54 protein-coding genes, 2 tRNA genes and 2 pseudogenes (2 of these 58 only partly in view) are annotated in these 55903 nt (G+C 60.2%); 31 read left to right on the top strand and 27 right to left on the bottom strand.

What is annotated here, in order from left to right:
- The 4 genes from FHW77_RS16685 to FHW77_RS16670 form a co-directional block, all read right to left on the bottom strand.
- A protein-coding gene (locus FHW77_RS16685) for an HAD family hydrolase (RefSeq protein WP_004440358.1) crosses the window boundary here: on the bottom strand, positions 1–578 show its 5' portion. The gene continues 88 nt to the left of window position 1, outside the view; 578 of the gene's 666 nt are visible here — the first part of the coding sequence; it begins with the start codon at positions 576–578; the stop codon falls past the left edge of the window.
- Positions 579–581: 3 nt separating this feature from the next.
- The gene (locus FHW77_RS16680; protein WP_006699875.1) at positions 582–1019 is read right to left on the bottom strand and encodes a bleomycin resistance protein; all 438 of its coding nucleotides are present in this window, start codon (positions 1017–1019) and stop codon (positions 582–584) included.
- A gap of 351 nt (positions 1020–1370) precedes the next feature.
- A complete protein-coding gene (gene tldD, locus FHW77_RS16675; protein ID WP_004440360.1) occupies positions 1371–2786 on the bottom strand; it encodes a metalloprotease TldD in 1416 nt (471 codons plus the stop codon).
- A gap of 80 nt (positions 2787–2866) precedes the next feature.
- Positions 2867–3391: an invasion associated locus B family protein gene (locus FHW77_RS16670; protein WP_004440361.1), complete on the bottom strand. Its 525-nt coding sequence runs from the start codon at positions 3389–3391 to the stop codon at positions 2867–2869.
- Between the two features lie 431 nt (positions 3392–3822).
- Here FHW77_RS16670 and coxB point away from each other — a divergent pair, with 431 nt between their 5' ends.
- From coxB to FHW77_RS16615, 12 genes are all read left to right on the top strand, one after another.
- Positions 3823–4686: a cytochrome c oxidase subunit II gene (gene coxB, locus FHW77_RS16665; protein ID WP_034496285.1), complete on the top strand. Its 864-nt coding sequence runs from the start codon at positions 3823–3825 to the stop codon at positions 4684–4686.
- A gap of 16 nt (positions 4687–4702) precedes the next feature.
- Positions 4703–6418 carry a cytochrome c oxidase subunit I gene (gene ctaD / locus FHW77_RS16660; protein WP_004440364.1) on the top strand — a complete coding sequence of 572 codons (1716 nt, stop codon included), beginning with the start codon at positions 4703–4705 and terminating at the stop codon, positions 6416–6418.
- A gap of 388 nt (positions 6419–6806) precedes the next feature.
- Positions 6807–7760, top strand: coding sequence for a heme o synthase (locus tag FHW77_RS16655; protein WP_004440366.1), 954 nt, complete (start codon positions 6807–6809; stop codon positions 7758–7760).
- Positions 7760–7891 (top strand): cytochrome c oxidase system small membrane protein, encoded by a 132-nt coding sequence (locus FHW77_RS26770; RefSeq protein WP_003521105.1) that lies wholly within the window; start codon positions 7760–7762, stop codon positions 7889–7891. The genes FHW77_RS16655 and FHW77_RS26770 overlap by 1 nt, the downstream gene beginning before the upstream one ends.
- 29 nt (positions 7892–7920) lie before the next feature.
- A complete protein-coding gene (locus FHW77_RS16650) occupies positions 7921–8538 on the top strand; it encodes a cytochrome c oxidase assembly protein (protein ID WP_004440369.1) in 618 nt (205 codons plus the stop codon).
- Between the two features lie 59 nt (positions 8539–8597).
- On the top strand, positions 8598–9473 hold the full coding sequence (locus FHW77_RS16645; RefSeq protein WP_004440371.1) for a cytochrome c oxidase subunit 3: 876 nt from the start codon (positions 8598–8600) through the stop codon (positions 9471–9473).
- 272 nt (positions 9474–9745) lie between these two features.
- Positions 9746–10132 carry a DUF983 domain-containing protein gene (locus FHW77_RS16640; protein ID WP_004440372.1) on the top strand — a complete coding sequence of 129 codons (387 nt, stop codon included), beginning with the start codon at positions 9746–9748 and terminating at the stop codon, positions 10130–10132.
- Positions 10101–10877, top strand: coding sequence for an SURF1 family protein (locus FHW77_RS16635; RefSeq protein ID WP_373887381.1), 777 nt, complete (start codon positions 10101–10103; stop codon positions 10875–10877). The genes FHW77_RS16640 and FHW77_RS16635 overlap by 32 nt, the downstream gene beginning before the upstream one ends.
- Positions 10878–10939: 62 nt before the next feature.
- On the top strand, positions 10940–11986 hold the full coding sequence (gene ispH / locus FHW77_RS16630) for a 4-hydroxy-3-methylbut-2-enyl diphosphate reductase (RefSeq protein WP_004440375.1): 1047 nt from the start codon (positions 10940–10942) through the stop codon (positions 11984–11986).
- Positions 11987–12067: 81 nt separating this feature from the next.
- A complete protein-coding gene (locus tag FHW77_RS16625) occupies positions 12068–13036 on the top strand; it encodes a homoserine kinase (RefSeq protein ID WP_004440378.1) in 969 nt (322 codons plus the stop codon).
- Positions 13033–13473, top strand: coding sequence for a ribonuclease HI (gene rnhA, locus FHW77_RS16620; RefSeq protein WP_004440380.1), 441 nt, complete (start codon positions 13033–13035; stop codon positions 13471–13473). The genes FHW77_RS16625 and rnhA overlap by 4 nt, the downstream gene beginning before the upstream one ends.
- Positions 13474–13608: 135 nt before the next feature.
- Entirely contained in the window at positions 13609–13917 is a 309-nt protein-coding gene (locus tag FHW77_RS16615; RefSeq protein WP_004440381.1) for a Dabb family protein, read from the top strand.
- Between the two features lie 140 nt (positions 13918–14057).
- On the opposite strand, the gene FHW77_RS16610 is transcribed toward FHW77_RS16615, so the two are convergent.
- Together FHW77_RS16610 and FHW77_RS16605 are read right to left on the bottom strand one after the other, a co-directional pair.
- Positions 14058–14543 carry a peroxiredoxin gene (locus tag FHW77_RS16610; RefSeq protein WP_006699978.1) on the bottom strand — a complete coding sequence of 162 codons (486 nt, stop codon included), beginning with the start codon at positions 14541–14543 and terminating at the stop codon, positions 14058–14060.
- A gap of 199 nt (positions 14544–14742) precedes the next feature.
- On the bottom strand, positions 14743–15591 hold the full coding sequence (locus FHW77_RS16605) for a protein-disulfide reductase DsbD domain-containing protein (RefSeq protein ID WP_044458742.1): 849 nt from the start codon (positions 15589–15591) through the stop codon (positions 14743–14745).
- Positions 15592–15752: 161 nt separating this feature from the next.
- On the opposite strand from FHW77_RS16605, the gene FHW77_RS16600 reads away from it, so the two are divergent.
- The 3 genes from FHW77_RS16600 to FHW77_RS16590 all read left to right on the top strand — a co-directional run bounded on the left by FHW77_RS16600 (position 15753) and on the right by FHW77_RS16590 (position 17927).
- Positions 15753–16358, top strand: coding sequence for a YqgE/AlgH family protein (locus tag FHW77_RS16600; protein WP_004440387.1), 606 nt, complete (start codon positions 15753–15755; stop codon positions 16356–16358).
- Positions 16359–16461: 103 nt separating this feature from the next.
- The gene (locus tag FHW77_RS16595) at positions 16462–16653 is read left to right on the top strand and encodes a CsbD family protein (RefSeq protein ID WP_004440389.1); all 192 of its coding nucleotides are present in this window, start codon (positions 16462–16464) and stop codon (positions 16651–16653) included.
- Between the two features lie 170 nt (positions 16654–16823).
- Positions 16824–17927: a zinc-binding metallopeptidase family protein gene (locus tag FHW77_RS16590; protein WP_044458743.1), complete on the top strand. Its 1104-nt coding sequence runs from the start codon at positions 16824–16826 to the stop codon at positions 17925–17927.
- 172 nt (positions 17928–18099) lie between these two features.
- On the opposite strand, the gene FHW77_RS16585 is transcribed toward FHW77_RS16590, so the two are convergent.
- From FHW77_RS16585 to thrC, 4 genes are all read right to left on the bottom strand, one after another.
- Positions 18100–21015, bottom strand: coding sequence for a sensor domain-containing phosphodiesterase (locus FHW77_RS16585; RefSeq protein WP_004440393.1), 2916 nt, complete (start codon positions 21013–21015; stop codon positions 18100–18102).
- The gene (locus FHW77_RS16580; protein ID WP_004440394.1) at positions 21012–21611 is read right to left on the bottom strand and encodes a GNAT family N-acetyltransferase; all 600 of its coding nucleotides are present in this window, start codon (positions 21609–21611) and stop codon (positions 21012–21014) included. The genes FHW77_RS16585 and FHW77_RS16580 overlap by 4 nt, the downstream gene beginning before the upstream one ends.
- Before the next feature lie 93 nt (positions 21612–21704).
- Positions 21705–23003, bottom strand: coding sequence for a M16 family metallopeptidase (locus tag FHW77_RS16575; protein WP_004440396.1), 1299 nt, complete (start codon positions 23001–23003; stop codon positions 21705–21707).
- A 21-nt stretch (positions 23004–23024) separates the two neighbouring features.
- Positions 23025–24422, bottom strand: a complete 1398-nt coding sequence (gene thrC / locus FHW77_RS16570) for a threonine synthase (protein WP_004440397.1) — start codon at positions 24420–24422, stop codon at positions 23025–23027.
- A gap of 264 nt (positions 24423–24686) precedes the next feature.
- Here thrC and FHW77_RS16565 point away from each other — a divergent pair, with 264 nt between their 5' ends.
- Positions 24687–25226, top strand: coding sequence for a hypothetical protein (locus FHW77_RS16565; protein WP_044458783.1), 540 nt, complete (start codon positions 24687–24689; stop codon positions 25224–25226).
- Positions 25227–25476: 250 nt separating this feature from the next.
- Here FHW77_RS16565 and FHW77_RS16560 read toward each other — a convergent pair.
- Positions 25477–25671, bottom strand: a pseudogene (locus FHW77_RS16560) (BrnA antitoxin family protein); the annotation flags it as partial.
- 10 nt (positions 25672–25681) lie between these two features.
- Complete coding sequence (locus FHW77_RS16555; protein WP_004440401.1) at positions 25682–26371, bottom strand: HAD family hydrolase; 690 nt, start codon at positions 26369–26371, stop codon at positions 25682–25684.
- Positions 26372–26585: 214 nt separating this feature from the next.
- Between FHW77_RS16555 and FHW77_RS16550 the strand changes: the two genes are divergently transcribed.
- On the top strand, positions 26586–27266 hold the full coding sequence (locus FHW77_RS16550) for a GntR family transcriptional regulator (protein ID WP_004440402.1): 681 nt from the start codon (positions 26586–26588) through the stop codon (positions 27264–27266).
- A 40-nt stretch (positions 27267–27306) separates the two neighbouring features.
- Entirely contained in the window at positions 27307–27768 is a 462-nt protein-coding gene (locus FHW77_RS16545; RefSeq protein WP_034496277.1) for a DUF1284 domain-containing protein, read from the top strand.
- Here the strand turns inward: FHW77_RS16545 and FHW77_RS16540 are convergent.
- A complete protein-coding gene (locus FHW77_RS16540) occupies positions 27728–28828 on the bottom strand; it encodes a hypothetical protein (protein ID WP_034495932.1) in 1101 nt (366 codons plus the stop codon). The genes FHW77_RS16545 and FHW77_RS16540 overlap by 41 nt on opposite strands.
- A 236-nt stretch (positions 28829–29064) precedes the next feature.
- Between FHW77_RS16540 and FHW77_RS16535 the strand changes: the two genes are divergently transcribed.
- The 3 genes from FHW77_RS16535 (at position 29065) to FHW77_RS16525 (ending at position 31128) form a co-directional block, all read left to right on the top strand.
- Positions 29065–30210: a site-specific DNA-methyltransferase gene (locus FHW77_RS16535; protein WP_004440405.1), complete on the top strand. Its 1146-nt coding sequence runs from the start codon at positions 29065–29067 to the stop codon at positions 30208–30210.
- Positions 30211–30583: 373 nt separating this feature from the next.
- Positions 30584–30835 (top strand): type II toxin-antitoxin system ParD family antitoxin, encoded by a 252-nt coding sequence (locus tag FHW77_RS16530; protein WP_004440406.1) that lies wholly within the window; start codon positions 30584–30586, stop codon positions 30833–30835.
- Positions 30836–30837: 2 nt separating this feature from the next.
- Positions 30838–31128, top strand: coding sequence for a type II toxin-antitoxin system RelE/ParE family toxin (locus FHW77_RS16525; protein WP_004440407.1), 291 nt, complete (start codon positions 30838–30840; stop codon positions 31126–31128).
- A 31-nt stretch (positions 31129–31159) separates the two neighbouring features.
- Here the strand turns inward: FHW77_RS16525 and FHW77_RS16520 are convergent, their stop codons facing one another.
- Together FHW77_RS16520 and mutY are read right to left on the bottom strand one after the other, a co-directional pair.
- Positions 31160–31771 carry an HAD family hydrolase gene (locus FHW77_RS16520; RefSeq protein ID WP_004440408.1) on the bottom strand — a complete coding sequence of 204 codons (612 nt, stop codon included), beginning with the start codon at positions 31769–31771 and terminating at the stop codon, positions 31160–31162.
- 82 nt (positions 31772–31853) lie between these two features.
- Positions 31854–32963 carry an A/G-specific adenine glycosylase gene (gene mutY, locus FHW77_RS16515; protein WP_004440409.1) on the bottom strand — a complete coding sequence of 370 codons (1110 nt, stop codon included), beginning with the start codon at positions 32961–32963 and terminating at the stop codon, positions 31854–31856.
- On the opposite strand from mutY, the gene FHW77_RS16510 reads away from it, so the two are divergent.
- The 5 genes from FHW77_RS16510 to FHW77_RS16490 all read left to right on the top strand — a co-directional run bounded on the left by FHW77_RS16510 (position 32876) and on the right by FHW77_RS16490 (position 38464).
- A complete protein-coding gene (locus FHW77_RS16510) occupies positions 32876–33112 on the top strand; it encodes a hypothetical protein (RefSeq protein ID WP_162484560.1) in 237 nt (78 codons plus the stop codon). The genes mutY and FHW77_RS16510 overlap by 88 nt on opposite strands.
- Positions 33090–33554 (top strand): hypothetical protein, encoded by a 465-nt coding sequence (locus tag FHW77_RS16505; protein ID WP_034495929.1) that lies wholly within the window; start codon positions 33090–33092, stop codon positions 33552–33554. The genes FHW77_RS16510 and FHW77_RS16505 overlap by 23 nt, the downstream gene beginning before the upstream one ends.
- 27 nt (positions 33555–33581) lie before the next feature.
- Entirely contained in the window at positions 33582–34103 is a 522-nt protein-coding gene (locus FHW77_RS16500; protein ID WP_004440412.1) for a DUF721 domain-containing protein, read from the top strand.
- Between the two features lie 128 nt (positions 34104–34231).
- Positions 34232–34912: a DsbA family protein gene (locus tag FHW77_RS16495; RefSeq protein ID WP_004440414.1), complete on the top strand. Its 681-nt coding sequence runs from the start codon at positions 34232–34234 to the stop codon at positions 34910–34912.
- A gap of 84 nt (positions 34913–34996) precedes the next feature.
- Positions 34997–38464 (top strand): chromosome segregation SMC family protein, encoded by a 3468-nt coding sequence (locus FHW77_RS16490; RefSeq protein ID WP_004440417.1) that lies wholly within the window; start codon positions 34997–34999, stop codon positions 38462–38464.
- Positions 38465–38953: 489 nt separating this feature from the next.
- Here the strand turns inward: FHW77_RS16490 and FHW77_RS16485 are convergent, their stop codons facing one another.
- A complete protein-coding gene (locus FHW77_RS16485; RefSeq protein WP_004440418.1) occupies positions 38954–39928 on the bottom strand; it encodes a VOC family protein in 975 nt (324 codons plus the stop codon).
- A 228-nt stretch (positions 39929–40156) separates the two neighbouring features.
- Here FHW77_RS16485 and ppdK point away from each other — a divergent pair, with 228 nt between their 5' ends.
- Positions 40157–42883 carry a pyruvate, phosphate dikinase gene (ppdK, locus tag FHW77_RS16480; protein WP_004440419.1) on the top strand — a complete coding sequence of 909 codons (2727 nt, stop codon included), beginning with the start codon at positions 40157–40159 and terminating at the stop codon, positions 42881–42883.
- Here ppdK and FHW77_RS16475 read toward each other — a convergent pair.
- The 3 genes from FHW77_RS16475 to FHW77_RS16465 all read right to left on the bottom strand — a co-directional run bounded on the left by FHW77_RS16475 (position 42861) and on the right by FHW77_RS16465 (position 45176).
- The gene (locus tag FHW77_RS16475; RefSeq protein WP_004440421.1) at positions 42861–43133 is read right to left on the bottom strand and encodes a hypothetical protein; all 273 of its coding nucleotides are present in this window, start codon (positions 43131–43133) and stop codon (positions 42861–42863) included. The two genes, ppdK and FHW77_RS16475, sit on opposite strands and share 23 nt — an antisense overlap.
- Positions 43134–43264: 131 nt before the next feature.
- On the bottom strand, positions 43265–43663 hold the full coding sequence (locus tag FHW77_RS16470; protein ID WP_034495926.1) for a hypothetical protein: 399 nt from the start codon (positions 43661–43663) through the stop codon (positions 43265–43267).
- 148 nt (positions 43664–43811) lie between these two features.
- Positions 43812–45176, bottom strand: coding sequence for a dicarboxylate/amino acid:cation symporter (locus tag FHW77_RS16465; protein WP_004440424.1), 1365 nt, complete (start codon positions 45174–45176; stop codon positions 43812–43814).
- 579 nt (positions 45177–45755) lie between these two features.
- Between FHW77_RS16465 and FHW77_RS16460 the strand changes: the two genes are divergently transcribed.
- Positions 45756–46676 carry a DUF1499 domain-containing protein gene (locus FHW77_RS16460; RefSeq protein ID WP_004440428.1) on the top strand — a complete coding sequence of 307 codons (921 nt, stop codon included), beginning with the start codon at positions 45756–45758 and terminating at the stop codon, positions 46674–46676.
- A gap of 255 nt (positions 46677–46931) precedes the next feature.
- Here FHW77_RS16460 and FHW77_RS16455 read toward each other — a convergent pair whose 3' ends face one another.
- Positions 46932–47840 carry an MBL fold metallo-hydrolase gene (locus tag FHW77_RS16455; RefSeq protein ID WP_004440431.1) on the bottom strand — a complete coding sequence of 303 codons (909 nt, stop codon included), beginning with the start codon at positions 47838–47840 and terminating at the stop codon, positions 46932–46934.
- Between the two features lie 203 nt (positions 47841–48043).
- On the opposite strand from FHW77_RS16455, the gene FHW77_RS16450 reads away from it, so the two are divergent.
- A tRNA-Gln gene (locus tag FHW77_RS16450) sits at positions 48044–48118 on the top strand.
- Between the two features lie 12 nt (positions 48119–48130).
- On the opposite strand, the pseudogene FHW77_RS27055 reads toward FHW77_RS16450, so the two are convergent.
- The 4 genes and pseudogenes from FHW77_RS27055 to FHW77_RS16430 all read right to left on the bottom strand — a co-directional run bounded on the left by FHW77_RS27055 (position 48131) and on the right by FHW77_RS16430 (position 51373).
- Positions 48131–48423: pseudogene (locus tag FHW77_RS27055) on the bottom strand (type II toxin-antitoxin system RelE/ParE family toxin).
- The gene (locus tag FHW77_RS16440; protein WP_004440433.1) at positions 48413–48694 is read right to left on the bottom strand and encodes a type II toxin-antitoxin system ParD family antitoxin; all 282 of its coding nucleotides are present in this window, start codon (positions 48692–48694) and stop codon (positions 48413–48415) included. The pseudogene FHW77_RS27055 and the gene FHW77_RS16440 overlap by 11 nt, the downstream one beginning before the upstream one ends.
- 142 nt (positions 48695–48836) lie before the next feature.
- Positions 48837–50570: a malate dehydrogenase (quinone) gene (mqo, locus tag FHW77_RS16435; protein ID WP_034495922.1), complete on the bottom strand. Its 1734-nt coding sequence runs from the start codon at positions 50568–50570 to the stop codon at positions 48837–48839.
- 380 nt (positions 50571–50950) lie between these two features.
- A complete protein-coding gene (locus FHW77_RS16430; protein ID WP_004440437.1) occupies positions 50951–51373 on the bottom strand; it encodes a hypothetical protein in 423 nt (140 codons plus the stop codon).
- 264 nt (positions 51374–51637) lie between these two features.
- Here FHW77_RS16430 and FHW77_RS16425 point away from each other — a divergent pair.
- Positions 51638–51714 (top strand) — tRNA-Pro (locus tag FHW77_RS16425).
- 731 nt (positions 51715–52445) lie between these two features.
- Here the strand turns inward: FHW77_RS16425 and cysN are convergent.
- Genes cysN through FHW77_RS16410 form a run of 3 tightly spaced genes read right to left on the bottom strand, consistent with a single transcriptional unit; the run spans position 52446 to position 55690 of the window.
- Entirely contained in the window at positions 52446–53927 is a 1482-nt protein-coding gene (cysN, locus tag FHW77_RS16420; protein WP_004440439.1) for a sulfate adenylyltransferase subunit CysN, read from the bottom strand.
- A complete protein-coding gene (gene cysD, locus FHW77_RS16415; RefSeq protein WP_004440441.1) occupies positions 53927–54880 on the bottom strand; it encodes a sulfate adenylyltransferase subunit CysD in 954 nt (317 codons plus the stop codon). Before cysD ends, cysN begins: the two co-directional genes overlap by 1 nt.
- Before the next feature lie 27 nt (positions 54881–54907).
- Positions 54908–55690, bottom strand: coding sequence for a phosphoadenylyl-sulfate reductase (locus tag FHW77_RS16410; protein ID WP_161794428.1), 783 nt, complete (start codon positions 55688–55690; stop codon positions 54908–54910).
- A 204-nt stretch (positions 55691–55894) separates the two neighbouring features.
- On the opposite strand from FHW77_RS16410, the gene FHW77_RS16405 reads away from it, so the two are divergent.
- On the top strand, positions 55895–55903 hold the 5' end (the start) of the coding sequence (locus tag FHW77_RS16405; protein ID WP_004440445.1) for an RrF2 family transcriptional regulator. It continues 432 nt past the right edge of the window; only the first 9 of its 441 coding nucleotides appear in the window; it begins with the start codon at positions 55895–55897; the stop codon falls past the right edge of the window.

The raw sequence follows: 55903 nt of genomic DNA, 5'->3' as shown, positions 1-55903 counted from the left end.
GGCGCAACGTCAGGCACCATGATCGTCATCATGCCCGCCGATGTCGCCGAGCGTACACCCGAGTAGGAATCCTCCAGGGCAAGACAGCGCCCGGGATCGAGGGACAGTCGTCGCGCGGCTGTCAGATAGGGCATGGGCGCCGGTTTCGGCTCCGTATAGTCGCCGCGCGCGACAATTGTGTCGAAGCGATTGAGCAGGTCGTGGGGCCCAAGGTGGCGCGTCACCGAATCGTGCCGCGACGAGGTGGCGATGGCGCGGCGGATATCGAGGCTGTCGAGAAGGTCGAGGATCTCGGTGACGCCCGGCTTCAACGCCACGCCATCGGCCATCATCACGCCAAGATGCCGGAGCCAGGCGTCTCGAAAACTGTCGATGGGAAAATCCGCGCCATAATCAGCAAAAATGGTGCCGGTGATGACGTCCCACGGGCTGCCGCAGACCTTCTGATAGGTCTCCACCCTCATGCCGTGGCCGCCTTCTTCCGAAGCCGCCAGAAATGAATCGCGATAGAGCCGCTCGCTCTCGATCAGCAATCCGTCCATGTCGAAAACCACGGCCCGCGGGAGAAAAGGCAGCATGGCTCAACCGAACCGGAAAGGGCGTTCGCCAAGGCTCTCGAACGGACGGATCAGGTAACCATCCGGATCGGCGACGATGAACTGCCGGTTGCCCACTTCGACCGTGCCGCGCCTGTACCATTTTTCTTCCAGCGGCATGACGAGGTCGATGGAGGATCGCTCCAGCCGGGAAAGAATGGGTTGCAGCGAGGGGACGGCAAGCTGCAGGTTCATGCCGCGGCCAAACGGAAATTCGAGCACGGCATTATCAGTCACGAATGTCCGCGTCGCGCCAATCTGGTCGATCATCAGCTGGGCATCCCCCAGCGCCAGATAGGTAAAGCCCTCTTCGGGGCGCTCATAGACCACATGAAAACCGATCAGGTCGCAATAAAATGCGCGGCTTTTCTGCCAGTCGCTGACGGCAAGTTCAGGAACGAGGGCATTTCGTATGATGGTCATGGTCTCCTTTGCTACGCAGCCCAGTGTGGGCGTAAGGCCTGCGGTAAGGGTGATCTTACCGTCTTCGCGGCTGCACACCAGAGAAAACCGCATCATGGCAGCCATGTGTGGGGTCATGGGCTGACGAGGCGCCGACAGGCTCAGTGTGGCTGCAACTCTTTCTTCCGTCATTCCGGCCTTGAGCCGGAATCCAGCCAGCCCAAGTCCTTGGGCTGAAAAGAGTCTTCCCGCCGCGCCGACGCGCGTCGGCTGGATTCCGGCTCAAGGCCGGAATGACGGGTGATGCACCGTTACATCACTTTATGCGCTACAGATACGCATTAACAGTCGTTACAGGCAGGGTCGGGAGATTTACGCCTTCGTGCCGCCCACGGTGATCTGGTCCATGCGCAGATGCGGCTGGCCGACGCCAACAGGCACCCATTGCCCGGCCTTGCCGCAATTGCCGATGCCGGTATCGAGTTTCGAATCATTGCCGATCATCGAGACGCGCTTCATCGCATCCGGCCCGTTGCCGATCAGCATGGCGCCCTTCACCGGCGCGCCGATCTTGCCGTTTTCGATGAGATAGGCCTCGGTGCAGCCGAACACGAATTTACCCGAGGTGATATCGACCTGGCCGCCGCCGAAGGAGACGGCATAGATGCCCTTCTTGACGGAGGCGATGATCTCTTCCGGCGTCTTGTCGCCCGACAGCATGTATGTATTGGTCATGCGCGGCATCGGAACATAGGCATAACCCTGACGGCGACCGTTGCCGGTGGGCGTCGCACCCATCAGCCGGGCGTTCTGGCGGTCCTGCATGTAGCCCACCAGCCTGCCGTTCTCGATCAGCACGTTGTAACCGGAAGGGGTGCCTTCATCGTCCACGGTCAGCGAGCCGCGGCGGCTGTCGATAGTGCCGTCGTCCACCACGGTCACGCCGGGCGCGGCGACCATTTCGCCCATCAGGCCGGCGAATGCGGACGTCTTCTTGCGGTTGAAATCGCCTTCCAGACCGTGACCCACGGCCTCATGCAGCATCACACCCGGCCAGCCGGAGCCCAGCACCACATCCATGGTGCCGGCCGGCGCATCGATGGCGGTGAGGTTGACGAGCGCCTGACGCAAAGCCTCATCGGCGCCGCGCTGCCAGTTTTCTTCTGTGATGAAATCGCCGAAACCGACCCGGCCGCCAATGCCATAGGAGCCGCTTTCCTGCCGATCGCCTTCACCCGCCACGACGGAGATGTTGATGCGGGTCATCGGCCTGACGTCACTGACGCGGTGCCCATCGGCGCGCAGAATGTCAACCACCTGCCAGCTTGCGGAAATCGTCGCCGTCACCTGCCGGACATTGGTGTTCTTGTCACGCAGATAGGCATCGATATCGGTGAGAAGCTTCACCTTCTCTTCGAAGCTCGGGCTGCCGATGGGGTTCTCGTCGCCATAGAGCTTCTTGTTGGTGCGCTGCGGTGCGGCGGCATAGGAGCCGGAATAACCTCTCGTCACTGCGCTGACCGCATCCGATGCACGTTTCAGCGCGCTTTGCGAAAGCTCGCCCGCATGGGCGTAACCCACCGTCTCGCCGGCGACCGCCCGCAGGCCGAAACCCTGGTCTGTATTGAAGGAACCGCCCTTGAGCCGGCCATTATCGAAAGTCAGCGACTCGGCCTGCGCATGTTCGATGAAAAGCTCGCCATCATCAGCGCCGGCGAGGGCCTCGCCGACGAGCTTGCGCAATTGCGTTTCGTCGCAATCGAAGAGTTTTACAAGATCGTCGGTCATAGGAGGCTCCAGTCATTATCGTTCATGACCGATTTAGGCACTGGAGCGGGCGGACGCAAGGCTGTCCGGTACGGCAGGCTTCAAGGAAGCGCGTCGTAACCTTCGGCAAACCCCGTCAGTTCGATCGGAATGCCGACGCGGTCCTGATCGACGGATTCACGCAGTGCAAAAACAGCGTTCTTGCCGGCGCGCAGAACCTTCAGCAACTCGTCGTCAATATCAACTTCCACATAGCAGCCTTCGGAGAAGCAGCGGGTGAAATAGGCGCGGCCGATATTGTTACTGTCGATATAGAGTTCCATGCCGTCCTTCAGAAGCACGCCCAGCGGTGCGAGGATGCGGAGGATGCGCGACTTGCGGTCGGCCGTCTTCAGCACCACCACTGAAAGACCGACTTCCGGGCGGTCGTCGGCAATCACGTTCTGCATCAGGGCGCATTGTTCTTCCGAAGCGCCCGCCGGCTTGTCACAGATGACAGACCATGCACCATGCGTCGACTTCGGCGTTCCGGGCTGCGGCTGTTGCGCCAGCGCCGCGGCGGCGGGGGCGATGATGGCAAGACCGGCGGCGGCAAGAAAAGTGCGCGCGAGCGGGGAAAGACGCATGGATACCTCTGGGATTCGAATCAGTGCGGCTATTTTGACGCCATAATCCGGAAAAAAAAGCCTCGGGCTTTCAATTCCAGCCGAGTTGGGCGGAAATAGGACCTGTCGGTCCTGATGGCAGCCGGATTTGATCGCGGCATCGGTCGTCATCCCGCGATCAAACCGGCTGGAAGACGGGGCTTGCCGCATTTTTTCGTCGCGAAATCGTCTTCGGCAGACGAGCCGACGCACAGGCTGCAGGAAAGTCGCGCGCGGATTGATCAATGGCAAAATTGGGGCGCATCCGTGGCGTGACGCATATTGCGGCAGAGGGCAAACTGTGGTTTGAAGTTATTACCATTAGCATGGATTCTGCGCCTGTGATTGATCTGGATCAGGCGCGTGAGGGAGAGGGTACCGTGAGGAATAGGATTTACGCAGCACTGGCGGGGATGACCTGTCTGCTCACGGCTGTCGGCGCCCACGCCGATCAGCCGGTGCATTGGCAAATGGGCATGCAGGAGGCCGCCACGCCGATCATGCACGAAATACGCTGGTTCGAACAATATACGCTCTGGTTCATTGTTCCGGTTACGCTTTTCGTTCTTGCGCTGCTCATCGTCGTCGTTCTGAAATTCCGCGCCTCGGCCAATCCCGTGCCTTCGAAGACCAGCCACAACACGGCAATCGAAGTGGTCTGGACGCTGGCGCCGGTTCTCATTCTCCTGTTCCTTGCTTTCCCGTCGTTCAATCTTTTGAACGCGCAGCTCACGCAGCCGGAAAACCCCGACGTGACGCTGAAGGCGACCGCCACGCAGTGGCTGTGGAGCTACGAATATACGGCTGCCGAGGGCGCCGAGCCGGTCTCCTTCGACAGCTACATGCTGAAGGATCAGGATCGCGCCGCCGCCGGCAAGGAGGACAAGGCCCGCTATCCGCGTCTTCTCGCAGTAGACAATGAAATGGTTGTCCCGGTCGGCAAGACCGTTCGCCTGCTCGTCACCGCCGCGCCGACGGATGTGATCCATTCCTTCGCCATGCCGGCTTTCGGCGTCAAGATCGACGCTGTTCCGGGCCGCCTGAACGAAACCTGGTTCAAGGCGGAAAAAGAAGGCCTTTATTACGGCCAGTGTTCCGAGCTTTGCGGCAAGGATCACGCCTTCATGCCCATCGCCATTCGGGTGGTTTCCGAACAGCAGTACAACACCTGGCTCGCCGCCGCCGGTTCTGACCTGAACGGCGCGAACCGGGCGCTGATGGCCTCTGTCGATGGCGCTCCGCGCACCGTCGACGTTGCCGCCAACGAAACCAACTGATTCTGGAGTGAGGACAATGGCTGGACCTTCCGCACACGACGATCATCACTCGCATGGTCATTCCGCACATGATGGGCACGCGCATGACGACCATTCGCATGATGCACATCATTCCCATACGCCGGGCTTCTTCGCCCGCTGGTTCCTGTCCACCAACCATAAGGACATCGGCACGCTCTACCTGATCTTTGCGATCATGGCCGGTATCGTCGGCGGCGGGCTTTCCGTCGTCATGCGCATGGAACTGCAGGAGCCGGGCATCCAGATTTTCCACGGTCTGGCCTCCATGGTCTACGGCTTTGAGGGCGACGCTGCCATCGACGGCGGCAAGCACATGTTCAACGTGTTCACCACCGCACACGCCCTGATCATGATCTTCTTCATGGTCATGCCGGCGCTGATCGGCGGTTTCGCCAACTGGATGATCCCGATCATGATCGGTGCGCCGGACATGGCTTTCCCGCGCCTGAACAACATCTCCTTCTGGCTGATCGTTCCGGCCTTCATCCTGCTCATTCTGTCACTCTTCGTCGAAGGGCCGGCGGGTGCTTATGGTGTCGGCGGCGGGTGGACCATGTATCCGCCTCTGTCGACAAACGGCATGCCCGGACCGGCGGTGGATCTGGCGATCTTTGCGCTGCACGTTTCGGGCGCGTCGTCGATCCTCGGTGCGATCAACTTCATCACCACCATCCTCAACATGCGCGCCCCGGGCATGACGCTGCACAAGATGCCGCTCTTCGCCTGGTCGGTGCTCGTCACTGCGTTCCTGCTGCTGCTTTCGCTGCCGGTTCTGGCGGGCGGCATCACCATGCTTCTGACGGACCGCAATTTCGGCACGGCATTTTTCTCGCCGGAAGGCGGCGGTGACCCGATCCTCTATCAGCACCTGTTCTGGTTCTTCGGCCACCCGGAAGTGTACATCCTGATCCTGCCCGGCTTCGGCATCATCAGCCACATCGTGTCCACCTTCTCGAAGAAGCCCGTCTTCGGTTATCTCGGCATGGCTTACGCCATGGTTGCGATCGGCGCGGTCGGCTTCATCGTCTGGGCGCACCACATGTATACGGTTGGCCTGTCGCTGGAAGCACAACGCTACTTCGTCTTCGCAACCATGGTCATCGCGGTGCCGACAGGCATCAAGATTTTCTCGTGGATCGCGACGATGTGGGGCGGCTCGCTGACCTTCTCGACACCAATGGTCTGGGCAATCGGCTTCATCTTCCTGTTCACGGTCGGTGGCGTCACGGGCGTCCAGCTCGCCAATGCCGGTCTCGACCGCTCGCTGCACGATACCTATTACGTGGTGGCCCATTTCCACTACGTTCTGTCGCTCGGCGCCGTCTTTGCGATCTTCGCCGGCTGGTATTACTGGTTCCCGAAGATTTCCGGCTACATGTACAGCGAGTTCATCGGAAAACTGCATTTCTGGGTCATGTTCGTCGGTGTGAACCTGATCTTCTTCCCGCAGCACTTCCTCGGCCTTGCCGGCATGCCGCGCCGTTACATCGATTATCCCGATGCCTATGCCGGCTGGAACCTGGTGTCGTCCTACGGGTCCTATATTTCGGCCGTCGGCGTGCTGATCTTCCTTTTCGGTGTCTGGGAAGCTTTCGCCAAGAAGCGGATCGCCGGCAACAATCCCTGGGGTGAAGGCGCGACGACGCTCGAATGGCAGCTGTCTTCCCCGCCGCCGTACCACCAGTGGGAACAGCTTCCGCGCATTCGCTGATGCACGGATCGGGACGCGCGGTAAGGCTCGCGGGTCCCGAGCGCTGAGAAAGAGGGCGGCACGGTCAGGCCCGTGCCGTTTTCCCGAACGGGCTGCCTTTACTGCCGCGTGACATTTTGTCCAAGCGATGCTTGCCTTCCAGCGTGATACATGCGCCGGGATATGATAAATGCCAGTTTTGGCCTTTATGAATGGCAAGCGCAGACGAATGGCGGCAGGACACGGCGTAAGGCCGGGCAGATGGCATCGGCTTAACCGGCTGCCGGTCAGGCTGTGACGTTCGGGACCCATGGATCGACGCATCGCGCATTCCGGAACTCTCACTCGTGTTTCCGGCCGATGCAGGGAATGTCGCGACAGGCGGCATTCGAAGGAAGCAGGACAGGAAATGACCGTTATCGACAATCGCGAAATGCTGGGCGCGGAAAGCTCCGAACTCTCGGAAGCCGGCGCGCGCGATTATTTCGAATTGCTGAAACCGCGCGTCATGTCGCTCGTGGTCTTCACGGCCTTTGCGGGCCTCGTGCTGGCGCCGGGTGAAATCAACCCGATACTCGGCATCATCGCTATTCTCTGCATCGCCGTCGGCGCGGGCGCGTCCGGTGCGCTCAACATGTGGTACGATGCCGATATCGATGCCGTCATGAGCCGCACCGCCAGGCGACCGATCCCGTCCGGCCGTATCACCCCGCGCGAGGCGCTGGCCTTTGGCCTGACGCTGTCGGCCTTTTCGGTAGTCATTCTCGGCCTTGCGATCAACTGGTTCTCGGCCGGTCTTCTGGCCTTCACCATCTTCTTTTATGCTGTCATCTATACGATGTGGCTGAAACGCTCGACGCCGCAGAACATCGTGATTGGCGGCGCGGCAGGCGCTTTCCCGCCCATGCTTGGCTGGGCCTGCGTCACCGGCGGCGTTTCGCTGGACAGCATCATCCTGTTCCTCATCATCTTCCTGTGGACGCCTGCGCATTTCTGGGCGCTGGCCCTGTTCAAGATGCGTGATTATGGCGCCGTTGGCATTCCGATGATGCCGAATGTTGCTGGCGAGCGCTCCACCAAGAACCAGATGATCTGTTATGCGGTGTTGACCGCAGCCGCAGCCGTCGCGCCTTATTTCACTGGTCTGGCAAGCGCCGGTTACGGTATTTTCGCGGCAGTGCTGAGCGCCATCTTCGTATACTGTTCGCTCGATGTCCGGCGCATGCCGGAGGGTGACGAAAAGATGTTGCCGGCCAAGAAAATGTTCGCTTATTCGGTGCTTTACCTTTTTGCGATTTTCTCCGGCCTTCTGGCCGATCATTTCGCGCCGGCCCTGAAGGCCGTCATGTCGGGAGTCCTGTGATGGAAACGGTGGAACTGAGCGCGGCGCAGAAAAAATCGAGACGCGGGCGCAATATTGCGCTCGGCGTCCTGCTCGCCGGTCTGGTGGTGCTATTCTACATCATCACCATCATCAAGATCGGTTCGCACTGACGGGCTGATCGAGGGGGAAGGAGGAGGATATGGCGAATATGGAAGCGCAGACAACGGGGACCGAGCGGCAACGGGTGAGCAATCGCTCCATCCTCGTGCTCTGTCTGGTGTTTTTCTGCGCCATGATCGGCATGGCCTACGCTGCCGTGCCGCTTTATACGCTGTTCTGCCGTGTCACCGGTTACAACGGCACGACCCAGCGCGTCGAGCAATATTCCGATGTGATCCTCGACAAGACCATCAATGTCACCTTTGACGCCAATACGTCGAACGGCCTCAACTGGGATTTCCAGCCGGTCGACAGGAAGGTCACGCCGAAGATCGGCGAAACGGTGCAGGTGACCTTCAAGGCGACGAACCGTTCACCGGTGGCGACCACAGGCACGGCGGTCTTCAACGTCACGCCCATGGAAGCCGGCGCCTATTTCAACAAGGTGGAGTGCTTCTGCTTCACCGAAACGACGCTGCAGCCCGGCGAAACGCTGGAAATGCCGGTGGTGTTCTTCGTCGATCCTGACATCGCCACGGCGCGCGAGACCAAGAGCATTCATACTTTAACGCTGTCCTATACGTTTTATCCGGCCAAAACCGAAAAACCGGTTGCGTCCTTGCCGGTAAAAACCGAATCTGGCGAAAGCAAATTGTGAGAGGAGATCCGGCCTTTGCCGAGGCCGGATCAGGGAAGAGACACCAGGGGATTGTCGCAATGGCAGATACGCATCAGAAGAACCACGATTACCACATTATCGATCCAAGCCCCTGGCCGCTTCTGGCCTCGATCGGCGCTTTCATCCTGACTTTCGGTGGCGTTTGTTACATGCGTTACCTGTCGGGCGGCTCCTTCAAGCTGTTCGGCGCGGAGCTCGCCAATCCCTGGCTGTTCTATATCGGTCTCGTCATCGTGCTCTACACCATGTATGCGTGGTGGGCGGATACGATCAAGGAAGGCCGCGAGGGCAATCACACCCGCGTCGTTTCGCTGCATCTGCGTTACGGCATGATCATGTTCATCGCCTCAGAGGTGATGTTCTTCGTCGCATGGTTCTGGGCATATTTCGATGCCAGCCTCTTCCCCCATGAAGCTATTCAGGCGTCGCGTCTCGAATATACCGGCGGACAATGGCCGCCCAAGGGCATCGAAGTCATCGATCCATGGCATCTGCCGCTCTACAACACCGTCATCCTGCTGCTGTCGGGCACCTGTGTCACCTGGGCGCATCACGCTCTGCTGCACAATGACCGCAAGGGCCTGATATCGGGTCTGGTGCTTACCGTTGCGCTTGGCGTGCTGTTCTCCACCGTGCAGGTTTACGAATACATGCACGCCCCGTTCGACTTCAAGAATTCGATCTACGGCGCGACCTTCTTCATGGCCACCGGTTTCCACGGTTTCCACGTCTTCGTGGGCACGGTGTTCCTGCTGGTCTGCCTGTTCCGCGCCATTGCCGGCGGGTTCACGCCCACGCAGCATTTCGGTTTCGAAGCCGCTGCCTGGTACTGGCACTTCGTTGACGTTGTCTGGCTGTTCCTGTTCTTCGCCATCTATATCTGGGGTGGCTGGGGCGCGCCAATTCACGGCTGATAGGGCCAAGGTAAGGCATCCGGTGGAGCGAGCGGGTGCAATCGTTTCTTCTCCCCGCCGGGGAGAAGTCCGCGGCAGCGGGATGGGAGGGCTCCGGTAGAGATATCCGGAGAGCTAGCCCCCTCATCCGACCCTTCGGGCCACCTTCTCCCCGGCGGGGAGAAGAAGACGCGACGCGATCGAGCAAGAAACAAGTGCCCGGGTTTTGAGGCAGGTTTCCAAGAGATCGACGTCACCCTCGGACTTTGGCCGACTTTGCGGGAGGTTTCACCATGTCAGAGCCATCAGGCAGCAAGTTCGCCCCGGTCGACCCGATCAAGGTGGGCTTGAAGGGCTGCTGCCCTCGCTGCGGCAACGGGCGCCTTTTCGATGGTTTTCTGACGGTAAAACCCGCCTGCAGCGCATGCGGACTGGATTACGGTTTTGCCGATGCGGGTGATGGCCCGGCGGTTTTCGTCATGCTGATCGTCGGTTTTCTGGTTGTCGGGCTGGCGCTCTGGTTCGATCAGCATTTTGCGCCGCCCGTCTGGGTGCATGTCATCTTGTGGTTGCCATTCACGGTGATTGTCTCCCTCGTGCTGCTGCGCAAGCTGAAGGGCATCATGATCGCGCTGCAATACCGCAACAATGCAAGCGAAGGCAGGCTTGACCGTGAATGACGTGTCCCACATGAAGGCGGCGGAAAGGCGGGTCTGGTTCGCTGCGCCGCTGGTTCTGCTGGCGCTTGCCATTCTTCTCGGGCTCGGCACCTGGCAGGTAAAGCGGCTTTATTGGAAAGAGGCGCTTCTCGCCGATATAGAAGAACGGCGAAACGCTGCCCCCGCCACGGTTGCCGAAATAGAGGCGATTGCCAAAAGCGGCGGCGATATCGAGTATCGCAAGGTCAGTCTGTCCGGTACCTTCGATCACGCCCGCGAGCGGCATTTCTTCGCCACCCACCAGGGCAGAACCGGCTATTACATCTATACACCGCTGACGCTTGCCGATGGCCGCGTCCTCTTCGTCAATCGCGGTTTTGTGCCCTTTGAGATGAAGGATCCGGCCAAGCGATCCGAGGGGCAGGTGACGGGCGAGGTGAAGATTACGGGGCTGGCGCGTGCGCCGCTTGTCGCCAAGCCTTCCTCGCTGCTGCCGGACAACGATATCGCCAAGAACATATTCTACTGGAAGGATCTGGCGGCCATGGCCTCCAGTGCGGATATTCCGCCGGACCGGCTGGTCAAGCTTTTCGTGGATGCCGATGCCGCCCCCAATCCCGGCGGCTGGCCGCAGGGCGGGGTGACGCTGATAGATTTGCCCAATAATCACCTGCAATATGCGATAACGTGGTATGGTCTGGCTGCAGCCCTTGTCATCGTCGCCGGTTTTGCCTATTTCCGGAACCACAAGGCGCGCGATGAATAGTGCGCCTGCCGCCCGGCAGGGCTGGCCATCGGCAGGGCACGGAGCACGCCTAAGGAGCTGGAATGAACATCGCCGTTTCCAAACCCCCTTTGACGATAAGGCTGTGCGGACCGCGTGGCTTTTGCGCGGGCGTGGACCGGGCGATCCAGATCGTCGTGCTGGCGCTGAAGGCCTATGGCGCGCCCGTTTATGTTCGCCACGAAATCGTGCATAACCGCTATGTGGTGGAAGGGCTGGAGGCCAAGGGTGCGGTCTTCGTCGAGGAATTGCATGAAATTCCGGCTGAACATCGCGAGCAGCCGGTGGTTTTTTCGGCGCATGGCGTTCCTAAATCGGTGCCTGAGGATGCGCAGGCGCGCAACCTGTTTTATCTCGATGCCACTTGCCCGTTGGTCTCCAAGGTCCACAAGCAGGCCATGCGCCACCAGCGCCTCGGCCGCCATGTGGTGCTGATCGGCCATGCCGGTCATCCAGAGGTCATCGGCACCATGGGCCAGCTTCCCGAAGGCACCGTCTCGCTCATCGAAACGGTGGAGGATGCCGACCGTTATGAGCCGCTGGACCGCGAAAATCTCGGCTTTGTCACCCAGACGACCCTGTCGGTCGATGACACGGCAGGCGTGATCGCCAGGCTGCAGGAACGCTTCCCGGCCATTCAGGCGCCCGCCGCCGACAGCATCTGTTACGCGACCACCAACCGTCAGGATGCGGTGAAACAGGCAGCGCCCGGCTGCGACCTGTTCATCGTCGTCGGCGCCCCCAATTCCTCCAATTCCAAGCGGCTGGTGGAAGTGGCCCTGCGTGCGGGTGCGAAGCGCTCTGTCCTGGTGCAGCGGGCCTCCGAAATCGACTGGAATGAAATCGGCGATATCCGCACCGTCGGTCTCTCGGCCGGTGCATCCGCTCCTGAAGTCATCGTCGATGAAATCATCGAAGCCTTCAAGGCCCGTTTCGACACCACGCTCGATCTCGCCGTGACGGTTGAGGAAACGGAACATTTCCTCGTCAATCGCGAGTTGCGCAGCATCGAGCTGACGACGGATGATATGGCTTTCGTCAACGGCAATGCCAGCAACGCGCTGCCGCCCAAGGCTGCAGCCGGCGCTTGACGTGGTTTAGCGGGAAGGGTGGTATTCGCCCCGCGCCGCTCTGCCGGATTTCCACTCCATCCTTCATCAAGAGATTTAAAATTGGCAGTTTATACTGATATCACCGAAGATGATCTGAGGAATTTCCTCACGCAGTACGACGTCGGCAGCCTCACTTCATACAAGGGAATTGCCGAAGGCGTCGAAAACTCCAATTTCCTGCTGCATACCACCAAGGACCCGTTGATCCTGACGCTTTATGAAAAGCGTGTGGAAAAATCCGATCTGCCTTTCTTCCTCGGCCTCATGCAGCATCTGGCCGCCAAAGGCCTGTCCTGCCCCTTACCACTACCGCGCAAGGATGGCGAGTTGCTGGGAGAGCTGTCGGGCCGCCCCGCCGCGCTTATCTCCTTCCTTGAAGGAATGTGGCTGAGAAAGCCGGAGGCGAAACATTGCCGCGAAGTCGGCAAGGCGCTGGCCGCCATGCATCTGGCGGGCGAAGGCTTCGAGATCAAGCGGCCGAACGCGCTCTCCGTTGAGGGCTGGAAGGTGCTGTGGGAGAAATCCGAAGACCGCGCGGACGAGGTGGAGAAGGGGCTGAAGGACGAGATTCGCCCCGAGATCGATTATCTCGCGGCCCATTGGCCGAAGGACCTGCCGGCCGGTGTCATCCATGCGGATCTGTTCCAGGACAATGTGTTCTTCCTCGGCGACGAACTCTCCGGTCTGATCGACTTTTATTTCGCCTGTAACGATCTGCTCGCTTATGATGTGTCGATCTGCCTCAATGCCTGGTGCTTTGAAAAGGATGGCGCTTACAATGTCACCAAGGGCAAGGCGTTGCTGGAAGGTTACCAGTCGGTGCGGCCGCTCAGTGAAGCGGAGCTGGAAGCGCTGCCGCTTCTGGCGCGCGGTTCGGCTCTGCGCTTCTTCCTGACGCGGCTTTACGACTGGCTGACAACGCCGGAGGGCGCGCTGGTGGTGAAAAAAGACCCGCTGGAATATCTGCGCAAGCTGCGGTTCCACCGTTCCATCGCCACTGTCGCCGAATACGGGCTGGCCGGCGAATGAAGCATGTCGATATTTTCACCGATGGCGCCTGCTCCGGCAATCCGGGTCCGGGAGGCTGGGGTGCGGTGCTGCGTTACGGCGAGGTGGAGAAGGAACTCTGCGGCGGCGAGGCCGAGACCACCAACAATCGCATGGAACTGATGGCGGCGATTTCCGCACTCAATGCGCTCAAGGCCCCCTGCGAAGTCGATCTTTACACCGACAGCGCCTATGTGAAGGACGGCATCACCAAGTGGATTTTCGGCTGGAAAAAGAAGGGCTGGAAGACAGCCGATAACAAGCCGGTCAAGAATGTCGAGCTGTGGCAGGCACTGGAAGTGGCGCGCGAGCGCCACAAGGTTACCTTGCACTGGGTGAAGGGCCATGCCGGCCATCCGGAAAACGAGCGCGCCGATGAATTGGCGCGAAAAGGCATGGAGCCTTTCAAACGGCGGTAATGCAAGACTGCTCTATTTTGCGCCGGACAAAATCCGAGCCGGTACGCCCCCATCCGGGGTTGTGAAAACCGAAACCCGACCTATCTTGTCGTCAAGGGGTGCTCCGGTGGTGCCCAACGGAGGAGAAAAATCCGGATGATCCTGCATTGTGTCTTTCTACGCTTCAAGGCCGCGACGGCCGCTTCTGAAAAACATGCAATTTTCGAGGCGATCGCCGCCCTGAAAGACGTGATACCCGGCATCGTCGATGTGAAATACGGACAGAACGTTTCACCCGAAGGGCTGAATGGCGGTTTTGTCGATGGCTTCATCGTGACGCTTGAAAGCCCGGAAGCCCGGGACGAATATCTTGCCCATCCCAAGCATATGGAGGTGGGGGAGCGCCTCGTGTCACTCACCGATGGCGGTCTTGCCGGGCTTCTGGTGTTTGATATGAATGTTTGAGAAGGCGGCTCCTCGCCGCTCTCTTCCCTCATGCTCGGGCCCGCCCCAAACATCTGCAGCATTTCGTTTTTGGTGAAATGATTGGATCCTCGGGACAAGCCCGAGGATTTATGGCTCGGCCTGTGGCCAAACATTTGGCCTTAAAGCTGCTCGATCATCGCCGCAGCCGCAGAGACCGTCGCCTGACCGGGGTTCTCTTCCACGTTGAGTGACTTCACGACGCCGTCTTCCACCAGCATCGAATAACGCTTGGAACGCACGCCGAGGCCGCCGGCGGAGAGGTCGGCATCAAGGCCGAGCGCCTTGGTGAAGGACGCATCCCAGTCGGCGAGGAAGTGGATTTTGCCCTGACCGCCCGAAGATTGCGCCCATGCGCCCATTACATGCCAGTCGTTGACGGCAACGACTGCGATATCGTCAACGCCTTTGGCCAGAATAGTGTCGCGGTTTTCAAGATAACCCGGCAGATGGTTCAGCGAGCAGGTGGGGGTGAAAGCGCCGGGAACGGCAAAGAGAACAACCTTCTTCCCGCCGAAAAGCGCGTCCGTGGTGGTTTCCACCGGGCCATCGGCCGTCTTTTCCTTGAAGGTTGCGGAAGGCAGTTTATCGCCGATCTTGATGGTCATGTCCGTGCTCCTATGGCCGTTCGGTTCGCGCGACTATAGAGTTTGCCAGGGAAAAGTGGAACCCGGTTTTCCCTGGAAGACAAACGAAAACAAGCTGTCCGGATACTGGCAGGTTCGCAACGAATCCAACGGTATCAGGAGCACGGAAATGAAATCCGCCATGCGGTTTTCACGGTGAATTCCACCGCGGAGCCACCGTTCAGGGCTTCGGGAAATTCAGCATCGTCTCCATGGCCCGGTCGCCCGATTTGACCAGAATGGGCCAGCTGTTGCCCTGCACCTGATAGGTTTTCGGCAGGCCCTTGATGTTCATGTAGAAGGAGAGCTTGCGCTTGTCGCGTACGAGGTTCTGCGGCTCGTAATAGGCAAAACCCGAGGGGCCGGCGATGAAGATTTCGGTCTCCTTCGGCGCGTTTTCCGGAAGCTGCAGCTGCACGCCGAGCATGGTCTTGTCGGGCGTGATGTGGAAATCGATCACCTTGAAATCGTCGGATGCCGCTTCGGGCAGTGTTTCGCGCGCCTCTTCGAGAAGGCGGCGCTCCTCGCTGTCATCATCACCCGCCGTGCCCCGGTCGATGGAGAACTTCGCCTCGAAAGGGATGCAGATATTCTGGCAGACGCCGATGAATGCGGTGAGGTCGATCTTCCCGCCAGCTGCCGGATCGGTAACCTTCAGCTGAAAGGGAAGGTTGACGGCGTGGTCATAACCGATATCGGTTATATCGCCGTTTTCGATCAACTTCGGAACCGGATAGGCCATGGCGGTCAGCATCGCACCGCTGGTCGGATCAGGCGTGATCTGCGGCGGTATGCCTGCTTCTCCGGGTTCGCGCCAATAGGTTATCCAGCCGTCCTTCGGCTCGATCTGCAATACGCCGCGCACCACGCCGTTTGCATCCACGGCAAGGCTCGCGACGCGCATCTGGCCGCCCTCGCTTCTGGCCCAGTCGGTAATGTCGGCCCGGGCGGCTTGCATGCCGCCGAGGAGGGCGGCAAAAGCAGCCGCGAGGTGAAGATGTGAAAATCGAAAGAATAACCTGACGCTCATGCTTCCCGTCTAACCCAACATCGACCGGCGGACCAGTTACGAATTCGTGGGGTTCATCATTTTCGGTTGATTGATCGGGCGGTATGCCGCATCCTGTCCTTTGTCGAAGTGCGAACGCCGTTTTCCGTTAAACGACGGAATTCGGCCTGCTGGAGGCGCCTGTGAGCTTTTCAACCCTGATGGACAAGCGCGAACGTGGCTTTCTCGACGGCCAGTTCCTCATTGCGATGCCGGGGCTGGACGACGGCAATTTTGCCCGTGCGGTGATCTATATCTGCGCCCACTCGGACGCCGGGGCCATGGGTTTCATCATCAACCGGCCGCAGCAGATTACCTTCACGGACATACTGCTCCACCTGAAACTGGTGGACAGCAACGACGCCATCATGCTGCCCAACCGCACCCGTGAGTTCCCGATCCAGTGCGGCGGCCCGGTGGAATCCGGCCGAGGTTTCGTTCTGCATTCGGATGACTATTTAAGCGAATCCAGCATTCCCGTCAGCGATGACATTTCGCTGACCGCAACGCTGGATATCGTCCGCGCCATTTCCAACGGCCGCGGCCCGCAAAGGGCCACCATGATGCTCGGTTATGCCGGCTGGGGGCCAGGACAACTGGAAAACGAGATCGCCAATAATGGCTGGCTGAACTGCCCGGCTGCGGAGGAGCTGATTTTCGACCGCGGGTTGGACAATAAATACGAGCGGGCGCTCGCCCTGATGGGCGTTGATGCACGCATGCTCTCCACAGATGCGGGGCATGCCTGAGCCTCATCTTCCCGCTCGTTTTGGCTGGAACCATTCTTCTCCCTTTGGCGTTACTTACCCGGAAAGCCGCACAGACAGTACGGTTCAACTAGGGAGCAGTAATATGGGTAGCACATCTGACAAGGTCGCCGGTAAAGCCAATGAAGTTGCTGGTAAGGTGAAGAAGAACGTCGGTGAAGCGACCGGCAACAATGAATTGCGCGCCAAGGGTGCCGCCCAGGAAACCAAGGGCAAGGTACAGTCCTCCGTCGGCAAGGCGAAGGATGCCGTAAAGGGCGCCGTCGACCGCATGTAATATCGCCGTATTGATTGCGCCTCTCTGATGATGGGGCGCGCGGAGCGCATGTGTTCAAGAGCACATGCGCTCTTGTCGTCTGAGCGCCGGAACGCTCTTCCTGTTGCGCCGTTCATGCCGTCGTCCCAGATTTGCCTCCGAGCAACTGATCCATCGCAAGGGTTTCATCAATGAAGCTTTTTTCCTGCGCATCCTGCGGCCAGCCGGTGCATTTCGACAATCGTTTTTGCGTTTCCTGCGGTCATCGTCTTGCCTTCGTGCCGGAGCGCCTGTCCATGGAGGCGCTGGCCCCGGCCGGTGAGCCGAACTGGCAGATCGTCGCGGAACCGCAAAAACAGGTGCGGTTTTGCGCCAATGAAGTGAACGATATCTGCAACTGGTCGGTGCCCGCGGGAAGCGAAAGCGCATTTTGCCCTGCCTGCAGCCACAATCGCCTTGTGCCCGACATTGCGACGCAACAGGGCATTGAGCAATGGCGTCGTATCAGCCAGGCGCAGCGTCATCTGTTTTATTCTATCCTGCAGCTCGGCCTCCCGCATCCCAACCGTGATGCCGATCCCGCTGGCGGCCTTGTCTTCGACTTTCTGGTGGATGAGGTGGCGCCAGATGGTTCCGTCATTCCGGCCATGACCGGTCATGACGAGGGGCTGATCGCCATTCGTGCGGCCGAGGCCGACGATGCTACGCGCGAACAGGTGCGCGCCAATATGAACGAGCCGTACCGCACAATGCTCGGCCATTTCCGCCACGAAGTCGGTCACTTCATCTGGAACAAGCTCGTACGCGATGCAAACCGACTGGAGGCCTGCCGCGCCGTCTTTGGCGACGACAGAGAAGATTATGGCGCGGCGCTGCAACGCAATTACGACGAGGGTCCACGTCCCGACTGGCAGGACAGCTTCATCAGTTCGTATGCCTCCGTCCACCCCTGGGAGGATTTTGCCGAGTGTTTCGCGCATTATCTGCATATCGTCGATACGCTTGAGACCGCGCGCGCCTTCGGCGTGGCAATCGACCCCGATGGGCATGAAGAAATGGCGGCGGAGGTGACTTTCGATCCTTACAATGCCCGCAGCGCTGCACAGCTGGTCAAGGCCTGGATTCCGCTCAGCGTTGCGATCAACTCTATCCAGCGCAGCATGGGGGAGGCGGACCTCTATCCCTTCGTCCTGACGCCGCCGGTGGTTGCGAAGATGGAGTTCATTCACGACCTGCTGCATGGGAGGGTGGCGGCGGATGCGTCAACACCGGTGCAGGCTGCCGTGGTTCAGTGAATATTCGACAAGCGAGGAGTAAAAGCCGGCAAACGCGGTGTCTCCTCCTCCTGTCATGCCGGACTTGATCCGGTATACAACCTGGCCAAGTCCTTGGTTTGAAAGGGCTTTTCCCGCAGCGCCGTCGCGCGTCGGCTGATGGGGGTAGATACCTCGCGTTTCAATACTTCGCTTACGAAGCCCGCTTCGTCGGCTGGAACCGCTCCCGAAGAAGCTTTAGCGCCGCATCGCCGGAAACCGGCGTGCCAAACAGGAAGCTCTGGCCGAAATGGCAGTTCATGCGGGCCAGTTCGGCCGCATCCTCAGGCGTTTCGATGCCTTCCGCCACCACCTGCATGTCGAGCGCCCGCGCCATGGCAATGACGGAGCGCAGAAGCACGTTACGCTTGTCGCTGGTATTGGCCACCAGCGCCTTGTCGAGCTTGATCGTATCGAAGGGGAAACGGGTGAGATAGGCGAGCGATGAATAGCCCGTGCCGAAATCGTCCATGGCGAGGCTAAGGCCGGTTTCCTTGAGCTTGGAAAGCACAAGCCGCGCCTGTTCCGGATTTTCCATGACGACGGATTCCGTCAGTTCCAGCTTCAGCTGCTGCGGGTTGCAGCGCGTGCGGGTGAGCATGCCGCGAACGTCGTTATAGAGTTCGTTGTTCAGCAGTTGGGCACTGGAAATATTGACGGAGATGAAGATCGGCATCTTGTCGATGGCATGTTGCCAGTCCATCAGGTCGGTCGCTGCCCGTTCCAGCGCGAACATGCCGAGCGGCTCGATCAGGCCGGAGGCTTCGGCAATCGGAATGAACTCGCTTGGCGGGATATTGCCACGCTTCGGGTGCTCCCAACGCATCAGCGCCTCGAAACCGGCAAGCTCCCCATCATCGAGCTTGACGATCGGCTGATAGGCAAGCGACAGCTCCTTGCGCTCGATAGCGCGGCGAAGGTCACTTTCCATCTGCAGCCGGTCGGTGCCCGAGGTGCGGAAGGCGGGACGGAAAGGCTCGACACGATTGCCGCCGGCGCGCTTGGCGCGATACATGGCCAGTTCCGCATCGCTGAGCAGACCTGCCGCACTTTCCTGTTGGTCGATCCACGAGACGAGGCCGATAGAAGCGGTGAGAATGATTTCGCGATTGGCGAAATTGATCGGCACCATGATCGCCTTGTTCACCGCATCGGCGAAATCCGCCACACGCTGCGGATCGCGCTCCGAGGTCAGGATCAGGCCGAATTCGTCGCCGCCGAGACGAGCCAGCGTGTCCTGCGGTTTGAGCAGCCGACGCAGGCGCCGGGTGAGGGCAATCAAAATATTGTCGCCGGCAGCAATGCCGAGCGTGTCATTGACCAGCTTGTAGCGGTCGATATCGATCGCCATCACGGTTGGCCGCACGCCCTCGCTGTCCGGCGAGAGGTTGAGGATCGATTGCAGGCGGTCGAGGAAGACCTGCCGGTTCGGAAGCCCGGTCAGATTGTCGTTCATCGCGTCCTGCAGCAGCCGCTCGACCGAATTTCTCTGCTCTGTAATATCGGTGATGGTGCCGACGCAGCGGATGATTTCGCCGTTGGAGCCAAGAACGGGACGCGCACGGATTTGCAGCCAGTGGAAATGGCCATCCTCGGCGCGAATACGGAATTCGTGGTTCAGGCGGCCCTTGCGATGGTCGAGCAGCACGTCGAGTGTGGCCTTGAACCGGTCGCGGTCATCAGGGTGCAGGCGCGGCAGCCAGTTGCGCGCGGCGCCATGCATGGTTCCGGGCTCCAGCCCCAGGCGGTTGGAAATATCAGGCGTCGTGACGATACGGTCACGCGTCACGTCCCAGTCCCAGACCGTATCGCCGCTGCCCGTGAGCGCCAGCGACTGGCGTTCCAGATCGGAGAACAGCCCCTGCTGATAGGCGCTGCCGGCAAAGGCGTGCTGGATGACCGTAAAGCCGATCAGAAGGACGATCAGTACCAGCCCGCCGCCAAGCGCAGGCTGCACGATGTCGTTGTCCAGCTGTCCCGTCACCGTCAACCAGCTGCCGAACAGCCAGACGAGGATCAAGGCCCAGGATGGGACAAGCAGGATAGCCCGGTCGTATTTGTTGAAACCGAGATAGATGATGAGCGCGATGCCCGCCGTCGCCGTCAGCGCGAAGGAAACACGCGCGATACCGGATGCGACGGAAGGGTCGTAGATCGCCACGCCAAACAGCAGCGCCAGCCCCACCACCCAGGCAAAGGTCGCATAACCCAGATGTGCGTGCCATCGGTTCAGGTTGAGATAGGTGAAGAGAAAGACGACGAAGCTGGAGGCGAGCGCCACTTCCGCGCCCGCCCTCCATATTCGCTGATCGCTGGAGGTGACGGTGATGAGCTTTTCGAGGAAGCCGAAATCAACGCATATATAGGCAAGCACGGCCCAGGCGAGGGCGGCAGATGCGGGCAGGACCGAGGTTCCCTTGACCACGAAGAGAATGGTCAGGAGCACGGCAAGCAGGCCGGCAATGCCGAGCACGATGCCGCGATAGAGCGTGAAGGCGTTGATCGTATCCTTGTAGGCTTCCGGTTCCCACAGATAAAGCTGCGGCAGCTGCGGCGTGGAAAGCTCGGCGACGAAGGTGATGACGGAGCCGGGATTGAGCGTGATGCGGAAGACGTCGGCGTCCGGGCTTGGCTGCCTGTCGAGCGCAAAGCCTTCGCTGGGCGTTATCGCCATGATGCGTTGCGAGCCGAGATCCGGCCAGAACAGCTTGGAATTGACGAGACGGAAATGCGGCGCGACGATCACGCGCTCCAGCTGCTCTTCGGAGACATTGGCAAGCGCGAACACGGCCCAGTCGCCCTGGTGATCGTCGGAACTGGCACGCACCTCGATGCGCCGGCGGATGCCGTCAGGACCCGGCGCGGTGGAAACCTGAAAGGCTTCGCCCTGATTGGCATAGATATCCGTGGTGGCGGTGAGATCGAGCGCTGTGTCGTCACGGGAGATCTTGACCGGCTCGAAGGCGAAGGAATGGGAGGCAAAAAGCAGGAAAAGCAGAAAAAACGGCGCAGCCAGCGCGATTGCCGCCAGACGTTTCGTGAGGCAAGGCGCAGTGTGATTGTAGGTCATGTATCGTACTTCGTTCCGCCGGAGCTTTGCTTGTCGGCAAGAAGGGAAAACATCATATGATCCCGCCATTGGCCATTGATTTTCAGATATTCCCGCAAGAGACCTTCCCGCTGGAACCCGGCATTTTCGAGGAGCCGGATGCTTTTGAAGTTTTCCGGAATACAGGCTGCCTCGATACGGTGCAACTGAAGTCCGTTGAAGATGTAGGGTATTACCAATTTTAATGCGGCAGACATATGGCCTTGGGCGGCATGCCGTTCACCGATCCAGTATCCGATCATGCAGCTCTGCGCCGCCCCGCGGCGGATATAGCCGATGGTGATGCCGCCGACCAGAAGCGTCTCTTTTTCGAACAGCAGGAAGGAAACGGCGGTGCCGGAAGAAAATTCCTGTCCGTTACGCACCACGCGCATGCGGAAGGCGCCCTCCGTCAGTTCGTCCGGCCGCCAGGTCGGTTCCCACGGCTGTAGAAACTGCCGGCTCTCGGATCGCAGCACGTGCCACTGCTTGAAATCGCTGTAGCGCGGCAGTCTGAGAAGGTGATTGGCGCTGCGCAATTCGGGTGTGTCATTATGTCGGGAAAGAAAACGCAGCATTCACGATCCCTGTCAGGCAGATATCGCCATCCGCGAATGGGATGGCGAAAAAGATGAGCGGTCTTCACCTTCAAATCCCGCTCTCATATCGGTTTATCCGTTCGCCTTTATCCTTGCGGGCTGCTGCGCGGACAGCGCGGCCGTGATGTCGGAAAGAGGCGGCAGATGTTCGAGCGGGCCAATTGCAGACAATGTCGGAACTGTATCGAAAAACAGCCGTCCTGCAAGATCGGTCAGGCGCGTGCGGGTGATGTCGCCCAGCCGCTCCATCATCTCTTCATTCGGAATGGGTCGGCCGTAAAGCATCATCTGGCGGGCGATCTGGCCGGCGCGGGCAGCCGGGCTTTCCTGGCCCATCAGCAATTGCGCGCGGATCTGCGCACGGGCCCGGTCGATTTCCTCCTGGTGGATGGTCTGCGAGGACTTGCGCAGCTCCTCCAGAATGACGGGAACCAGTTCAGGCAGGTCGTTGCCGCCGGTGGCCGCATGCACGCCGAAGATGCCGGTATCGGAAAAACCCCAGTGGAACGCATAGACGGAATAACACAGGCCGCGATATTCACGCACTTCCTGGAACAGGCGGGAAGACATGCCGCCGCCGAGAATATTGGCGAGAATCTGCGAACAATAGAAATCGCGGGCATGATAGGCCTTGCCCTCGAAGCCGAGAAGCACCTGTGCATCCATCAGGTCGCGGGTCTCTCGGATTTCTCCGCCGGTATAGACAGCCTTTTCAAGCACAGGTGTCGCCACTGGCAGCTGCGGCAGCGAGGCGAAACGCTCTTCCACCTGCTTGACGAAGCTCTCGTGATCGACCGCGCCGGCCGCAACGACGAAGATGCGGTCCGTCGTATAATTGCGGGCGAGATAATGCCTGATCTGGCCTGTCGTGAAGGATTGCACGGTCTCGGGCGTGCCCAGGATCGGCCGGCCGATCGTCTGGTCGCGATAGGCGACACCGGAGAAATTGTCGAAGATCACGTCGTCGGGCGTATCGGTGGCGGCACCGATCTCCTGCAGGATGACGTTCTTTTCGCGCTCCAACTCGTCTTCATCGAAGAGCGATTCCGTCAGGATGTCGGCAAGGATATCGACCGCGAGCGGAACGTGATCCTTGAGGACGCGGGCGTAGTAGGAGGTTGTTTCCGTCGACGTCGCGGCGTTGACTTCGCCGCCGACATTTTCGATCTCTTCGGCGATCTGACGGGCGGTGCGGCGCGCCGTGCCCTTGAACGCCATATGTTCGAGAAGATGGGCGATGCCATGTTCGGCAGTCGTCTCGTTGCGGGAGCCGGATTTGATCCACACCCCAAGAGCGACGCTTTCGAGATGTGGCATTCTTTCCGTGACAACGGTCAACCCGGACGAAAGCCGGGTCAAATTTACTCTCATACTCAACGTCTTTCCGCGTCTCTATTTGCCGGCGCGTGCATGTTTGCCGATGAAGCTTTCCACGGCTTTGAGCTCCGCATCCAGAATGTCGAAACGCTCCTCCCGGTTCATGATGTCAGCGAGCCATACTGGAAGCGCCGGGTCGATTGCGCAAGCGGATTTTACAGCCGCCGGGAATTTTGCCGGATGGGCGGTCGACAGAACCACCATTGGCGTTGCGGGCTTTTCGTGCTTTTCCGCCACGAAAACACCTGTTGCCGTGTGCGGGTCGATCAGGTAGCCGGTCTTTTCAAGCGTGTCGCGAATGGTCGCCGCCACCTGCTTTTCGGTGGCGCGTCCGGCGCGGAAATCCTTCTTGATGAACTTCAGCGCCTTTTCCGGAATTTCAAACGCGCCCGATTGCTTGAGGCCATCCATCGATGACTTAACGGCAGCGGAATCGCGGTCGTAGGCTTCGAACAGCAGTCGCTCGAAGTTGGACGAAATCTGGATGTCCATCGAGGGCGAGGTGGTGGGCTTGACGCCGCGCATCTCGTAACGGCCGGTCTTCAGCGTGCGCGCCAGAATGTCGTTGTCATTGGTCGCGATGACCAGCTTGTCGATCGGCAGGCCCATCTTCTTGGCGACGTAACCGGCGAAAATATCGCCGAAATTGCCTGTCGGAACGGTGAAGGACACCTTCCGGTCGGGGCCGCCGAGCGACAGAGACGCGGTGAAATAATAGACCACCTGCGCCATGATGCGCGCCCAGTTGATGGAGTTGACGCCGGAAAGCTTCACGCCGTCGCGGAACTTCACGTCGTTGAACATCTCCTTCACCAGCGTCTGGCAATCGTCGAAATTGCCGTTGATCGCCAGCGCATGCACGTTGGAAGCGGTGGAGGTCGTCATCTGGCGCTGCTGCACCGGAGAGACCTTGCCGTTCGGGAAAAGGATGAAGATATCGGTACGCTCGCGTCCGGCAAAGGCGTCGATCGCCGCCCCGCCCGTATCGCCGGATGTGGCGCCGACAATGGTGGCGCGCTCGCCGCGTTCCGTCAGCGTGTAATCCATCAGACGGGCGAGGAGCTGCATCGCCACATCCTTGAAGGCGAGCGTGGTGCCGTGGAACAACTCGAGCACGAAGGTGTTCGGACCGGTCTGTGTCAGCGGAACGACGGCCGGGTGGCGGAAGGTCGAATAGGCGTCGTCGATCATCGCCTTGAACTTGTCGGCCGGAATTTCGCCGCCGGTGAAACGGTAGAGAACCTCGAAGGCGACATCCTGGTAGGACTTGCCGCGCAGGTTGCGGATTTCCTTTTTCGACATGGACGGCCATTTGCGCGGCACGTAAAGCCCGCCATCGCGGCCAAGGCCTGCCAGAAGCGCGTCGCAAAAACCAAGCGAAGGGGCCGCACCCCTGGTCGATACATATTCCACGAGATAGTCCCTTATCCGTTGCCGATGTGATCGGCGTCTTTTCCGCAGCGTGTCACCGAATTGAGGCGATTGGCGAGGTCATGAAGCGCTTTTTTGAAAATTCAAGCAAAACCGAACATGCCAATCGATTTTTTCCGGCGTCGCTGCTATAGACCATCGCCAACCTGGGTGAAAGGTCAATAAACAGCGTCTCCGGTTCTGTTCCGGGACAATGGAGAGGGAATTAGAAGAGTGTCAGGGAATTTCTTGCGTTTGTCCGCCGCGATGTCGCTTCTCGTCGTTGTTGCAGGATGCAATTCCTCCAACCCGTCGGACTCGCTTGCCGTCAACCCGCCGGCGGCGCAGGCCGCGCCAACGGCTGCCGTGGTTCAGGCCAATTGCCCGGCCGTGACGGTTCTCGACGCCAATGCCGTTCATCGCGTCTATGCCGGCGGCGCCAAGGACGATCCGCAGAAACTCGCCTATCAGGTCTCGCTGTCCGATACGACGCGCTCCTGCACCGCCAATGAATCGACGCTCACCGTCAACGTGCTGGCCCAGGGCCGCCTCGTTCCCGGCCCGATGGCCAAGCCCGGCCGCGTCACCGTGCCGATCCGGGTGACGGTGAAGGATGGCGACGGCGAGATTTTCGGTGAAACGACCAATTTCGCCATCGATGTTCCCGCAGGCGGGGCCGGCACGCAGTTCATCTTCAACAACGACCACGTCGCGATTCCCAACGGACCGGGCGGCGCTCCGAGGTCTGTCAGCGTTTATATCGGCTTTGCAGAGCAGGGCGCGAAGGCCAAGACGAAGCGCCGGTGATTTGACGGGCAAAATGTAAAAGCCGGAGGCTGCTCGCCAGGCTTCGGTGCTGATTGCGCGCAAAGGTCCGAATTCCGTCACCCCGGACTTGATCCGGGGTCCAGCGCGATCAAGTCATTGATCGCAAAAGACTCTTCTCACGGCGCAGACGCGCCGTGACTGGATGCCGGATCAAGTCCGGCATGACGGAGGAGAGGTCTACCACTTTCCATGCGTTTTAACCGGAGGGTTTTCCCACAGTCGTCGCCTTCTCCGCTGACAGGCGGCTACGGGAGTTTCGATACTCCTCCACAGCCTCAAAAAAAGCTGGCGGCAAAACGGCCCTGGCGGGACGCGCATTTGCCAGCTCTTCATCTGTCATTTCGGGAAAGTCGACAGCATCCCAATCCGCTTCGGTATAGCCTTGGCCGGGTACGAATTCCTTTTCCGTCTGGGATGCCACCACAGCTACCTCCTTAAAACGCGCCTTCCCACTCTGCCATTGCCGCAATCACGGCCGGCAGGTCCTGCATGCGGGAGATCACCGTTTCGGCGCCCGCATCCGTCAGCCGGTCGGCGTGGCTGGGATAGGTGTGGGACGCGCCGGTAAAGCCGATGACGCGCATGCCAGCGGCCTTTGCGCCATGGATGCCGTGCACGGAATCTTCGACCACGACCACGCGATCGGGGGAAACGCCAAATTGCGCTGCGCCGTGCAGGAAGATGTCGGGCTTCGGCTTCACGCGGTCCGCACCTAGGTCCTTGGCGGAATAGATATGCGGCGCGAAATACGGCTTCAGGCCTACTTTCGTGAGCATCATGTCGAGGCGGTGGCTCGAAGAGTTCGAGCAGATGCAGCGGGGCGTCGTCAGGCGCGAAAGTGCGAATTTTACGCCCTCGATGATCTTCACGTCGCGTTCCAGCCGCATGTCGAGCAGTTTTTCCGATTTGTCGAGCAGCGAGGCTGAGAGCGGAATGCTGGCTTCGCTTTCCACCTGCAGGAGGATGTTCTTCCAGGTCATGCCGGCGAAACGCTCCCCCATTTCCTCGACCGAGATCGGATAACCGGCTTCGGTCAGAAGGCGGGATTCCACCTGTGCCGCGATGATTTCGGAATCGACCAGAACGCCGTCGCAGTCGAAAATAATGAGGTCGAAGCCGCTCATGGGCGCTCCCTGTATCGGATTTGGCTGGAAGAAAATGATGCCGGGCTTTTAGACCATGTCCGCGCCAAGCTCAACCGGCTCGCCAGCAAAGGACAGTCCCGTCAGGCTCATAGCTTGAAGGCCGCGGGCAAGGGAGCCGCGTGTCATAACAGTCTGCTCTGGCTTGCTGCAAAAACCTCTACACACGGTCGCGCCATATGCGCTATGGGATGTTATGCCCAAGACAGCAAAAAATTCGCCTGAAGATACCATTGCCGCCCGCATCAGCCGCACGCTTGCCGACCGCATCGTTCGCGGTGAGCTGTCGCCGGGCGAAAGGCTGCGGCAGGATCACATCGCCGCCGAATTCGGCGCCTCGCATGTGCCGGTGCGCGAGGCATTCCGCCGGCTGGAAGCGCAGGGACTTGCCGCCAGCATTCCGCGCCGGGGTGTCAGGGTCGCGGATTTCGGTCTCGATGATGTGCGCGAGGTGGCGGAAATGCGTGCCGCTCTTGAGGTTCTGGCTTTGCGCCACGCCATTCCCAACATGACGTCAGCCATTCTCGATCAGGCGGAGGCAGCCACGCTCGAAGGCGACAGCGCCGTTGATGTCGAGCATTGGGAGGAGGCCAATCGCCGCTTCCACCGCCTCATTACCGCGCCCTGCAACATGCCGCGCCTGATGGAAGCGATCGATGGCCTGCATGCGGCAAGCGCCCGTTTCCTGTTCTCCGCCTGGCGGGCCGGCTGGGAGCGCCGCACCGATACCGATCACCGGGCGATCATCGACGCGCTGCGCGGCGGCCGCGCCGAAGAGGCGGTGCGCATCCTTGACGGGCATGTGCAATGGATCGGCCGCAAGGCGATCCGCACCTCGTCCGGCTCGGTGCGCGACGCCTTCGCCATTGTCGGATAGGCCCTTGACCGTCCGCCTCCGGCCCCACCACCTTCTCTGCATGCTCACCTATGTGGGCAAGGGATATACATCCGGCTTCGTCGAAAATTATGACCGTGTCGCCGACCGCCTGAATGCCGGGGAAGAGGATATCGAGCTGGTGGATGGCCCCGACGACATCTGCGAGGGCCTGTTGTGTGAACGCCATGCCCACTGTTTCAACGAAGGGGTTGTGAAGCGGGATGAGACGGCCCGCGTTTCGGTGTCAGTGCTTTTGGGCGAGACGCTGGCTGCCGGCAAGCGGTTGCAGGCGACGCCGGACTTCCTTGCCAAGATGCGTCTGGCATTTGCAGGGGGAGATATCAGGCAGGCCTGTCGAGGCTGCCAGTGGAACAGGCTGTGCGACCGCATTGCCGCTTCAGGCTTTGCTGGCGTGAAAATCGGCGAACAGCCGGAGTCTCAAGCAGGGCTGCGGCCAAGGCCTACTCCGGCACACGCGTCTCGGTTCTCTCGGCAGCCTTGACCGTCGCCTTGATCTCCTTCGGATCGCGGCCCGACTTCTTGTCGTAACTTACCTTCACCGAATAATCGCCGGGATGAAGCGTTTCCTGATGCTGCGTGCCATAACGGCCGGAAATCTCCTTCTGCGTGCCCTGAAGGTCCCTGGTCGTTTCGACAATGTCGATCCGTTCCGCGCCGGGGGCGGTAATTGCGAGAACGCCCGCATCGAGATTGATGGTTATTTCCGTGCGTCTTCCGGCTGTCACGGTGAACGGCTGCTCCACTGTCACCTTGCCGAGGCGTGCGCGCATGACGAAATTACCGGCCGGCATTTCCATCATCTTGCCGGTTCCGTAAATGCCGTTGATGGTCTCCCGCGTGCCGTCAAGGGTTTCCTTGGCTGACATCGCTTCGAAGCGGATATCATCCGTTTCCACCGCCCTGCCGCCTTCCGCATACACGGCCTTGGCGATCACCACGCCGCTCGGAATGACAAGTTCGTGGCTGATCTTGTCGCCGGCCTTGATGGTGAGCTTCTCCTGCGCCCGCGCCGGGCCGACGCTGCCGGTGAGAAGCACTTCGCCCGCCGGCACGAAGACGGTATCCTGGCCATAGACGCTGTCTTTGAAATCATCCTTGGTGATTTCAGTTTTCGCCTGTGTCTCCACATCGCCGCCGGGGCTGCGTTTTGGCACGACAGTCAGTTCGGCCGCATCGAAATTTACCTTCGGCCTTGCAACGCTTCCGTCCTTCACCTCGAACGCTATTTCGCGGGTCACATTGCCCAGCGCCGCCACGCCCACATATCTGCCCGCTGGCAGCTTCGCCTCGAAGGTGGCGTCATAGGAACCGCCGGCATTCTCGTCGGTGCGCACGCCAGTGCGGTCGGCCTTGTAGAAATCCCAGCGCACCCTGTCACTGTTGCCGAGGGAGGGGCCGCCATCAAACAAAACCGCATCGGTGATGACGTTATATTGCGGGTTCGGTTGCTGGGCCTGCGAGGGCGTTGCCAGCGCGACCGCGAAAAGTGCGGCCCAAACGACATTCATGGAAAAAGACGCCATTTTCATCACGGACCCCATTGCGGACTACCCCCTGCCATAATGGCTCTTCCTGCCGCGCGAATGAGCGGGCACAGGAGAACCCATTGCGCACAACGTTTTCGCCGGACTTCGGGTTCCCCGCCGGTCTCCGCAAATTGCGCCAGTGCGCCGCGGGAGCCATTTATTTCGCATTTTCCGTGACTTGTTCAGGCTTTGATAACCATCTTCGGTAACCATAAGCCTCAGTAGAGAGTAAGCGTATGGAGCGAGTACCAATGGCAGCAGTTTTTCCGCTGGCCGATTTTCGGCATGCCGGTTTTGATCGTGCAGGTGAGAGTGACGCCTGGAAAGACAGCATCATAAAGGGTGATTGCGTCGCTGCCTTGGATGCCCTCCCGAGCCAGTCGGTGGACGCGATTTTCGCCGATCCGCCGTATAACCTCCAGCTCGGCGGCACGCTGCACCGGCCCGATCAGTCGCTGGTTGACGCCGTCGACGACGAATGGGACCAGTTCGCCTCCTTCGAGGCCTATGATGCCTTCACCCGCGCCTGGCTGCTCGCCTGCCGCCGCGTGCTGAAGCCGAACGGCACCATCTGGGTCATCGGTTCCTATCACAATATCTTCCGCGTCGGCGCCACGCTCCAGAACCTCGATTTCTGGATCCTCAACGATATCGTCTGGCGCAAGACCAACCCCATGCCCAATTTCAAGGGCCGCCGGTTCCAGAACGCCCATGAAACCATGATCTGGGCGAGCCGCGATCCGAAGGCCAAGAACTATACCTTCAACTACGATGCGTTGAAGGCCTCCAATGACGACGTGCAGATGCGCTCCGACTGGCTGTTCCCTATCTGCAGCGGCCATGAGCGGCTGAAGGGTGAGGACGGCAAGAAGGTGCACCCCACCCAGAAGCCGGAAGCGCTGCTTGCCCGCATCATCATGGCTTCCACCAAACCGGGTGATGTCGTGCTCGACCCGTTCTTCGGCTCCGGCACCACGGGTGCGGTGGCAAAACGCCTCGGCCGCCACTTCGTCGGCATTGAGCGCGAGCAGGATTATATCGATGCCGCCGCCGCCCGCATCGCCGCCGTCGAACCGCTCGGCAAGGCGGAACTGACAGTCATGACCGGCAAGAAGGCCGAGCCGCGCGTCGCCTTCAACACCCTGCTGGAAAGCGGCCTCGTCCGTCCCGGCCAGGTGCTGACGGATGCAAAGCGCCGTTATAGCGCCATTATTCGTGCGGATGGTACGCTCGCATCCGCCGGAACCGCCGGCTCCATCCATCGCCTCGGCGCGAAGGTGCAGGGTCTCGACGCATGCAACGGATGGACGTTCTGGCACTTCGAAGACGGCGACGACCTGAAGCCGATCGATGATCTCCGAGCCATCATCCGCAGTGAACTGGCAAAGGCCGAATAGTCCAAGCCGGAAAGGCTTGAAGGCAACGATCCACCGCCCGCCCTTGTCCAGAATACGTCTCCGTCCGGTTTAGTACCTTCAGTCCCGGATGGAGAACGACCAACGCCCGGCACATCGTGTCGGGCGTTGGTATTTTCGAATATAAAATTTTAGATAGACAAGTTTCGCGCAAGAGACGACAACTACTGTCCTAATCAAAGCAGTGGTTGTGAAAATCCGGTCTGGACAACTCACAAAAACATTGCGTCCAATGCCGCTTGCGGCAGGACTGGCGCAGGCCGGAGACCGCCATTTCCGCCTGCGCCAATTTCTTTTCCTGATCTTTTTGACAAACCTTGCCAAAATCTGCACTCTGTCTTCATAGGAGATGAAGATGGTAACCATGAATATTTCGCTGCCCGGCCAGATGAAGGAGTGGGTCGAAGCGCAGTCTAAAACGGGCCGTTACTCCAATGCCAGCGACTATGTACGAGATCTCATCCGAAAGGATCAGGAGCGGAGCGAAAAGATCGCTGCCATGCAGGGCCTGGTGGACGAAGGATTGCAGGCTCCCTCCGGTCATCGTTCTGAAGATGCCTTGTTTGCTGAGGCCGAAGCCCGCTCCATGAAACATAAAATTGGCTGATCATGGGATTTCGCCTTTCTCTGCCTGCGGAAGAAGACGTCATCCGCATAGCGCAAGAAGGCATCGACCTATTTGGACCTCAGCAAGCGCGAAAGTACCATCGCGAACTTTTCGCAATATTCGACTTGATATCACGGAATCCGAGGATCGCACGCGAGCGTAACGAGTTGTCGCCGTCGGTGCGCATTCATCCGTTCAGAGCACATCTGGTGGTCTATCGCGTTGAGGCGGACGACGACGTCCTCATCGTCCGCGTCCGCCATGGGCACGAGGACTGGGGCAATGAGCCTTAATCCATGCCACGAGGTGACTTAAGGGCGGAACCTAAGCCACCACCCCGAATGCCTGCAGATCCTGCTTCAGCTTCTCCGCGCCGGTGAACTGCACCGCCTGCCAGCCGGCGGCCTTTGCGCCTTCGACATTGATCGCCGTATCATCGATGAACAGAGTTGCGGCGGGATTGAGCCCGAAATCGCGCGCATGAAGCTCATAAATCGCCACATCCGGTTTGATCAGCTTGATGTCACCGGAAACGGTGACGCCACGCGGCAGGGTGAGGAAGGGGAACATCTTCTGCGCCTCACGAAAAGTGTCGGAGGCGAAGTTGGTCAGCATCGTCACGTCGTGGCCGCTCTCGATAAGGCCTGTCATGATCGCGACGCTGTCGTCATAGGAATGCGAGACCATCTCGTGCCAGAACTTGCGGAAGGAGCGGATATGCTCTTCCCGTTCCGGGAACTTCTCCACCAGCAAAGCTTCAGCATCCTCCCAGCGGCGGCCACGATCCTGCTCGAGGTTCCAGTCATGGGTGCAGACATTCTCGAAGAACCATTGGCGCTCATCGGCATCGGGAATGAGGCGGCTATAGGGAATATGCGGATCGTAGTGGATCAGCACCTTGCCGATGTCGAATACGATATGCTCAATCTTGGTCATCGAAATTTCCTGCTTTCATCGAACGTTAGAGCGTCCGAAAGACGCTCTAAATCTTTGAGTTGCGCATCGTGCCTGTCGAAAATCAATTTCGATTTTCGGGCCGATACGCGGATGGAATAGCTTGGGCGATGACTTTTTTCATCACCGTTGGCAGCGCCTGCGCGTCAAGATTTGTAACCGGCTCCCACCATTCGTCATCCGGACCGGGTTTAAGACCGTCCGGTACCTGCGCGCGGTAGATGGTGAGCCGCAGTTCGAAATGGGTGAAGACATGCGTAATGACGCCCGCCGCCTGCCAGCCGGCGGCAAAGGGCGCATGGCTCGCCTCCGTGCCTCCGTCCATGCGGGCGGTCCATGCCGTTGTCGGCACCTCAGTCATGCCGCCGAGAAGCCCGCTTTCGACGCGCCGCCGGAGCAGGATTTCGCCGCTCGCATTCACCGCCACGAACGCGGCCCCTAGTCGCACCGGCTTTGCTTTCTTCGCCGCCTTGACCGGAAAACGCTCCGGCTCGTCATGGGCAAGCGCAAGACAGTGGCCGTTGAAGGGACAGAGCGCGCATGCCGGCCGTTTCGGCGTACAGATCGTAGCACCCAGGTCCATCATCGCCTGGGCGAAATCGCCGGGCCGGTCGGAAGGCGTAAGCGCGGCCACCTTCGCTTTCATGGCGGGCTTTGAGCCGGGCAGGGGAGCGTCTATGGCGAAGAGGCGGGAGATGACGCGCTCCACATTGCCGTCCATCACCGCCGCCGGCTGGTTAAAGGCGATGGCCGCCACGGCCGCGGCCGTATAATCGCCGATGCCGGGCAGTTTCTTCAGCCCCTCTTCGCTGTCCGGAAAGGTCCCGCCATGGTCGCGCGCCACGGCTTCCGCGCATTTTTTAAGGTTGCGGGCGCGGGCGTAATAACCGAGCCCCGCCCAGGCCGCCATGACATCCTCGACCGGAGCCGCGGCCAGATCGCTGACGCTTGGCCAGGCGGCGAGAAACTTCAGGAAATAGGGTTTCACCGCCTGCACCGTCGTCTGCTGCAACATGACCTCCGACAGCCAGACGTGATAGGGATCGGCGCGTTTTCCCTGTGCCGCCATGGCCGGAGACGTGCGCCATGGCAGTTCGCGATGGTGCCGGTCATACCATGCGAGAAGTTGTTCCGCTGTCGGATGTGATATGTGTTGCCGCGTATGTGTGTTCATCGCCGCTGAACATAGACACGGCACGGCAATCTGCAACAGCAGCCTGCGACGGCGACGTGGAAAACCGCATCCGGCAACGAATGCCCGACATCGAAACCCATGATCCGATTTTGGAAGAAGAGCCTCATGCTGAATGCGCTGCTGGATAATATACCCCAACCGCTGCTTTATGTTATCGGGGTTCTGTTGGCCCTGTGCCTGATTGGAAGCCTGTTGAACCATATTGGCCGGCTGTGTTTCGGGCGGCACAACTGCGTGGCCTTTGTGGTTTCCTGCCTGATCGGCGAAGTCCGTGAACTGGAGAAGATGAGAGGCAAGCCCTCGCGCCGCTTTCGAATTATCGAATCCGGTTTCTGGGCGATTTTCTGCCATGGCCTGTGGATATACCTCTCCATCGTGCTCACCTGCATGTTGGTGATTGCCGTTATGTCGGATAAGCCGGGAATATCGCATCTGAAGTTTTTGGCTGTGGCCTATTTCCTCTTTGGATGTTTGGTGGCGGGAATGATACGCTTGGGTGCCTGCCGGGACTGGCGACGATTCCGCGCATTGTGGCGCGGCGAAGAAGATGACGATGGCGCGACCGCTTGAGGCCGCTTGGCCTCTGTCGAGGAGAGCATGAAGAAACCCGCAGATTCATTCCGCAAAGGCGTCGTGCAGATCGCCGAAGTCGCCAATGGCATCATGGACCCGGTCCTGTCGAAACGCGCCGGCATCAACACGGCGCTGCTCGGCTCCTGGGACGAGATTGCCGGGGACGATTTTGCCGATTGCACCCGCCCCGAAAAGATCACCTGGCCGCGCCGCGACGAAGGCCCGGACCGTGGCGGATATCAGCCCGGCGTGCTGACGATCGCCTGCGAAGGCGCGCGCGCGCTATTTCTCACCCACGCGCAGGGCGAACTCATTGCTCGCATCAACGGCTTTTTCGGCTTCCCGGCCGTGCGCCAGATCAGGATCGTACAGAAGCCCGTCTCGCAAACCATCACCCGCCGGCGCAAACCGCAGCCCCTGCGCGGCGATGCGGCAAAACGTCTCGATGACATGATGGACGGCATTGAAAGCGAGGCGCTGCGCAAGGCGGTGGAGAGGCTGGGCACGGCGGTGTTGCAGAAGAAGCCGGGGCGCAGGACGATTTGATGCAAGATGCCGTCCTTGACTGGTCACAATTCTTTGACAAGAAGAGTTCAGAACCCCGCTTGTGATGAACAGGCCGTCGCTATATCGGAATCAACGGACAATAGAGTCTATTACCAACAGGTGCTTTCATGCATTTTCCCGAACTGACCATTTCCCGTCGCAGCCTTCTCGGCGGCGTTGCTCTTGCCGCCATCGCCACGGCCCTGCCGTTCGCTTTAACGCCCGGTATTGCCCAGGCGCAGGAATTGCCTGAATCCACCGGCGATGTGGATATGGCTGCGGTAATGAAGCCCGGCCCGCTGCCGGAAGCCGCGCTCGGCGATGCCAACGCACCCGTCAAGATCGTCGAATATATGTCGATGACCTGCCCGCACTGCGCCAACTTCCACAACAAGACCTTCGAAGAAATCAAGAAGAAGTATATCGATACCGGCAAGGTCTATTTCGTGCTCCGCGAATTCCCGTTCGATCCGCGCGCCGCTGCCGCCTTCATGCTGGCGCGCTGCGCACCGGAAGGTCAGTATTTCCCCTTCGTTTCCATGCTGTTCAAGCAGCAGCAGAGCTGGGCCGTTGCGCAGGATGCGCGCGCCGCCCTGCTGCAAATGTCGAAAATGGCCGGTTTCTCACAGGAGTCTTTCGAGGCCTGCTTGACGAACCAGAAACTTCTGGATGATGTGAACGCAACCATGCAACGCGGTGCGACGGAATTCGGCGTCAACTCCACGCCGACTTTCATCATCAACGGCAAGAAATACGCAGGAGACATGTCGGTTGAAACCATGTCGGCTGTCATCGACAAGCTGCTCTGATCACCGAAGCCTTCAGAAAACGGGCGGCGGATATTTCCGCACGCCCGTTTTTTATTGCCGTTTTTCTGTCCGGAGCGTGGCGGCATGAAGTTTAACAAGCTCCGCCTCGTCGGTTTCAAGTCCTTCGTCGAGCCCTCGGAATTCATCATCGAACCGGGCCTCACCGGCGTTGTCGGCCCCAATGGCTGTGGCAAGTCCAATCTTGTCGAAGCACTGCGCTGGGTGATGGGTGAGAACTCCTACAAGAACATGCGCGCCTCCGGCATGGATGACGTCATCTTCTCCGGTTCCGGTAACCGCCCGGCCAGAAACACCGCCGAAGTTGGCCTTTATCTCGACAATTCCGACCGCACCGCGCCTGCCGCCTTTAACGATGCCGATGAAATTCAGGTGACGCGCCGCATCGAGCGCGAAAACGGCTCCGTCTATCGCATCAACGGCAAGGAAGCCCGCGCCAAGGATGTACAGCTTCTTTTCGCCGATGCCTCCACAGGCGCACGCTCGCCCTCCATGGTGGGGCAGGGGCGCATCGGCGAACTCATCAACGCCAAGCCGCAGGCCCGCCGCCAGCTGCTGGAAGAGGCGGCCGGCATCTCCGGCCTGCATTCGCGCCGCCATGAGGCCGAGCTTCGCCTGCGCGCCGCCGAGACCAATCTGGAGCGGCTCGAGGATGTGACCGCCCAGCTGGAGAGCCAGATCGAAAGCCTGAAACGGCAGGCGCGCCAAGCCAACCGTTTCAAGATGCTGTCCGCCGATATCCGCGCCCGCGAGGCGACCCTGTTGCATATCCGCTGGGTAGAGGCGAAGGAAGCCGAGAGCGAGGCGGAGAGCGCGCTCAATCAGGCCACGAATATCGTCGCCGAGAAGGCGCAGGCGCAGATGGAGGCGGCCAAGCAGCAGGGCATCGCCAGCCTGAAGCTGCCGGAGCTGCGCGAGGACGAGGCGAAAGTCGCCGCTGCCCTGCAACGCCTGCAAATCGCCCGCACCCAGCTGGACGACGAGGCCAACCGCCTGCTCCGCCGTCGTGACGAGCTGGCGCGCCGTCTGTCGCAGCTTGGCGAGGATATTATCCGCGAGGAGCGGCTGGTCTCCGACAATGCCCAGATACTCGCGCGGCTCGATGAGGAAGAAGCCGAGCTCCTCGAAATCCTGTCCGATTCCGGCCGCCATGCCGACGAAATGCGCGAAGCCTTCGAAGCTGCGTCCGTCAAGCTGGCGGAAAGCGAAGCCATCTTCACCGCCATCACCGCTGAGCGCGCGCAAACCGCCGCCGCCCGGCAGCAATTGGAGCGGGCGATCCGCGATCTTTCCGACCGCAAGCTGAGGCTCGAACGGCAATCGCAGGAAGCAACGGCCGAGATCGAGGCCATCGACGAAAAACTCTCCGGCCTTCCGGACCCCGCGGAACGGCGCGAAGCGGTTGAGGCAGCCGAGATTGCCGTCGAAGATGCGCTGATCGTCGTGGAAGAGGCCGAGGCTGCCGTTGCCGAGGCGCGTTCCGCCGAAGCCATGGCGCGCGGGCCGCTGGAAACGGCGCGAAACCGCCTGAACGCGTTGGATACGGAAGCGCGTACCATCACCAAAATCCTCGCTTCAAGCGCCGCCGCGAATGGCAGCTTCACGCCGGTGGCGGAAGAAATGACGGTTGAGCGCGGTTATGAGGCGGCACTGGGCGCGGCGCTTGGCGACGATCTCGAAAGTCCGCTCGATGCCGAAGCACCTGCCTATTGGGCCGGTAATGGCGACGGTTCTGATGATCCTGCCTTACCGCAGGGTGCCAAACCGCTTCTGGATTATGCTCAGGCGCCGGATGCGCTTAGGCGTGCCCTTGCACAGATCGGCGTCGTTGCAGACGTCACGGAGGCCCGGCGGCTGTTGCCGTCGCTGAAGGCCGGCCAGCGGCTGGTGACGCTCGAAGGCGCGCTGTTCCGCTGGGACGGCCATGTCGCCAGCGCTGATGCGCCGGGCGCTGCGGCACTTCGCCTGTCGCAGAAGAACCGCCTCGCCGAAATCGAAACCGAACTGGATGAAGCCCGCTCCATTCTGGAAGAGGCCGAAGACCAGCTTGCCGCGAAAAGCGAGGAGATCAGAAGCAGCGAATTGCGGCTTTCGGACGTGCGCGACCGGAGCCGGCTTGCGACCCGTCAGCTTGCCGAGGCACGCGAGGCGCTGACATCGGCCGAACGCGCCTCGGGCGATCTTTTGCGCCGCCGGGATATCGTCTCCGAAGCACTGAACCAGATCGGAGCGCAGATCGACGAGATCGCCGTTCAGGAAGAAAATGCCCGTATCGAGATGGAAGATGCGCCTGATCTTTCCGTGCTTGATCTGAAGCTGCGTGAAAGCCAGCTGGAAGTCGCGACCGATCGCGGCCTGTTGGCGGAAGCACGCGCCCGCCATGAAGGCGTGAGCCGCGAGGCGGAAAGCCGCCAGCGCAGAATTCAGGCAATCGGGCAGGAGCGTTCCACCTGGCAATCGCGGGCGGCAAGTGCCGCCGACCATATCGCCACGCTGCGCGAACGTGAGGAAGAGGCGCGCGAGGAAATCGCCGAGCTGGACATTGCGCCCGAGGAATTTGACGAAAAACGCCGCAACCTCCTCAACGAATTGCAGAAGACCGAAGACGCCCGCCGCGCGGCCGCCGACCGGCTGGCCGAGGCGGAAAACCTGCAACGCGCCGCCGACCGGCTGGCGGCAACGGCGCTTTCCGAACTCGCCGAAGCCCGCGAAAAGCGCGGCCGTGCCGAAGAGCGGCTGGTTTCCGCCCGCGAGAAACGGCAGGAGGCGGAACATCGCATCCGTGAGACGCTGAGTACCGAGCCGCATATGGCGTTTCGCCTGACCGGCCTTGGCCCGGACCAGCCAAAGCCCGATATCCGTGATGTCGAGCGCGATCTGGACCGGCTGAAGATCGAGCGCGAAAGGCTTGGCGCCGTCAATCTGCGCGCCGAGGAGGAGCAGGCCGAGCTTTCCGCCAAGCTTGAGGCGCTTATCAAGGAGCGGGACGATATCATCGACGCCGTGCGCAAGCTGCGTGCCGGTATCCAGAACCTCAACCGCGAGGGCCGCGAACGGCTGATTGCCGCCTTCGATGTGGTCAATTCGCAGTTCCAGCGGCTGTTCACCCATCTCTTCGGCGGGGGCACGGCGGAATTGCAACTGATCGAATCCGACGACCCGCTGGAAGCCGGTCTCGAAATCCTCGCCCGCCCACCGGGCAAGAAGCCGCAGACCATGACATTGCTTTCCGGCGGCGAGCAGGCGCTGACGGCCATGGCGCTGATATTCGCCGTCTTCCTCACCAATCCCGCGCCGATCTGCGTGCTGGACGAGGTGGACGCGCCGCTCGACGACCACAATGTCGAGCGCTACTGCAACCTGATGGATGAAATGGTGGCCTCCACCGAAACCCGCTTCGTCATCATCACTCACAATCCCATCACCATGGCGCGCATGAACCGCCTCTTTGGAGTCACCATGGCGGAGCAGGGCGTGTCGCAACTGGTGTCTGTTGATTTGCAGACCGCCGAACAGTTGCGCGAAGCCGTCTGAGGCGACATTTCCGGGATTCAATTTCTGGTTTTGCTCAATGTCAATTTATCTTGCCATATCACCCATTCGGGTGAGCGACATTGCGCGGCAGTTTGCTATGTCTTTCGCAAGAGCCAAAGGGTTCTCCTGAGACCCCACCATCCGGTTTCCTGTACCGGATGGAATGCCTTGCGAGGCCGCTGCCGTGGCCTCGCAAGGCTTTCTTTTCCGGGTTCATAGGGTTGCGCGGCGGTTTGCATTGGCAATTGTGTCAGGGGAGTAAGCCTCTTTCCGTCATACCGGCCTTGAGCCGGTATCCAGCCAGCCCAAGTCCTTGGGCTGAAAGGACTCTTCCCGTCGCGCGAGAGCCGCGTCGACTGGATTCCGGCTCAAGGCCGGAATGACGGAGAGAGGCGACGCAGCCAATCACTGTAAACACTGGCATGCTGCAACTGCCAATCGCGCAGTGTGCGAGTTTCTCGGCCCATGATGCATGGAGGCCACCATCACTCACCCCGGCACAAGCCGCAACCTTGTGCCCCAGGGGTCGATCGCTTCCACGACATTATTCTCCATCTCCACCAGCACATAACCCGCGGCCCGTAGCCGTGTTTTCTGCGCCTCGAGATCGGTGGGGTTGCGAACGGTGATTGAGAACCAGTCGAGGCCGGTTTCCATGGCGTTGCGTTCCTTTGCGCCACGGCTGTTCCAGGTATTCACCGCCAGATGGTGGTGATAGCCACCGGAAGAGAGAAAAGACGCGTCGGAACGCGCATCCTGTGTCGGTTTGAGCCCGACGGCCTCTTCGTAGAAGGCGCGGGCAGCGGCGATGTCGCCAACTCGCAGGTGGATGTGGCCAATGCGCATTCCCGCGGGGGCGACGTCATAATCACTGTTTTTGGTATCGGTCAGCTTTACGAGATCATCGACATCGAGAGGCTCGGTGCCCATTTTAACCACGTTGCCGCTCCACACCCATGTGTCCGTGGGACGATCGCTGTAGACCTCGATGCCGTTACCTTCGGGATCGTTGAGATAGATCGCCTCGCTGACATTGTGATCGGCAAAACCCGTCAGAGGCACCTGCTTCAGCGCCGCATGCACCAGCCAGCGCGCCAGATCCTTGCGGGAGGGCATCAGATAGGCGACGTGGAACAGGCCGGCAGAGGTGGGGCTCTCGAAATCCGCTGCCGGCTTGTGATCGAGATCGAGCAGCGGCACGGTCCCGACACCCAGCGTCACGCCCCTTGCCGTGCGTTCCACTTCGTTCATACCCAGCACCGAACGGTAATAATCGATCATCGGATCGAGTTCGCGCACGCGCAGCGCCGCCTTGCCGATATGCATCGGCGTCGTCAGCGCAAAGGGCAGGGTGGGATCGGCGGCGGCGGAAGCTCCGCCCTCGGCTCTAAGCGCACCGGCAAGGGCGGTGGCGGCGCAGGAAATTCCGGCAAATTTAAGCGTGTGGCGGCGGGTAAATTGCATGAATAATCTCTTTGTCGGCGATTTGAATGGCTTAGGTAACACTCCGTTTCAGCGCACTACACGAATGCGTCAATGCTGCTGTTATGTCCTGTTTAAGGCAATTCTGGCGCGCAATTCGCCGCAATTATGCTGCACTGCGATGTAAACTACGCGTTGCGGCGTTCCCAACGTGCCGCCAATGCTGTAGATGATAGAAAAATGACAACGCTTCTGGGTGGAGAGCGTGGAATGAAAAAATGGGTTTATACCTTCGGCAACGGTGCTGCCGAAGGCCGGGCAGGTGACGTTGCGATATTGGGCGGCAAGGGCGCAAACCTTGCCGAAATGGCAAGTCTCGGCCTTCCCGTTCCCCCCGGCCTCACCATCATTACCGACGCCTGCGCGCTTTATCACAAGAACGGCCGCGATCTCCCGGATGACCTGAAGCTTCAGGTCATGGCCGGCCTGCATGGTATGGAAATCGTGACCGGCAAGACCTTCGGCGGCAGCCAGTCGCCACTGCTCATCTCCGTCCGTTCCGGCGCGCGCGCCTCCATGCCCGGCATGATGGATACGGTGTTGAACCTTGGTCTCAACGACCGCACCGTCGAGGCATTGGGCCACGATGCGGGCGACGCGCGTTTTGCCTGGGACAGCTATCGCCGCTTCATCCAGATGTATGCTGATGTCGTCATGGGTCTCGACCATGAAATGTTCGAGGAAATCCTCGAAGATGAAAAAGGCCGGCTTGGCCATGAATACGATACGGACATGTCGGCGGTCGAATGGCAGCACGTCGTTTCGCTCTACAAGAAGCTGATCGAAGATGAGCTCGGCGAAGCCTTCCCGCAGGATTGTCACGTCCAGCTTTGGGGCGCAATTGGCGCCGTGTTCGCCAGCTGGACCAACCACCGTGCCGTGACCTATCGGCACCTGCACAATATTCCCGGCGACTGGGGCACGGCCGTTAACGTTCAGGCCATGGTCTTCGGCAATCTCGGCTCGTCCTCGGCAACCGGCGTCGCCTTTACCCGCAACCCCTCGACAGGCGAGGCGGAGCTTTACGGCGAATTCCTCGTCAATGCGCAAGGCGAAGACGTGGTGGCGGGCATCCGCACGCCGCAATCCATCACCGAGGCCGCACGCTTGGCCTCCGGCTCCGACAAGCCATCCATGGAAAAGCTGATGCCGGAAGCCTTTTCCGAATTCTTGGCGATCTGCAAGCGGCTGGAAACCCACTACCGCGACATGCAGGATCTTGAATTCACCATCGAGCGCGGCAAGCTCTGGATGCTGCAGACCCGCTCCGGCAAGCGCACCACCCGTGCCGCCATGAAGATTGCGGTCGATATGGTGGAAGAAGGGCTGATTTCGCAGGACGAAGCCGTCTGCCGCATCGAGCCGTCGTCGCTCGACCAGCTGCTGCATCCCACCATCGATCCCGGCACATCCCGTCCCATCATCGGCTCCGGCCTGCCCGCCTCTCCGGGGGCGGCAACGGGTGAGATCGTCTTTACCGCGGAAGAGGCGGTCGCCGCCGAGGCCGAGGGGCGTCGCGTCATTCTGGTGCGCATCGAAACCAGCCCGGAAGATATTCACGGCATGCATGCCGCCGAAGGCATTCTGACGACGCGCGGCGGCATGACCAGCCACGCCGCCGTGGTGGCGCGGGGCATGGGCATTCCCTGTGTCACCGGCGCCGGCTCCATGCGCGTCGATATGCGCAACAGGGTGCTGATCGGCGTCGGCTGCATGCTGAAGCGGGGGGATGTCATTACCATTGACGGCTCCTCCGGCCGGGTGCTGAAAGGCGAAGTGCCGATGACGCAGCCGGAACTCTCGGGCGATTTCGGCAAGCTGATGGAATGGGCGGACAAGCTGCGCCGGATGACCGTGCGCACCAATGCGGACACGCCCGCCGACGCCCGCGCCGCGCGCGCCTTTGGCGCTGAGGGCATTGGCCTCTGCCGTACCGAACACATGTTCTTCGAGGGCGACCGCATCCATGTCATGCGCGAGATGATCCTGGCCGAAAGCGAAAAGGGCAGGCGGGCGGCGCTCGATGAGCTTCTGCCGATGCAGCGCTCGGATTTCACCGAACTTTTCCAGATCATGCACGGCCTGCCGGTGACGATCCGCCTGCTCGACCCGCCACTGCACGAATTCCTGCCGAAGACGGATGGTGAAATCGTCGAGGTTGCCGCCGCCATGGGCATGCCGCAGACGGTGTTCCGCCAGCGGCTTGATGCGTTGCACGAGTTCAACCCCATGCTCGGCCATCGCGGCTGCCGTCTCGCCATCTCCTACCCGGAAATCGCCGAAATGCAGGCCCGCGCCATTTTCGAAGCGGCCGTTGCGGCGGCGCGCATTACCGGCGCGCCCGTCGTGCCTGAGATCATGGTGCCGCTGGTCGGCCTGCGTTCGGAACTGGATTACGTGACTGCGGTCATCGATGGCGTCGCCGCTGCGGTGGCGAAAGAAACCGGCATGGAGATCGAATATCTCACGGGAACCATGATCGAGCTGCCGCGTGCGGCCCTGCGCGCCCATGTCATTGCCGAAGCGGCCGAATTCTTCTCCTTCGGCACCAACGATTTGACGCAGACGACCTTCGGCATTTCCCGCGACGATGCGGCGCGCTTCATCAATACCTATCAGCGTAAGGGCATCATCGAACGCGACCCGTTCATTTCGCTCGATTTCGATGGCGTGGGTGAATTGATCCGCATCGCCGCCGAACGCGGCCGCCAGACGCGGCCAGAACTGAAGCTCGGTATCTGCGGCGAACATGGCGGAGACCCGGCCTCGATCCATTTCTGCGAAAATGCCGATCTTGATTACGTCTCGTGCTCGCCTTTTCGCGTGCCCATCGCCCGCCTAGCCGCCGCGCAGGCGACGCTTGCCGCGCGGGCGGAAGAAGGGCAGGTCGCAAGCAATGTCGCCTTTATCCCCGTCAGGGGTTCTGTTGGACGATGATGCGCCGCTCCACCACCACGGGACGGTAGAACATGTCGCGGTTCATCTGCGCCTGCCAGGCACGGTTGTCCGCACGGCGGTCCATTTCCAGATCGAGAAGGCAACCGGCCATCGGGTCAGTGCCGGGGCGGAAACCGTAACCCCGGCATGTCGCCTCATCCCGAGCCCGGCGCTCTTCCGGTGTCAGCGTCTGGCATGCGGTGAGCGCCAGCATGGCGGCAAGCGCACCGAAGACGATGGAAAAGCGCATTTTGTTTCTCCCTGATATGACAGCCGTACGGCACTTATTGCCGAGATTGATACGCCTGTTTTAAGACGGGGAAAAGCCGCGGCAAGGTGGAAAGTTGCGTCGATAGGCCGCCGCAGGCACCTCCGCTGTGCTTAATATCTGGACAGGAAGGAGGGCGGGAAAAAGCCCTGCTGAATGAGCCAGTCACTCAACAGAAGCGTGAGGATGCCGGCGAGAAGAAGACCGCCCATGAATGCGATCAGGCCGAGGGTGGCGCGTGTCCAGCGGCGGGTCTGATAGAGATAAATGGCAAGGCCCACAGGCGCGAGCAGAATAGTCGCGAATTTTACGGCAGAGCTGCGTCGGGAACCCCGCTTTTCGGCATCCTCTATCTGCCACCACGCAAACAGGGTGATGATGCCGATCATCTGCACCAGATCGTTTGCGGTAAAGGAACTGGGCGATCCGGCGGGCCAGATGGCCGCGTCGATAAGCAGCCCGACTGAGACAAAGACGAGCAGGCCGACATAGATCCAGTTACGTTTCACCATGCATACGTTCCGCTGAAGCTGCGCTTTGTCCGTGTCGTTATGGCTATCGATGAAGCCATCTCCGTCAACCCCTAACTTTAATGGGGCAAAGGAAGCGGCCAACGCAGGGCGTCTCCTTTTTATCGGAAACGCCCCGCGACTATTGCTGTCAGGCCGTCGCCACTTCACGGTCATCGAGTGCGTCGATGTCCTTGGCGTTGTTATAAACGGCCTCGTTGAGAATGCCCTCACGCTTGGCGACAATGGTGGGCACCAGCGCCTGTCCGGCGACGTTGACCGCGGTGCGGCCCATGTCCAGGATCGGGTCGATTGCGAGCAGCAGGCCCACCCCTTCGAGCGGCAGTCCGAGTGTGGAGAGCGTCAGCGTGAGCATAACCACCGCGCCGGTCAGTCCGGCCGTTGCGGCGGAACCGAGCACCGAAACGAAGACGATCAGCACATATTCCTGAATGCCGAGGGGCACCTGGAAGAACTGCGCGATGAAGATCGCCGAGATTGCCGGATAGATTGCGGCGCAGCCGTCCATCTTGGTCGTGGCGCCGAGCGGCACGGAGAAGGCGGCATATTCGCGCGGCACGCCGAGGCTCTTTTCCGTCACGGTTTCGGTGACGGGCAGTGTGCCGATGGAGGAACGCGAGACAAAGGCGAGCTGGATGGCCGGCCATGCGCCCGCAAAGAAGCGCGAGGGCTTCAGGCCATGCGCGAGAAGCAGCGCCGGGTAAACGACGAAAAGCACCAGTGCGAGACCGATATAGACGGCCGCTGCATACCAGCCGAGCTGCGACAGCGTGGTCCAGCCATATTGGTCAACTGCGCGGCCAAGCAGGCCGATGGTGCCGATGGGGGTAAGGCGGATGACCCACCACAGGATTTTACGCACGATGGCGAGCAGCGACTGGTTGAAGGCGAGGAACGGCTCCGCCGCCTTGCCGGCTTTCAGCGCCGCGACACCGAAGGCAATCGACACCACCAGCAACTGCAGGACGTTGAAATTCAGCGAGGTGCTGGCCGCGCCATTGCTGATTTTGGTAGATGCTTCAAGACCGAAGACGTTGGCCGGGACGAGACCCTTGAGGAAGTCCAGCCAAGAACCGGTGGAGGACGGTGCTGCCGCGGCCGTATTGGCGATCGCCGTGTTGACGCCCGGCTGGATGACAAGACCGAGCACGATGCCGATGACGACCGCGATCAAAGCGGTGATGGCGAACCAGAGCAGCGTCTGCCAGACGAGCTTCGCCGCATTAGAGAGGTTCTTGAGATTGGCGATGGAGGCGACGATGGCGGTAAAGATCAGCGGCGGCACGAGTGCGCGCAGCAGCTGGACGAATATGCTGCCGATGGTCTGCAGCGTCACCGAGAGCCAGTTGGGGCTACCGGCGGCGTCGGGGCCGATATTGCGGGCAACAAGGCCAAGCAGCAGGCCGATGACCATGGCTATCAGAACCTGAAAGCCAAAATTGCGATAAAAGGGTTTATGCCCCGAGGGGCGGGCAGAGGTCGTTGCCTGTGACATGACATGTCTCTTTATTGTGCAAGAAAGCGAGAATGTTGCATTTTTTACAAGCATTCTCGAGGGAGGTCGCCGAGAATACGCCGATTTCCTCAGCAATTAAGGGATGAACGTGCGTATTTGTTGCATTGTCGGGGAATTATTCCCTGACGCTACGGCAATGCGGAAAAATATTCCTGCTTCTTGTTGGCTTGGCCTCTCAGTCCGTCGCGCAGGGAAAGTCATGCCAATTGCGCCGACGTCATCCTCGGGCCTGTCCCGAGGTCTGCCGACATATTGATTTTTATTGGAGGTAGTTAGATCCTCTGCACAGAGCCGAGCATGACGTTGAGCGAGTCTTCACCCTTAATCACCGACCTCAAGGAAACTGCGACCTGTCCGGAAATTTAACCCGGACAGAAGTGGATCATACCCGGAATGGCGGAAGAGAGGTCTTCGGGGGGCACGCTTTACCCGCAGATCGCCCCCTCCTTTGTTTTCCTCGCCGCAATTCCGGTCTATGACATCATATGCAGGTGATTCCCTGCCAGAACCCGGGTGCAACGCCTCTTAGCCAATGCGATCTAACGGATATCCGCTTCCATGACTGTGCGTTTCGTCCGGCCTTTTTCGGTTGCAGCCTATCTTTCCCGCTATCTGGGCCTGGCGGCACTGGCGCTTTTTCTCATCGCCGCCGGCATCCACCGTTTCGGGCCGCTGACGACGCCTGATCTTGTCGGGCTGCTCCTCATTGCCGCAGGCATCGCTTTTCTTGCCGTGCTTCTGGCGCTGATCGGCCTTGAGCGGCTGTGGACCAGAGGCGCACGCGGCGGCCTTTCGGCGCTGGCGGCGCTGCTTCTCTCGGCCTTGCCACTCGGCGTTGTCGGCTACGGCGCCTTTCTTTATTGGCAGCAGCCGAAGATTTACGACATCTCCACTGACCTGAGCGATGTGCCGGAGTGGCTGGCGACACCGGCCGCCAACCAGCAATGGCTGGTGCGGCCCGCGACCATTACCAAGGCTGATCGCGATGCGCAGATGGAGGCCTATGCCAGCCTTGCCGGGCGCCGTTATGAAGGCGCGATAGACCGCATCTACGCCGCCGCCAAAAAAATGGCCGCCTCCCAGAACATCCGCATTACCCATACGAAGGGTGTGATCGGGGCGGAGGATGCCCCTGCCGTCGGGGTGCCAGCACAGGACAGGCAGCAGCCCGCCGACGATGCGCCGGTGGAAGACCTGCCCTCCATCGTGCCCGTGCCCATGGCCCGCCCGACCGACGCGCCTTTGCCCACCTTCTTCAACGGCAGCGGCGTGGTGCTGATGCAGGGTGAAACCCGCACCCGCATCTGGGGCCTGCGCTTCGATATCCTCATTCGCCTGAAGGAAGAGGCGGAAACTACCATCGTCGATGTCCGCGTCGCCTCCCGCTACGGCCCGCACGATCTTGGCATGGGTGCGGCGATTGCCGAGGCCTATCTCGATGCGCTGGATGCGGAGATGCAGGGGCTGAACGATAATTGAGGCCGGAAGGCAAAGCTACACGTTGGCCGAATGGATCGCGACGTCGCCGCTCGTTTCTTCTCCCCGCCGGGGAGGAGGTGGCCCGAAGGGCCGGATGAGGGGGCAACGGCGGAGATTTTCGGAGAGCTTGCCCCCTCATCCCGCTGCCGCGGACTTCTCCCCGGCGGGGAGAAGAAACAGGTGGCACCCGCTCGCTCCCCACAGAAGGGGCGGCAATCACGAAAGCACCTTGAGAGCTGGCTAGTAAAAACCCCGTCACGCCGGGAAATATTCACCCGTGAGCGAAGGCGCGCCATCCGTCCGAACTTCGCCCTTCTCGATCAGATCCTCGATATGCGCCAGCACGGAAAGTGCCGCCGCCCCATGCAGACGCTTGTCGGTGCTGGCATAGATCACCTTCACCATATCGGCGATCAGCCTGTCGCCGTCCCTGATCCGCTTCAACACCGCCTTTTCCCGCATGCGGCGGTGGGCGCGCAAGCCCCGCATGAAGGCTGCGGGATCGGTGACCGGGCCGCCGTGGCCGGGCAGGAACAACCGGTCGTCGCGGGTGAGCAACCGCTCCAGTGAAGCCATGTAGTCGCTCATCGCCCCATCAGGCGGCGCGACGATCGTGGTGGCCCAGGCCATGACGTGATCGGCCGAAAAGACGATGCCGCTGCCCTCAAGCGCAAAGGCGGCGTGGTTGGCGGTGTGGCCCGGCGTATGCAGCGCCGTCAATGTCCAGCCGTCGCCGGAAAGGCTCTGCCCGTCGCCCAGCGCAATGTCGGGCGCGAAAGCCGTATCGGAACTTTCGGCAAAGGGATTGGTCTCGCCCACATGCAGCGGCCGGGCGGCGCGGTGAGGGCCTTCAGCCACCGTCAGCGCCCCGGTCGCCTGCGCCAGCCTGCGGGCAAGCGGCGAATGATCGCGATGGGTGTGGCTGACGAAGATGTGCGTGACTTCGCGCCCTTCGAGCGCGGCCATCAGCGCCCGAAAATGCGCCTCGTCCTCCGGGCCGGGATCGATGACGGCGACGGAACGGTCGCCGACAATATAGGAATTGGTGCCATGGAAGGTGAAGGCGGAAGGATTGTTGACGGTGATGCGCTGGATGAGCGGGGCGACGGGAACCGCCTCGCCATAGGCCGGCTGGAAATCGAGATCGAATGCCGGGTCCGCCATCGAGACCTCCTGAAAAAATGCTATGCATGCTTGCGCCGCGGCCTCATCCGCGTCACGGCCAAGCCCTAACATGCGAACTTCGACACGGCACCCAAAAAGCTTGAATTTTGTGAAAAAATTGGTCGCCGGGTCATTGCCGCGCCGGGCAGGCTTTGCTAATCAGGCGCGGTTCAGGCAGCGGCGTTTCGCTTTCGCTGCCCTGTTGGGGCGTCGCCAAGCGGTAAGGCACCGGTTTTTGGTACCGGCATTCCCAGGTTCGAATCCTGGCGCCCCAGCCATCTATCCCCAAGTCAGAACAACGTTCGCAGGTTCCGGCGACCGTCGATCACGCGAACGATTTCCACGGAATATATTTCGCCGCCATCGGTATCCGGCACGGTTTCGTAGAGAATGATGTAAGGCGCTTCAACCAGCATGCGGGCGGATGGGAAAATTTCCGGGCGGCGCTCGCCGAGGTGAGGATGGTCGACCAAGCGCTCCGCTTTGGCGCGGAACGGCAAGGCGCTGTGATTTGCCGATATCGATATAGATTTTTCTTCACATCGCTGCGCGCGCGGGGCGACCAGACAAGTTTAATGGTCACGATTTTTCAACGAGGCCAGTTCTGCACGCGCTTCATTGAGCGCCTCGTCGAAATCCACTTCGGTTGAATTGCCACTGGCTTTGCCTTCGGTCCATAATGCGCGCAGCTTGGCAATGTCGTCGCGTCGCTGAACCCATTTTGCCGACCAGTCTCGTATCGCTTCACGGATGACTTCGCTGCTGCTGGCATAAGCACCGCTTTCCACGGCGTCACGCAAGATTTCGGCGTGCTGGGGAGTCATCGAGACGCTGATCTTTTCAACATTGGCCATCTAAGCTCTCCATCGAATTGGTAGCAACTATTACCACCAAGAGGATTGGCCGACGAGATATTTCAGTATCAAGAATTAGATCAACAAAAAACGCCGCGCATCCAGAGACACGCGGCGTCCAATCCTAAATCGCACCTAAACTTTAAAGCGCGATATCAGGCACCTTCTTCACGGGTGCACCCGCAGGCGCCGCACCGGCGCCCTTCAGGGCCTCAAGATCGATCTGCGGCGGGGTCGGCAGCTGCAGGTGCTCGGCGGTGTAGGCCCATTCCTCACGTACCTTTTCCGGGTCGTCATTGAGCTTGGTGCCGTAGCTCGGCACGATCTGGCGCAGCTTTGCCTGCCATTCCGGCGTTGCCACCTTGTCCTTGAAGACCTTTTCCAGAACGCTGAGCATGATCGGCGCAGCGGTGGAAGCGCCCGGCGAAGCGCCGAGCAGGCCGGCGATGCTGCCGTCCCCAGCGGAGACGACTTCGGTTCCGAGCCGCAGCACGCCGCCTTTTTCCTCGTCGCGCTTGATGATCTGCACGCGCTGGCCTGCCTGCCAGAGACGCCATTCGCCCTGCTTGGCATTCGGGAAATATTCCTTCAGCGCAGCAAAGCGGTCGTCATCCGACATCATCAGCTGGCCGGCGAGATATTCGACCAGCGGATATTCATCGATGCCGACGCGCACCATCGGCCAGGCATTGCTGGTTGTTACGGAGGAGACGAGATCGAAATAGGAGCCTTCCTTCAGGAACTTGGTCGAGAAGGTGGCGAAAGGTCCGAAGAGGATGACGCGTTTGCCGCCCAGCACCCGGGTATCGAGGTGCGGCACCGACATGGGCGGCGAGCCCACCGAGGCCTTGCCATAGGCCTTGGCCAGATGCTGCATCGTCACATCGGGGTTCTCGTTGATGAGGAACGAGCCGCCGACAGGGAAACCGGCATAATCATCCGCTTCCGGAATGCCGGACATCTGCAGCAGATGCAGCGCGCCGCCGCCGGCGCCGATGAACACGAATTTCGCATCCACCACCTGTTCGGCATCGGTCTTGGTGTTGGTATAGGTCACGCGCCAGCTGCCATCGGCGTTGCGCTGGATGTCGGAAACCTCGCTATTGACCTGCAGGTCGAAATTCTGGTCGCTCTGCAGATGCGAGACGAATTGGCGGGTGATTTCGCCAAATTCCATGTCGGTGCCGAGCGGCGACCAGGTTGCGCCGATCTTCTGGGAAGGATCGCGGCCTTCCATCATCAGCGGCACCCACTTCTTGATCTGCTCGGGATCGGTGGAGAACTCCATGCCCGCGAAAAGCGGGCTCGCCTTCAGCGCCTGATAGCGCTTTTCCAGATAGGCGACGTTCTCGTCACCCCAGACGAAGCTCATATGCGGCGTGTGGTTGATGAAGGAGCGCGGGTTCTTCAAAACGCCGTTGCGCACCTGCCATGCCCAGAACTGCCGGGAAATCTGGAAGGATTCGTTGATGTTGATCGCCTGGCTGATCTTGATGTTGCCCTTGTCGTCTTCAGGCGTGTAGTTCAGCTCGGCAAGCGCGGAATGGCCGGTGCCGGCATTGTTCCAGCCGTTGGAGCTTTCAAGCGCCACGCCGTCCAGCCGCTCCAGCATCTGCATCGACCAGGTGGGCTCCAGCTCGCGCAGCCACACACCGAGCGTCGCGCTCATGATGCCGCCACCGATGAGAAGCACGTCGACCTTCTTGGCAGTCGTATTGGCGAGAAGCGCGGAAGAGGGCAGCGCTGCTGCGGCAAGTCCGGCGAGAGCACCACCAAGAACCTGTCTGCGGTTCATCGGCAATGCGTGGGAGAGGGAAGTTTCCTCGGAGAGATCAGTGAGCTGGGATTTGTCTTGATCGATGGGAGTCACGGCCATACCTGATTCTTGTTTTGTGTTAAAAACACTCCTCCCGATCGCCCCGTTATAGCAAAGCGCAAACCGGCACAACCCGGACTCATCCACTCCAGTTCAAGCGGTTTTGTGCGGATTTTGCCGTGGCGGACGGCCGATTTCACGGTTTTGCCGATTATCGTTTTGATGATTGTTAAGATAAGTCGCGGCTTTCAAACGGTTGAAAGCGTTCCCTGGCGGGATTTTGCCAAAAACGCAGCGCCAGCACCCTTTCCACTGAGTTACGATCCGCAAGGTGCCGCTTCAGGCACAATTTTTTTCAGAATAATGACGGAAATCCCGAAAAAGTGAAAAGGCCCACCGGTTCGGGCAGGCCTTCGCGCATTTTGGCTTGTGGCTGACGATCAGTTGGCGGCGAGGAATTCCGCGCAGTAGCTCGGACCGTTGACGCCCGGGCGATCGGAGATCGTGCGGACGGCGGTGATCTTGTAATCGCTGGAGACGACCAGCTGCACCGTGCAGGAAAGGGAGGCGGTGCGGGCGGGCGAAATCTGCCGGCCTTTTTTGCCATCCTTGGCTTCTTCGAACTTCGCCGGAATCGTCGCCTTCTTGTAGCCGCCGCGCCAGTTGTAGACGGTGGAACTGCCGCTTTCGGTGTCGCTCAGCGGCGGGCCGAATTTGGCGAAGAAAATACCTGCGGACTGGCCGACCCAACGGGTCTCAACCGGGCTCTTCTGGGTGAAGGAGGGCGTGGAGCCATCGGTGGAAGTGGTGCAGGCCGAGAGCGCAATGGCAAACGCTGCAAGCGTTACGCTGCGAAATAGCATGGTGAAATGTCCTTTGTGCCGTGTCCGGCATCCCGCCGGTCATTCCGTTCCCCTAGCAGATTTGGCGGCGGCGGGCAGGGGAGCTGTGCGGCCCGATGAAAATTTCCTGCCACAATTGCTTTTTTGTAACGTTTTGAAGCCTTCCGCCCGGTGCCGCCGGTGCCTGCCGGGGCTGTTTCAGCAGGTGGGGAAAACTTGTCATAAAAAATGCAATAAGCCGCTTGTCGAATGCCGGAGGCTGGTCTATAGAAGCGCCGCTGGTCACGGAGTGTAGCGCAGTCTGGTAGCGCACCACGTTCGGGACGTGGGGGTCGGAGGTTCGAATCCTCTCACTCCGACCAGCTAGAAGCCCGATAAATCAGCGGCTTGCAAAAAATCCCGATACTTGCTGAAAACCTCCATATCAAATCGTCATACATCAACCGGACCGGTCGCATCAGAGCCGGTTTGAATGCATTCGTCGCCCATGCCTCGGAGCCCAGTTGGGTAGGTTGTCGCAACTTCCTGCGCTTCCACTTTTCCGTATGCGCGAATAAAAGAGGCCCGTCGCTCCGCCAAGCGCCAGGCCCCAATGTCGCGGCCTGTTTCAGGGGACGCGCGACACGGACCGTCTTAGAAGTGTCAATTCAGGTCCACAATCCAAGAAGTTACCCGTGACAGTCGCGAGCCCCGAGTTTCAGGGCCATCGCCGTCATCAACTTATCGCGATCAAAAAAGAGGCCCGCTGCATTTTCAAGCAACGAGCCTCTGTTCGGCCGCTTGGCGGAGCGACCGAGGGCAAATTCGCCTTTTGCCCATGAACGCCGAATGAACGAGCGCCCTTCTGCGCCGCCGAGAAACAACCCGTAAAAATCCGGAAAGCAGATGGATCGGAAAGCTTCCTCAGCCGTTATCCAAACATACAACAATGGAGGATAACATGCTGAAGGGTATTGCACTGTGGGCTATGGGCGTTCCGATCTTCGTGATCATTCTGCTTTATATGTTCGTGTTTTAAGTCGCATCTGACGACTGGACTCAAACAAAAAGGCGACCACACCGTGGTCGCCTTTTGTCGTTCATGCCGGCATTCTCAGTCGAGATCGCTGATGAGCCGTGAGGCTGTTGCCGCATCCGTGCGCCGAATGTCGATCTCGTCGCGGTGCTTTGCAAGAAGCTCGCTCGCCAGCAGCTTTTCCGCGAGATCGGCAGGCAGCGAGAGAATGACCCGGTCGCCTTTTTCTTCCGTCGCGCCAGTACTGCGCTTTCCTGAAATCATGCCGCCCGCCACCGTATTGTTGGTGTCGGGGTCGATCAGGATGAAGGAACCCGTCGAGCGGTTCTGCTCATAGGGATCGAAGATCGCCGTCTCATCGAAGGAAAGCCTGACCTTGCCGATGGCGTTCATCGGAAGCGACGTTTCATGCGCCTGCCATTCGCCTTCCTTGAGGTTCAGCTGGCTGACGGGCTGAACACTGACACGCTGTCGGCGGCTGCCGCTTTTCAGCCAGTAGCGCTTGCCGGCCTCGATGCCTCCGGGCTGCAAAGCCACGATCTGCGCGTCGAAGGCAAGGCCAGTCTGAGGCTGCGCCTCGATGGAGACAATCATGTCGCCGCGCGAGACGTCCACCTGACGATCGAGCACCAGCGTGACGGCATCACCCGCCACGGCGGCATTGCGCACCAGATCGAACGTGACGATCTGCTTGACGTTGGCGACCATGCCGGAAGGCAGGATAACCACGCTGTCGCCCGGCTTAACCGAACCGCCCGCAACCGTGCCCTGATAACCGCGGAAGCTTTCGCCGGGACGCGAGACGCGTTGTACGGGAAAGCGGAAGCCGCCCGATTGCGCGGAGCGAACGGTCGCCAGTTCCAGCGTTTCCACCAGCGTCGGGCCTTCATACCAGGGCATGGAAGCCTTGCCTGACAGAACGACGTTTTCACCTTTCAACGCCGACATCGGAATGGCGGTTATCTGCTTGATGCCGAGATCGGATGCGAAATCGCGGAACTCGTGGGCGATCAGTTCGAAACCGGCCTTGTCATAATTGGTCAGGTCGATCTTGTTGACGGCCAGCACGAATTGCCGGATGCCCATCAGCGCCGCGATGGTGGCGTGGCGGCGGGTCTGTTCCAGAATGCCGGTGCGCGCATCGACGAGCAGCACGGCGAGATCGGCCGTGGAAGCGCCGGTCGCCATGTTGCGGGTATATTGCTCATGGCCGGGCGTGTCGGCCACGATGAAGGCGCGCCTGTCAGTGGCGAAATAACGATAGGCGACATCGATGGTGATGCCCTGCTCGCGCTCCGCCTGAAGACCGTCGAGCAGCAGCGCGAAATCAGGCAGGCCGAGATCGTTCTGCTTGCCGCTGTCGCGGTGCAGGGTCGCGGCCTGGTCTTCCTTGACGGCCTTGGTGTCCCAGAGGAGACGGCCGATCAGGGTCGATTTGCCGTCATCCACGCTGCCGCAGGTGATGAGACGAAGCGGGCGGGTGTCGCGCGCTGCTTTCGAATGTTCGGCAAAGGGCAAAATGGTGGCCGTGGAAATGTTGGTGGTGGCAGAGGCGGTCATCAGAAATACCCCTCGCGCTTCTTTTTCTCCATGGAGCCGGACTGGTCGCGGTCAATCGCGCGGCCCTGACGTTCGGAAACGGTGGCGATTTCGAGCTCGGCAATCACATCCTGAAGCGTCGCCGCCTCGGAACGGATCGCACCGGTGAGCGGGAAGCAGCCGAGCGTGCGGAAGCGGATCGAGCCACGCTTGATCTCTTCACCGGGCAGAAGCTCCAGGCGCTCGTCTTCAGCAAGGATCATCATGCCGTCGCGCTCGATATAGGGGCGCTCGGCGGCGTAATAGAGCGGCACCAGCGGGATGTTTTCCGCCTCGATGTAACGCCAGATATCCACTTCGGTCCAGTTGGAGAGCGGGAAGGCGCGCACGCTTTCGCCCTTGCGGACCATGCCGTTATAGATGTTCCACAGTTCCGGCCGCTGGTTGCGCGGGTCCCACTTATGGTCGGGCGTGCGGAAGGAGTAGATGCGTTCCTTGGCGCGGCTTGCCTCTTCGTCACGGCGCGCACCGCCGAAGGCGGCGTCGAACTGGCCGGCATCCAGCGCCTGGCGCAGCGCTTCCGTCTTCATGATGTCGGTGTAAAGCGCCGAGCCGTGGGTGAAGGGCGTGATGTTTTCCGCCGCGCCGCGCGGATTGGTATGGGAGATCAGCTCCAGATCGTATTCCTTGACGATATTGTCGCGGAATTCGATCATCTCCTTGAACTTCCAGCCGGTATTGACGTGCAGCAGCGGGAAGGGAATGCGGCCGGGGAAGAACGCCTTGCGCGCGAGATGCAGCAGCACGGACGAGTCCTTGCCGATGGAATAGAGCATCACGGGCTTGTCGAATTCGGCTGCGACTTCGCGAAAGATATGAATAGCTTCGTTTTCAAGCGCCTTCAGATGGGGATCGAGCGGCGGCTTGGATGCGACAGTATTCTTGCTGTCCGTCTCGTGGACTGCGTTGGACATTGTGAACTCCGGGAATGTACTGAATGATTATCGTTGCGGGATGGCGGAGGTAACGGAGGTCTGCTCCGCACCGGCGACGTGAAGACCGCATTCGCGCTTCTCGTCGTTTTCCCACCACCATCGTCCGGCGCGCTCAGGCTCACCGGGCTTGATGGCGCGCGTACACGGCTCGCAGCCGATGGACGGGTAACCGCGCTGATGCAACGGATTGATGGGGATGTTCTCCTGGGCGACATGCGCCTTGATGAGGTCGATATCCCAATCAGCCAAAGGGTTGATCTTGATGAGATTGCGATCCGCATCGAATTCGGCAAACGGCGTCGTGGCGCGATTGCCCGACTGGCCGCGACGGAGGCCGGTGATCCAGAAGGCTGCACCATCAAGCGCCTTGCCGAGCGGGATCAGCTTTCTGACATGACAGCAGGCATGACGCGCCTCAACGCTTTCATAAAAGCCGTTGAGACCGTATTTTGCGGCGTAGGCGTCTATATCGTCCTGTTCGGGACGGAAACGACGGATTTCGATGCCGAAACGCTCCTCGGTTTCATCGATGAGATCGACGGTTTCCTTGAAAAGACGGCCAGTTTCAAGCGTGACAACGTCGATCGGCAGGCGGTGGGTGCCGATCGCGGCGGTGATGACCTGATCCTCGATGCCGAGGCTGGTGGTGAAGACCGCGCGCCCGCCGAGGCCGGCGATAAACGAAAGCCGACCCGCCAGATCGAGCCCGGCAAGCGTGGCATCGAGGGAAGCGGCATCGGCAGAGGCATTTGCTGAATTGATGGTCATTGTCACGTCCGGGATTTCCATGGCCGATTATTGTTGAAATCGGCGCTTTGGACGAGAAATGACAGTCTTTGTGCGCTGCACTTCAGAGCAAAAATGCCTCTTGCGCGCGTGCTATGAGCAAAAGATGCCCGTTCACCTTGTTCGCAGCCTGGATTTGAATTGTGACAACTTCTGCGCTAAGCCCTGATTGCCGGGTATCCGGGCTTGTGATCTACTGGTTTTACGATGATTTCG

The organism is Agrobacterium sp. RC10-4-1, from assembly GCF_014138475.1.
GTDB lineage: Bacteria > Pseudomonadota > Alphaproteobacteria > Rhizobiales > Rhizobiaceae > Agrobacterium > Agrobacterium pusense.
Note: the sequence above shows the minus strand (reverse complement) of the source record. Positions and strands in the feature narration are given on the sequence as shown.

Coding starts and splice junctions, on each gene's coding strand:
- mutY (WP_004440409.1), bottom strand. CDS start 32,963: ATGAACACACATACGCGGCAACACATATCACATCCGACAGCGGAACAA.
- ppdK (WP_004440419.1), top strand. CDS start 40,157: ATGAAAAAATGGGTTTATACCTTCGGCAACGGTGCTGCCGAAGGCCGG.
- FHW77_RS16545 (WP_034496277.1), top strand. CDS start 27,307: ATGCTCACCTATGTGGGCAAGGGATATACATCCGGCTTCGTCGAAAAT.
- FHW77_RS16490 (WP_004440417.1), top strand. CDS start 34,997: ATGAAGTTTAACAAGCTCCGCCTCGTCGGTTTCAAGTCCTTCGTCGAG.
- mqo (WP_034495922.1), bottom strand. CDS start 50,570: ATGGCCGTGACTCCCATCGATCAAGACAAATCCCAGCTCACTGATCTC.
- FHW77_RS16610 (WP_006699978.1), bottom strand. CDS start 14,543: ATGACCATCAAGATCGGCGATAAACTGCCTTCCGCAACCTTCAAGGAA.
- coxB (WP_034496285.1), top strand. CDS start 3,823: ATGACCTGTCTGCTCACGGCTGTCGGCGCCCACGCCGATCAGCCGGTG.
- FHW77_RS26770 (WP_003521105.1), top strand. CDS start 7,760: ATGGAAACGGTGGAACTGAGCGCGGCGCAGAAAAAATCGAGACGCGGG.
- FHW77_RS16680 (WP_006699875.1), bottom strand. CDS start 1,019: ATGACCATCATACGAAATGCCCTCGTTCCTGAACTTGCCGTCAGCGAC.
- rnhA (WP_004440380.1), top strand. CDS start 13,033: ATGAAGCATGTCGATATTTTCACCGATGGCGCCTGCTCCGGCAATCCG.
- FHW77_RS16505 (WP_034495929.1), top strand. CDS start 33,090: ATGCTGAATGCGCTGCTGGATAATATACCCCAACCGCTGCTTTATGTT.
- FHW77_RS16605 (WP_044458742.1), bottom strand. CDS start 15,591: ATGAGCGTCAGGTTATTCTTTCGATTTTCACATCTTCACCTCGCGGCT.
- FHW77_RS16440 (WP_004440433.1), bottom strand. CDS start 48,694: ATGGCCAATGTTGAAAAGATCAGCGTCTCGATGACTCCCCAGCACGCC.
- FHW77_RS16590 (WP_044458743.1), top strand. CDS start 16,824: ATGAAGCTTTTTTCCTGCGCATCCTGCGGCCAGCCGGTGCATTTCGAC.
- FHW77_RS16635 (WP_373887381.1), top strand. CDS start 10,101: ATGCAAGCGAAGGCAGGCTTGACCGTGAATGACGTGTCCCACATGAAG.
- FHW77_RS16455 (WP_004440431.1), bottom strand. CDS start 47,840: ATGGCGGACCCGGCATTCGATCTCGATTTCCAGCCGGCCTATGGCGAG.
- FHW77_RS16580 (WP_004440394.1), bottom strand. CDS start 21,611: ATGCTGCGTTTTCTTTCCCGACATAATGACACACCCGAATTGCGCAGC.
- FHW77_RS16530 (WP_004440406.1), top strand. CDS start 30,584: ATGGTAACCATGAATATTTCGCTGCCCGGCCAGATGAAGGAGTGGGTC.
- FHW77_RS16485 (WP_004440418.1), bottom strand. CDS start 39,928: ATGCAATTTACCCGCCGCCACACGCTTAAATTTGCCGGAATTTCCTGC.
- FHW77_RS16565 (WP_044458783.1), top strand. CDS start 24,687: ATGTCGCTTCTCGTCGTTGTTGCAGGATGCAATTCCTCCAACCCGTCG.
- FHW77_RS16640 (WP_004440372.1), top strand. CDS start 9,746: ATGTCAGAGCCATCAGGCAGCAAGTTCGCCCCGGTCGACCCGATCAAG.
- FHW77_RS16650 (WP_004440369.1), top strand. CDS start 7,921: ATGGCGAATATGGAAGCGCAGACAACGGGGACCGAGCGGCAACGGGTG.
- FHW77_RS16470 (WP_034495926.1), bottom strand. CDS start 43,663: ATGGTGAAACGTAACTGGATCTATGTCGGCCTGCTCGTCTTTGTCTCA.
- tldD (WP_004440360.1), bottom strand. CDS start 2,786: ATGACCGACGATCTTGTAAAACTCTTCGATTGCGACGAAACGCAATTG.
- FHW77_RS16555 (WP_004440401.1), bottom strand. CDS start 26,371: ATGAGCGGCTTCGACCTCATTATTTTCGACTGCGACGGCGTTCTGGTC.
- FHW77_RS16645 (WP_004440371.1), top strand. CDS start 8,598: ATGGCAGATACGCATCAGAAGAACCACGATTACCACATTATCGATCCA.
- FHW77_RS16670 (WP_004440361.1), bottom strand. CDS start 3,391: ATGCGTCTTTCCCCGCTCGCGCGCACTTTTCTTGCCGCCGCCGGTCTT.
- FHW77_RS16615 (WP_004440381.1), top strand. CDS start 13,609: ATGATCCTGCATTGTGTCTTTCTACGCTTCAAGGCCGCGACGGCCGCT.
- FHW77_RS16655 (WP_004440366.1), top strand. CDS start 6,807: ATGACCGTTATCGACAATCGCGAAATGCTGGGCGCGGAAAGCTCCGAA.
- FHW77_RS16575 (WP_004440396.1), bottom strand. CDS start 23,003: ATGAGAGTAAATTTGACCCGGCTTTCGTCCGGGTTGACCGTTGTCACG.
- FHW77_RS16495 (WP_004440414.1), top strand. CDS start 34,232: ATGCATTTTCCCGAACTGACCATTTCCCGTCGCAGCCTTCTCGGCGGC.
- FHW77_RS16595 (WP_004440389.1), top strand. CDS start 16,462: ATGGGTAGCACATCTGACAAGGTCGCCGGTAAAGCCAATGAAGTTGCT.
- FHW77_RS16540 (WP_034495932.1), bottom strand. CDS start 28,828: ATGGGGTCCGTGATGAAAATGGCGTCTTTTTCCATGAATGTCGTTTGG.
- ctaD (WP_004440364.1), top strand. CDS start 4,703: ATGGCTGGACCTTCCGCACACGACGATCATCACTCGCATGGTCATTCC.
- cysD (WP_004440441.1), bottom strand. CDS start 54,880: ATGTCCAACGCAGTCCACGAGACGGACAGCAAGAATACTGTCGCATCC.
- FHW77_RS16465 (WP_004440424.1), bottom strand. CDS start 45,176: ATGTCACAGGCAACGACCTCTGCCCGCCCCTCGGGGCATAAACCCTTT.
- FHW77_RS16585 (WP_004440393.1), bottom strand. CDS start 21,015: ATGACCTACAATCACACTGCGCCTTGCCTCACGAAACGTCTGGCGGCA.
- FHW77_RS16525 (WP_004440407.1), top strand. CDS start 30,838: ATGGGATTTCGCCTTTCTCTGCCTGCGGAAGAAGACGTCATCCGCATA.
- ispH (WP_004440375.1), top strand. CDS start 10,940: ATGAACATCGCCGTTTCCAAACCCCCTTTGACGATAAGGCTGTGCGGA.
- FHW77_RS16475 (WP_004440421.1), bottom strand. CDS start 43,133: ATGCGCTTTTCCATCGTCTTCGGTGCGCTTGCCGCCATGCTGGCGCTC.
- cysN (WP_004440439.1), bottom strand. CDS start 53,927: ATGACCGCCTCTGCCACCACCAACATTTCCACGGCCACCATTTTGCCC.
- FHW77_RS16535 (WP_004440405.1), top strand. CDS start 29,065: ATGGCAGCAGTTTTTCCGCTGGCCGATTTTCGGCATGCCGGTTTTGAT.
- FHW77_RS16410 (WP_161794428.1), bottom strand. CDS start 55,690: ATGGAAATCCCGGACGTGACAATGACCATCAATTCAGCAAATGCCTCT.
- FHW77_RS16430 (WP_004440437.1), bottom strand. CDS start 51,373: ATGCTATTTCGCAGCGTAACGCTTGCAGCGTTTGCCATTGCGCTCTCG.
- FHW77_RS16500 (WP_004440412.1), top strand. CDS start 33,582: ATGAAGAAACCCGCAGATTCATTCCGCAAAGGCGTCGTGCAGATCGCC.
- FHW77_RS16460 (WP_004440428.1), top strand. CDS start 45,756: ATGACTGTGCGTTTCGTCCGGCCTTTTTCGGTTGCAGCCTATCTTTCC.
- FHW77_RS16550 (WP_004440402.1), top strand. CDS start 26,586: ATGCCCAAGACAGCAAAAAATTCGCCTGAAGATACCATTGCCGCCCGC.
- FHW77_RS16510 (WP_162484560.1), top strand. CDS start 32,876: ATGGCAGTTCGCGATGGTGCCGGTCATACCATGCGAGAAGTTGTTCCG.
- FHW77_RS16520 (WP_004440408.1), bottom strand. CDS start 31,771: ATGACCAAGATTGAGCATATCGTATTCGACATCGGCAAGGTGCTGATC.